Below are 57,671 nucleotides of genomic sequence, written 5' to 3' on the forward strand. Positions count from 1 at the left end.
GGCTCGACAGGTCCTACATTGATCCTCAGGGATTGGAGGATTGCATTTCACTGCCACCGCAGGATGCATACGGTACTCAATGTACGACGATCCAATGTAGGAGCTGGCTTGCCAGCGATAGCGGTGGGTCAGCCAACTTCCATCCCAGCAATGCCGCCGCCATCGCAGCCTCGCCAAGGCTCGACAGCTCCTACATTGATCCTCAGGGGTTGGAAGATTGCATTTCACTGCCACCGCAGGATGCACACGGTGCTCAATGTACGAAGATCCAAGCCCGCTCCCAGATTTTTTACCGAGTCGAGTCTGGGGGTTAGCGGTACACGAGGCCACCGTCGATCAACGGCGCCTGCCCGGTCATGTAGTCCGAATCCGGGCCGGCCAGGTAAGCCACCAGCCCCGCCACATCCTCCGGCGTTTCTGCACGGCCCAGGGCAATCCCATCCACGTACTTCTTGTACGTCGCCCCAACTGGCGCGCCGGTAATCTCGGCCATGCGCTTGTCGATCTCGACCCACATATCGGTGCCCACCACGCCCGGGCAATAGGCATTCACCGTCACCCCCGCGCTTGCCAGTTCCTTGGCCGCCGCCTGGGTCAGGGCGCGCACGGCAAACTTGGTCGCCGAGTACACGCCCAGCAGGGCAAAGCCTTCATGCCCGGCAATCGAGCAGGCGTTGATGATCTTGCCCTTCTGCTTGAGCGCCTTGAACTTATTGCCGGCAGCCTGGATGCCCCACAACACGCCCTGCACGTTGATGCCCAGGGTGCGTTCGACCTGTTCCGGGGTCACGTCCAGCAGCGAATCGATCTGCGCCACCCCGGCGTTGTTGACGATGATGTCAAAGCCACCCAGGGTCTGGTGCGCATGCTCGACCGCCGCGACAACCTGTTCACGCTTGGACACGTCGGCGATGAACACCGAGGCCTTGCGCCCAAGTGCCACCACCTCGGCCGCCACGGCTTCGAGCTTGGCGCCATTGATGTCGACCAGCGCGATATCCGCCCCGTCCCGCGCCAGGCGCAGGGCGATGGCCCGGCCAATGCCTTGCCCGGCACCGGTCACCAGTGCAACTTTTCCAGCGATACCCATGATGATCTCCTGCAACGATAAACGAAGCCTTGTCTATCGCAGGTGCGGGCTCACGCTGTCGAGGCCCGGACGGATTGGCGTGGGGCTTGAGACGCAACGTCTCAAGCAGCCGGGCCAAGGCGAGTACTTGTAAAGACGCGCACTTATGCCTAGCTTATGCGCCCCCGCCCCGCGCTTTAAGGCCTTGCCCCCATGGTTTTGCGTTTTCGCCCCGTCGTCACCTCACATTTGGCCCTCGGCCTGCTGCTCAGCGGCGGCATTGGCAACAGCCTGGCGGCTGAGCTGGAACTGCCGGCGCTGACCATCCAGGGCCAGGATGAGTCCGGTTATCGTGCGCAAAGCGCGTCGGTCGGCGGCTTCGATGAGGCGCCGCTGCTCGACACCCCGGCCTCGATCACCGTGATCAATGCCGCGCTGATCAAGGACCAGCAGGCACGCCTGCTCAGCGAAGTGCTGCGCAACGACGCCTCGGTGGGCGAAAGCTACGCACCGATTGGCTACTACGAAAATTTCGTGGTCCGGGGCTTTTCCCTGAATGCCGCCAGCAGCTACAAGATCAACGGCCGCACCATCACCGGCGAGCAGAACGTGGCCCTGGAAAACAAGCAGCGGGTGGAGTTGCTCAAGGGCCTGGCGGGCCTGCAAAGCGGGATTTCCGAGCCCAGCGGCGTGATCAACTACGTGACCAAACGCCCGGAAGACGTGCGCTCGGTCACGGTATCCACCGATGATCGCGGCAGCGGCTATATCGCCACCGATGTCGGCGGCTGGTTTGGCAGCGAGCAGCAATTTGGCCTGCGCGCCAACGTCGCCCATGAAGACCTCAATTCCTATGTCGAGCACGCCAATGGCCAGCGGGACTTTGTGTCCCTGGCCTTCGACTGGAACATCAGCCCCGACGCCGTGCTGCAACTGGATGCCGAATACCAGGACAAACAACAGCGCTCGGTGCCCGGCTACCAGTTACTCGGCGGCACCGAAGTGCCCCACGACGCCTCGCCAAAAAAACTGCTCGGCCACCAGAGCGGCGCCAAGCAGGTAGGCATCGAGTCGCTGAACCTCAACGGCAAGTTCGAGTACCGCTTCAGTGACCAGTGGAAAGGCAGCGTCAGCGCCGCCCGCAGCAAGGTGGTGATTGATGACTACAGTTCGTTTGCCTGGGGTTGCTACTACGTGGGCACGTGCAACGCGAACACGTTCAGCCCCGAGGGTGACTACGACATTTATGACTACCGCAGCCCCGACGACACCCGGCGCAATGATGAAGTCCAGGCGGCCATGACCGGCCTGTTCAGCACGGCCGGCCTGAGCCATGAACTGACCTTCGGCACCAGCGCTTTTCGCCGGGTGATCGACAAGCGCAAGTCAGTCAATGAATACGTCGGCAGCGGCAATATCGATCAGGACCCGGAAACCTTCCCGCCCACCGACAAGCCCCTGAACGACAGCCACCGGCGCCTCGACAGCCGCCAGTACGGGCTGTTCGTCACCGACCGCATCAGCTTCAACGAGCAATGGCAAACCGTGCTGGGCGGTCGTGAAGTGCGCCTAGATGAAAAAGCCTTCGACGAGACTGGGGTGCAGGCCCGCCATACCCAGAAGTATGTGTTCCTGCCCAATGCTGCGCTGATCTACAAACCAGTGGAAAACATCTCGTTGTACACCAGCTACAGCAAGGGCCTGTCACTGGGCGGTGAGGCACCGTGGTATGCGAGCAACGATGGGGAAATACTCGCCCCGACCGTCTCGCGGCAGATCGAAGCCGGGGTGAAATACGACTGGCGCCGCATCAGCTTCGCCGCCGCAGTGTTCCAGACGCGCCAGGCCTACCAGTACGCCAAGCCAGACAGCGCCGGCGACTTCACCTACGTGCAGCAGGGCCAGCAGAAGAACACCGGGCTGGAACTGTCCGCCAACGGCTGGGCCACCGAGCGTCTGCAGATCGCCACCAGCGTGGCGGCGATTCGCGCACGGGTGAACGGTAGCGGCACCCCGCAGTACGAAGATCACCAGACAATCAACGTGCCCAAGCTGCGCGCCAGTGTGTACGCCGACTACGCCCTGCCCTGGGTCAACGGCCTGGCAGTGCTCGGCGGCGTGCAATACAGCGCCAGCAAGAACGCCAACCGCACCGGCAATGTGGAAGTGGGGGATTATGCGCTGGTCAACGTCGGCAGCCGCTACACCACCAAAATCGATGGCTATGAAACGGTGTTGCGCCTGAGCATCGACAACCTGTTCGACAAGCGCTACTGGCGTGATGCGGGCGAATACATGGGCGATGACTACCTGTTTCAGGGTGCACCATTGACGGCGCGCCTGAGTGCTTCCATCAACTTCTAACCCCGATCCAATGTGAAACCTGGCTTATGGGAAACCTGGCTTATGTGGGAGCTGGCTTGCCGGCGATGGCATCACCTCGGTATTGCTGGATCACCGAGGCGCCTGCATCGCAGGCAAGCCAGCTCCTACATTGGCCAGCGCCTACCCTTGAATGTCGTTACTTGGGCATCTTGCGAAAGCCCACCGCCAGGCGGTTCCAGCTGTTGATGGTGGCGATGGCCACGCTCAGGTCAACCTGCTCGGCGGCGCTGAACTCGGCATTGAGCAACGCATAATCTTCATCTGCCGCGTGGGTCTGGCTGATCAGCGTCAAGCTTTCGGCCCAGGCCAGGGCGGCACGCTCGCGCGGGGTGAAGAACGGCGTTTCGCGCCAGGCCGAGAGGGTGTACAGGCGCCGTTCGGTCTCGCCGCCCTTGCGTGCATCGGCGGTGTGCATGTCCAGGCAGAAGGCGCAGCCGTTGATCTGGGAGACGCGCAGGCGTACCAGTTCGAGCAGCGGCAGTTCAATGGACAGTTTGCCGACGGCGGCTTCCAGGGCGAGCATGGCTTTCATGGCGTCAGGGGACGCGGTGTAGAAATCGGTGCGGGCGTGCATTGTGTGACTCCTGGACAGTGGGAATTGGCGCCCAGCTTAATCACCCCACTGCCTCGCACAAATAGCCAATCCTGACGAAGAACAGGTAGCCAATGCCAGGCGCTTCAGGCCCGGCTGCGCAGCCAATGCAAGAAGCCCTTTTTCACCGGCACGATGGGTGCGTCCTGGGTCAGGTGCTGGGCGGCGTGCAGGCGGAAATCCAGGAGGTTCTGCATGGCCTCGCTGATGTCGTGGCGCGCGTCCAGGCACGGCTTGAGGTATTCCTTTTCGATGCGATAGAGGGTGCAGTAGGTCTTGGCCACAAAGTCCGCGGGCACGCTTTGCTCCCCCAGAATCCCCGCTTCGCCGATCACCTCGCCCGGCCCCATGCGCCCGGCTTCGAATTTGTGCCCGGCCTTGACCAGCATCACCGAAACCACCCCGGACTCAATGATAAACAGGTGATCGCTGACCTCCCCGGTCGGCAGGATCATCTCGCCGGCGCGGAAGGTGTGCAGGGTCATGTTCTGGCTGAAGGTTTCCTTCTCTTCCTGGCGCAGGGTCGAGAAGATATTCGAGCTTTCCAGCAGTGCACGTGCGGGCGTGGTGGCCGGCGAGGTCGGGCTTTCGGCGCTGGACAACAGGCTTACGCCGGCCGCCTGCAAATGCCGGTAGGCCAGGTCATAAAGCTGGTTGCGCACCTCGCGCTTGAGGGCCATGGCCGGCACAAAGCCGCTGATTTCATATTCCACGCCCCCCCCGGTGGAGGTCTTGAACGCCACACTCGGCGCCGGCTTGGCCAGCAATTGCCGGCAACCTTGCATGGCCCGTTCCAGGGCTTCCAATACCGTTTGCGGGCGCGCGTGAGGGCTGACTTGCAGGCTCACCGCCAGGCCGAACATGTCGGCCGGGCGCGAGAAGTTGATGATCTTGGCCTTGGCCGCCAGCGAGTTGGGGATCACCGCCATGCTGCCCTGGGAGGTTTGCAGGCGCGTGGCGCGCCAGTCGATATCCGTCACCCGGCCTTCGGTGCCGTCGATGGAGATCCAGTCATCGAGTTGGTAGGGCTTGGTGGTGTTGAGCACAATCCCGGAGAACACGTCGCTCAACGTACTTTGCAGCGCCAGGCCGACGATGATCGCCACCGCGCCGGAGGTGGCCAGCACGCCCTTGACCGGCAGGTCGAGCACGTAGGCCATGGCCGCGATGATCGCGATCAGGAAAATCACCGCGCCCATCAGGTCTTGCAGCAAGCGCCCGGTGTGGCCGACCCGCTGCATCATCAAGGCCCCGAGCAACACCGTCAGGGTGCGCGCGGCGAACAACCACCAGCCGATCTGCAAGGCCGTGGCGGCCAGGTGCAGTGGGGTGTTGTCGGCATAGGGCGCCAGTTGCATGGGGTTCATGCCGTCGTTGAACAGCACGGCACTGAACACGGCGAAGATGCCCAGGCGCGCGATCAATTTCCAGTTGCCGGAACTGGCTGAAAACAGACGCCAGACGACGATATCGATAAGGATCAGCGCCAGGGCGCACAGCATCGGGTGAGCGGAGATGAAAGACAGCATCCAGGCGACTCCAGGGCGAATGCCCTGAAGATCGCATGAAATGGCGTTGGCGGGTATAGGGCACCCCCAATCAGCGGGAGGCGCCGTGCATTTGGCCGAACTGGCCGGACTGGAAGTCGGCGAAGGCCTGGTGAATCTCTTGCTCGGTGTTCATCACGAACGGGCCGTGACCGACGATGGGCTCGTCGATGGGTTCACCACTGAGCAGCAGCACCATGGCGTCGGCGTTGGACTCCAGGCTGATCTGCGCGCCATCACGCTCGAACAGCACCAATTGCCCTTCGCGTGCCAGTTCCTGACCGTTGACTTGCACGGCGCCCTTGAGCACCACCAGCGCGGTATTGCGCCCGGCGTGCAGGTCCAGGGTCACGGCCTTGCCGCCGTTGAGGCGCAGGTCCCACACGTCAATCGGCGTGAAGGTGCGCGCCGGCCCTGTGCGGCCCGCGAACTCACCGGCGATCAGGCGCAGGCTGCCGGCGCCATTGGCCAGGGGCAACGACGGGATATCGCCGTCGACGATGGTCTGGTAGCCGGCCTCGCTCATTTTGTCCTTGGCCGGCAGGTTGACCCACAGTTGCACCATTTCCAGGGCCCCGCCCCGTTTGGCGAAGGCTTGGGAATGGAACTCCTCGTGCAGGATCCCTTTGGCCGCAGTCATCCACTGCACATCGCCCGGGCCGATGGTGCCGCCGGCGCCGGTGGAATCACGGTGCTCAACTTCGCCTTCGTAGACGATGGTCACGGTTTCAAAGCCGCGATGGGGATGCTGGCCTACGCCACGCCGCTGGGTGGTGGGGGTGAAATCCGCCGGGCCGGCGTGGTCCAGCAGCAGGAACGGGCTGATGTGCTTGCCCATGGTGTCGTAGGAAAACAGCGTGCGAACCGGGAAACCGTCGCCTACCCAGTGGCTGCGTGGGCTGGTGTAGATACCGATGATGTTTTTCATGAGGGTCCTCCAATGTGCATACACCTTAAATCCAATACCAATAAGGCGGTAGACAGCGGATTTGGCTCGCATCGTTCCATGCATGGGACGACTTGATGGCGGCGCTTCATAAAGTACGTGAATGATAATGACTCGTAGTAATATCCCCGCTCTCCCGCTCAACTCCCCCGAGGGCCGCCATGCCATTTGCCCCTGCGCCTGTAGCGCCGCGCGTCCTGGTGGTGGACGACCACCGCAAGATCCGCGAGCCGCTGGCCATCTATTTGCGTCGCCACACCTTCGAGGTGCGCACCGCTGAAGATGCAGCGGGCATGTGGCAACTGCTCAAGACCCAGGCCTTCGATGTGATCGTGCTGGATGTGCTGCTACCCGATGGCGACGGTTTTGAGCTGTGCAACCAACTGCATCGGCGCAGCAACACCCCGGTGATCCTGTTGACCGCCCGCGATGCCGCCGCCGACCGCATTCGCGGCCTGGACCTGGGCGCCGACGACTACATCACCAAGCCCTTCGAACCCCGTGAGCTGGTGGCGCGCATCCACAGCGTGCTGCGCCGCCAGGGCCGCAGCCAGGCCCCCATGGCGCCGGCCAGCCGCAGCTACGGCTTCGCCGGCTGGCACTTCAGCGCCATCAGCGCACTGCTGACCCGCGCAGGCTGCCCGCCGATCCAACTGAGCACCGCCGAAAGCCGGCTGCTGCAAGTGTTCCTCGAGCATCCCAACACCCTGTTGCCCCGCGAACGCCTGATCGACCTGACCGCCGCCGCCGACAGTGATGTCAGCGACCGCACCATCGACCGCCAGGTCAGCCGCCTGCGCCGCAAACTGGCCCACGACGGCGCGGCGGCGGACCTGTTGCGCACCATCTGGGGCGGCGGCTACCTGCTGGCGGCCGACGTCACCCCGTGCGCCGCTTGAACCGCTGGCGCCGCCTATGGCCGCGCACCCTGGTGCAGCAACTGAGCCTGTTGTTGCTGCTGGCGCTGCTGGCCTCCAACGCCATCGCCATGCTGTTCCTGCAACGCACCGGCAGCCTGATCCACCCGCTGTCGCGCAGTTTCAGCCTGGAACGCCTGGTGATCGCGCACCATGCCGCCGGCCTGGGCGGCGAAGAGCCGGCGCACCTGTTGACTGCGATGAACACCGAGAACGCACGTTTCTGGATCGCCCCCCGGGCCGAAGTCGAGCCGTTTGAACTGCGCCCCGAAGAACGGCGCCTGGCCAACGAACTGCGCCAACACCTGCAACTGCCGCCAGACGTGCCCATCGGCATGCAGTTGGAACGCATCAGCGGCGCCAACGCCCGCACCCATGTGTTCAGCCCCGCCGGCTGGGCGCCCTTGCGGTTGCGCAGCAGCATCGCCCTGCCGAACGGCCAGTACCTGAATGCGCTGCAGCATCCCGCCGGGGCGTATGAATGGGGCCGCGTATTGGCCTACAGCCTGCCGGTGACCACGGTGCCGGTGCTGCTGATCGTGATGTTTTTCATCGCGCGGGTGGTGCGCCCGGTGAAAACCCTGGCCCAGGCCACCGAACGGGTCAGCCGGGGCGAATGGATCGCACCGCTGCCCTTGAGCGGCCCCCAGGAAGCCCGTGACTTGACCACCGCCTTCAACACCATGCAGGCCAACCTGGCCCGGCATGTCGAAGGGCGCACGCGGATGTTGGCGGCGATCAGTCACGACCTCAACACCCCGCTCACCGAACTGCGCTTGCAGGTTGAGTTGCTGGAGCCAGGCCCTGAGCGGGACGACATGCTCGACAGCCTCGGCGAGCTGAGTGCCATGGTGCGCGAAACCCTGAACTTCGTGCGCGACGACGCCGTGCAGGAAGCCACCCGCCGAACCTCGTTGAGCGCATTACTGGATGACCTGGCCAAGCGTTACCGGCGCCTGCAACAACCAGTGACCTGGCTGGGCGCCCCGCCGCTGCTGCTCGATTGCCGGCCGCTGGCGCTCAAGCGCGCCCTGGCCAACCTGATCGACAACGCGGTCAAACATGGCGGCGATGCCTGTATCAGCCTCAAGCGCGAGGACACGGGGGTGCTGTGCGTGGAGATTCTCGACCATGGCAGCGGCCTGCCCCAGGACTGGCTGAACAAGGTGTTCGAACCCTTCGTACAGCTGGGCGCCAGCGGCGGTGGCCTGGGGTTGGGCCTGGCGATTGCACGGTCGTGCATCCAGGCCCATGGCGGCGAACTGCTCCTGGAGAACCGCCCACCGGCAGGTCTCTGCGCGGTGGTGCGGTTGCCTGCAGCGCCTTAGAAGTTGAGCGTGGCCCCCATCCACAAGGTGCGCCCGTAGTTCACGGTGCCGTAGGTCTCGTCGTCCAGGCGCTTGTTGGCCAGGTTATTGAGGGAGGCATTGAGGGTCAGGGATTCGGTCGCATCAAAGGAGCCGCCCAGGTCGGCGGTGGTGTAGCCCGGCGCCGGTTTTTCACTGGTGATGGTGTTACCGGTTTCCTCACCGTAATAGCTCAACGAAGCCCAGGCCTGGGCGCGGTCGTTGATACTCCATTCGCTACGCACATTGGCCTTTTGCTTGGGGGTCAAGGCCAGGGGCGCGCCAGCGTTGGCACCGGTTTTCTGTTCGGAATCGGTGTAGGTGTAGTTGGCCTTGAGCAGCACGCTGGGGTTGATATCCCATTGGCCGTTGAGCTCCACGCCCTGGATGATCGCCTTATCGACGTTGACCCGCTCCATGATGGTGTAGCCGTTCCAGCGCTGGTCGGTGGTGACGGTGGACAGCTTGTCCTGGAAGTCGTTGTAGAACAGGGTCGCGCCCGCCGACAGATCGTCACGGTTGCTCCACAGCGCCGAGACTTCGTAGTTGGTGCTGGTTTCCGGCTTGAGGTCGGGGTTGCCGAACATCACGAAACGGTTGCGCCGCAGGTAGGCGTAGTCCGCCACCACCGCGCGGATCTCCGGGGCCTTGAAGCCACGGGCGATGCCGCCCTTGAACGTCCACTGCTCGCTGGCGCGCCACACCCCATACAGCCGTGGGCTGACATGGGCACCGTATTCTTCGTGATGATCCAGGCGCAGGCCGGTGGTCAGGGCGAAGCTATCGGTGACCGACCATTCGTTCTCGGCAAACAGGGCTTTTTGCACCACCGAGAACTCGTAGTCCACACGGTCGCCCAGGCCCTGGTTCCAGTCGGTCAGCTGGCTTTCGTTCCACTGCATGCCCACGGTGCTGACGTTATGGGCCGTGGGCACCACCAACTTGGCGTCGAACACGCTGTTCTTGACCTCGGGCTTGCGTCCGAAAATATCGGTTTGGGCCGGCGTGGCGCGGCCTTCGCGGGTGGAAGTTTCCTGGGCAAAGGCAATGTCCGAGGTGGCCCAGCCCCAGCGGCCCTGGTGCGACAGCGACCAGTGATCGCGGTTGTTTTCCTGCTCGCGGGTGGCCCAGTTGGCGCTGATCCCATCGCCGTTTTTCAGGCGCGTGGCGCCGGCTTCAAGAAGAATGTCGTGGTCGATGCCCGGGGTGAAGGCCAGGCGCGCGGTGAGGTCGCGGTGATCGGCTTTACTGAAGCCATTGGTCTGCTCAATATCGTCATCGGCCTGGCGGTCGAGGTAACGGCCCCACACCTGTAAGCCGAGCAGGTCTTCCTTGAGCGGGCCGCTGAGGTAGAACTGGGTCTGGCGCGCATTGCCCTGGTCGCTGTGCTGGCGGGCCGAGTAGTCATAGCCAACGGAGCCGCCCCACTGCGGCGACACCTTGCGCGTGATCACGTTGATCACCCCGCCGATGGCATCGGAACCGTACAGCGACGACATCGGCCCGCGCACCACTTCGATGCGCTCGATGGCGGCCGCCGGCGGCACAAAGCTCTGCTCGTAGCCACTGTTGCCATTGACCCGCGACTCCCGGGCGCTCTGGCGTTTGCCGTCGACCATGATCAGCGTGTAGTCGGCGGGCATGCCACGGATCGAGATGTCGGTTTCATTGGCCCCGCCATTTACCGTGACGCCCTCGACATCCCGCACCGCATCGCCCAGGTCGCGGTACGACTTGCGGCGCAAGGCCTCGCCATCGATCACCGTGACCGAGGCCGGCGCGTCTTCGACATTCTGTGCAAAGCCCGAGGCGGTCACCACCACCTCACTGAGTTGCAGTGACGCAGGCTCATCGGCGTGAGCGTTGAGACTGCCAGCCACCAGCAGGGCCAGCGGCGCAAAACGAAAAGCAGGAAGCATGGGCGTAGACCTTCAGGATTTATCTCAAAAGAGAATCGTAATCATCTACACCCAGATAACTTGGACAAAGTGTGACAACTGCACCGGCATGCGCTTTTGTAGGCGCTGGCTTGCCAGCGATGGCGGCAGGCCCGCCAATGGATTTATCGACTGATACACCGCGATCGCCGGCAAGCCGACTCGTACAAAACCTGATCGAGGGCTGGCTTAAATAATATTTCGATCGTAATATTCTGCAAATATTACGAACGTAATTTTATTCACCCAGCGCCACCAGGAGCCTGAAATGAGCCCACGCCCTCCCCTTCACCGCCTTTTCCCGCCCCTGGCGCTGTTGATCCTGCTCAGCGGCTGCAACAGCCAGGCCGACCCCAGCGCCAACGCCGCCCCTGCGCGCCCGGTGCTGGCGGCCAAAGTCGAAGCCGCCGCCAGCCAGCAGAATGCCTATACCGGGGTGGTCGCGGCGCGTACCGAAAGTGACCTGGGTTTTCGGGTCAGCGGCAAGGTGATCGAACGCAAGGTCGATCCCGGCCAGCATGTGTCCCGGGGCGACACCCTGCTGGTCCTGGATATCGGCGACTTCGAGCTGGCACTGCGCTCGGCAAAAAACCGCGTCAACGCCGCCCAGGCGCAACTGCGCCAGCGCCGCGATGACGCCAACCGCTATCAACGCCTGGCCAGTACCGGCGCGGTATCACGGCAGATCTTCGACCAGGCCGCGACTAACCTGCAGGTCGCTCAAGCGCAGCTCGCCGCCGCCCAGTCGGATGCCAGCCAGATCGAAAACCGTCGCACCTACTCGGTGCTGCGGGCCGATGGCGACGGGGTGATCACCGAGGTGCGGGTGGAACGCGGGCAGGTGGTGGCCGAAGGGCAGATCGTCGCGCGCCTGGCCCACGACGGCGCACGGGAAGCGATCATCCATCTGCCGGAAAACCTGCGCGACCGCGCCTCGCAAAAAGCCCTGGCCCTGCCGTTCGGCGCGCCGGACCAGGCTGTCAACGCAACCCTGCGCGAACTGTCGGCCAGCGCCGATCCCGTCACCCGCACCTACCGCGCGCGCTATGTGCTGCACGGCAGGGTTGAGCGTTTAGCCCTCGGTTCCACCATCACCCTGCGCCTGCAAGGCAACGGCCAGCCGCCACACACCCGCGTGCCGATCGGCGCCCTGCACGATGCGGGTAACGGAACCGGCGTGTGGCTGATTGGCGCGGATGACAAAGTCAGCTTCGCCCCGGTCACGGTGGCCAGCCTGGGCCAGGAAGACGCCCTGCTTTGCGGCGGGGTCAGCCCCGACCAACTGATCGTCGCCCTCGGTGCGCACCTGCTGCACCCAGGGGACAGCGTACGCCTGTTGCCCGCCCAGGCACTGACCCTCAATCGCCGCCAGGAACCTTGAGCATGCATGGCCTCAACCTTTCCGCCCTGGCGGTCAAATACCGCGCCGTCACGTTGTTCCTGATCCTGGCGATCCTCGCCGCGGGGATATTTTCCTTCGCCAAGCTGGGGCGCGCCGAAGACCCGCTGTTCACCGTCAAGGTCATGACCATCACCGCTGCCTGGCCCGGCGCCACGGCCCAGGAGATGCAGGAACAAGTGGCCGACCGCCTGGAAAAGCGCCTGCAGGAACTGGACTACTACGATCGCGTGGAAACCATCGCCCAACCGAGGTTTGTGTCGATGCGCATGACCTTCCTCGAGTCCACACGCCCCAATGAAATCCAGGACCTGTTCTACCAGACCCGCAAAAAACTCAGCGACGAGGCTGCCAAACTGCCCAAGGGCGTGATCGGGCCGTTCTTCAACGATGAATATTCCGATGTGTACTTCGCCCTGTACGCCCTGGAAGCCGAACACCTGCCCCATCGCCAGCAGGTGCAGATGGCCGAAACAATGCGCCAGGACTTCCTCAGGCTGCCAGGGGTGAAGAAGGTCAATATTCTCGGCGAACAGGCGCAGCGGGTGTTTGTCGAGTTTTCCTATGAGCGCCTGGCGACCCTGGGGATCAAGCCCGAGCAGATCTTCACCGCCCTCGCCGCGCAAAACGCCGTGGCGCCGTCGGGGTTTGTCGAAACCGCCGGCCCCCGCGCCTATATCCGTATCGACGGCGCCTTCGACAGCCTGGCGCTGATCGAGAACGTGCCGCTGCCGGTGGACGGCAAAGTGTTGCGCATCGCCGATGTCGCCACCGTCAGCCGTGGCTATGAAGACCCGCCCAGCTACCGCATCCGGCACCAGGGCGACCCGGCCTTGATGCTGGGCATCATCATGGAGAAACACTGGAACGGCCTGGACCTGGACAAGAGCCTCAAGGCCCAGGAGGGCAAAATCCAGGCGGACCTGCCCTTGGGTGTCAACTTCGCAAAAGTCTCCGACCAGGCGAAAAACATCAGCCTGGCGGTCAATGAGTTCATGCTCAAATTCTTCGTCGCCCTGGCCGTGGTGATGGTCATCAGCCTGCTGGCCCTGGGCTTTCGTGTCGGTTTGGTGGTGGCGGCAGCCGTGCCGCTGACCCTGTCCATGGTGTTTGTGATCATGCTGCTGACCGGCCGCGAATTTGACCGCATCACCCTCGGTGCGCTGATCATTTCCCTGGGCCTGCTGGTGGACGACGCGATCATTGCCATTGAGATGATGGTGGTCAAACTCGAAGAAGGTTTCGACCGCATCCATGCTGCCACCTTCGCCTGGAGCTCCACCGCCGCACCGATGCTGACCGGTACCCTGGTGACGATCATCGGCTTTCTGCCGGTGGGTTTTGCCCGTTCGGGCGCGGGTGAGTATGCCGGCAATATCTTCTGGATCGTCGGCTTTGCCCTGATCGCCTCCTGGTTGGTGGCGGTGGTGTTTACCCCGTACCTGGGGGTCAAGCTGCTGCCCAATATCAAGCCGGTGCCCGGCGGCCACGACGCGATTTACGCCGGCCCCTGGTACCAGAAACTGCGCCACCTGGTGCAAACCTGCGTGCGCCGGCGCTGGCTGGTGACCGGGCTGGTGGTGTCGGCCTTTGTACTGTGCGGCTTGGGCCTGGGCGTGGTGAAGAAGCAGTTCTTCCCCAACTCCGACCGCTCCGAGCTGATTCTGGAGGTGTATATGCCGCCGGGCAGTGCCTTCAAAAGCACCGAGGCGGTGGCGGCGCAGTTGGAAAAGGCGCTGCTGCAAGAGCCGCAGACCCGCATGGTCGATACCTATGTGGGCGGCGGTGCACCACGGTTTTTCCTGTCGCTGAACCCCGAGTTACCCGACCCGGCGTTCGCCAAGCTGATCGTACAAACCCCCGACGCCCATGCCCGGGACGCCTTGAAACTGCGTATGCGCGAGCGTATCGCCAGCGGCGAATTCCCCGCCGCGCGGGTGCGGGTCACGCAATTGCTGTTCGGCCCGCCGGTGCCCTTCCCGGTGGTGTTTCGCGTGTCTGGCCCCGACGTGAACGTGTTGCGCAGCCTGTCCGAGGAAGTGCGCCAGGTGGTTGCCGCCAACCGCCTGACCAAGGACGCGTTCCTCGATTGGGGCGAGCGCAGCAGCGGTTATCGCCTGGTGCTGGACCAGGATCGCCTGCGCCTGCTGGGTTTCACCCCCAACGAAGTGAAATCCCAGCTCAACGCCCTGCTCAGCGGCAACCCCATCACTGAAGTGCGCGAAGGCAACCGCACCGTGTCGGTGGTGGCCCGCGCCCAGGGCAGCCAGCGTGAAGACCTCGGCAACCTCGACAACATGACCCTGACCAACAGCGCCGGGGTGTCGGTGCCCCTGGCCCAGGTCGGGCATTTCCAGGCGGTGATGGAAGAGCCGATCCTCAAGCGTCGCAACCGCGCGAGCACCGTCGAAGTGCGCGCCGACATCGTCGACGGCGTGCAACCGCCCGATGTGGAAATGGCTGTCTACAAAGACCTGCAACCCCTGATCGCGCGACTGCCGGCCGGCTATCGCCTGGACATCGGCGGCCCGGTGGAAGAAAGCGCCAAGGCCAACGTGGCCCTGGCGGCACTGTTCCCGATCATGATCCTGCTGACCCTCACGGTGATCATGTTCCAGGTGCGCTCGTTCGGCGTGATGTTGATGGTCTTCGCCACCGCCCCGCTGGGCTTGATCGGCGCGGTGCCGACCTTGCTGCTGTTCAACCAGCCGTTTGGCTTCAATGCGATCCTGGGCCTGATCGGGATTGGCGGGATCCTGATGCGCAACACCCTGATCTTCACCGACCAGATCCGCCAGAACCAGGAACAGGGCATGGCAAGTGGCGAAGCGATCGTCGAAGCCACCGTACGCCGCGCGCGGCCGGTGATCTTGACCGCGCTGGCGGCAGCGTTGGCGTTTATTCCGCTGACCTTGTCGGTGTTCTGGTCGTCCCTGGCGTATGTGCTGATTGGCGGGGTGTTGGTGGGGACGTTATTGACGCTGCTGTTCTTGCCGGCGCTGTGCAGTTTGGTATTGGGGCACACGACAACCCTGCACACATCATAAAAACCCCTGGGTGCGGGCGGGCCGCCGCTGGCGCGCTGAGCGCGGATTCAAATCCGGCAGTTCAAACCGACCGCACCCACCCGCCCTGCACCGAACGCACCCGATTGCGCCCGCTACTCTTGGCCTCATACAACGCCTGGTCGGCATCATTCAACCAACTGGTCGCATCACCGTGGGACGCTTGATACGGCGCCAGGCCAATGCTCAGGCTGGCGCGCAAGGTCGGATCCTGGGCGTAGCCCAGGGAGCTGAAGCGGTCGCGTAGTGCGTCCATCACTTCGGTGGCGTGGCCCAGGGGCATGTCCGGCAGGATCACGCAGAATTCGTCGCCGCCGTAGCGCCCGGCCAGGTCGGTGGCGCGCAGGTTCTGGCGCAGGATCTTGCTCAGTTGGCGCAGCACGATGTCGCCGGTGACGTGACCGTAGGTGTCGTTGATGATCTTGAAATGGTCGATATCGATCAGGGCAATCGCAGCGCCCTGCTGGCCGCCCCGGCAGCGTTCGAACTCGATTTCCAGGTGGTCTTTCCAGGCGCCATGGTTGAGCAGGCCGGACAGGCTGTCGGTGCGGCTCAGGGCCAGTAGTTCACGCTTGTGCCGGGCCAGCGTGATGGCCTGGCGATAACAGATCCAGCCCAGGGCCAGCGGATAGAGCATCAGGATCGGCAAGCAGGCGTAAAGCTGGGCGGGCGTGGTCAGGGCGATATAGGCCGGGGCGAACAGCAGCAGCGCCACCCCGATGCCCAGTGCCTGGGCCACCCAGCCCATCAACATGAACCGCAGCCCACCGATGGCGACGTTGTTCATGGTCATCATCGACAGCGTGGTGACGCTGGGCAGCGGGTTGAAGTGCATGGCACCGACCCAGAAGCCGCCACAAAACGAGTCCACCAATAGATGACGGCGTTCGGCGCGCAGGGAGTTTTCGGCGCGGCGTGCCAGTTGGTAGGCCAGGTGCGGCCAGGCGAAGGCGTTGAGCAGCATCCAGGCCCAGACCCAGCCTGGCGGATCCAGCGGGTACATGCCGGCCAATACACAGACGAAACCGAGCGTGAGCCCCAGGGTCCGCGATTTGTACAGGCGTCTGGCGAGCGGAAGTCCTTTTCCTCCTGCGGCTGGCATGATCTGGCTGATCCTGGATGAATGCTGGAAGTCTATCAGGGGACCGGCAAATAGCCACTACCGCTCAGAGGGTTATCCCAGGCGCCCATCACCTTGCCAAACCCTTGACGCCAGGCGCCTAGCTGGAGAAACCACGGGCCAGTAACATCGCCACGGCCAGCAGCAACACCGCCGTGACCTTCTGCAACAGCACCCGCTTGCGCGGCGACTCGAGCACATGCTTGATGCGCTGGCCGAAGTAGCAATACAGGCAGCCGCTGGCGAACTGCAGGACCAGGAAGGTCAGGCCGAGGATCGCGATGTCGCCGGCGGCGCTGTCCTGCCCCACGGCGGCAAACTGCGGGAACACTGCGCTGAACAGAATGATCGCCTTGGGGTTGGACAGGCCGGTCAGCAAGCCCTTGCCGAACAAGCCACGGGGCGTCTCTGGCCCTTGCCCGCTGGTGTTGATCTGCACGCCGCTGCTGGTCCACTGTTTGTAGGCCAGGTACAGAATGTAAGCCACGCCCACCAGTTGGATGCCCTGGGTAATCAGCGGGTAGCCCTTGATCAGCTCGGAAAAGCCCACGGCAAAGATCAGGATCGAAATCAGGTATGACACACTGGCCCCGAACTGTGCCGGCAAGGAGTGGCGCAGGCCGTCCTTGAGCCCCAGGCTCAGCAGCAGCAGAGTCATGGGGCCGGGGCTGAAGGCCAGGGTGCTGCACAACACCAGGAAATACAGGAACGAAGACAGCGTAAGGGCAGTGACCATGGTGGGTAATTTCACGGCGGCAAGGAATGTTGCGCAGTCTAGGGCGCAGATCCGGCGCCGGGCAGGTAAACTCGGCGGTTATTCATGCAGGCTTTACCGGTAAAGTGACCGGCAAACTTCAGGACATCGCGATGGCCCTTCCGCAGATCCACTTTCATGAGCGCGCCCCCAAGGTCCAGCAGATCGTCGAGGCGTTCGCCCGTGCCATCGAACAAGGCGAATTGGCCGCTGGCAGCAAACTGCCGTCGGTGCGTGAGCTGGGGCAACAGTTGGGTGTCGGAAAATTCACCGTCAATGAAGCCCTGGACCGCCTGCGCGGCCAACACCTGCTGACCTCGCGCCAGGGCCGCGGGCACTTTGTGGCCCAGCGCCAGACGCAGCCATCGTCCAGCAACTGGGTGGACCTGCTGCCCCAGGATTTGCTCAGTGTGCTGCGCCGGCCGATGCTGACCGGCCAGGGCGAACTGCGCCCCGGTGGCGGCCACCTGCCCGAAGACTGGCTCGATTCCGAGACCATGCGCCAGGCCCTGCGCAGTGTGGTACGGGCCCCGTCCCTGCGGGTTGCCGGCATGGGCACGCCGGCGGGTTTCCTGCCGCTGCGCCAGGCCCTGCAACAAAAACTCCTGGGCGATGGCCTGGCGGTGCCGGTGGAACAGATCATCACCACCCCCAGTACCCTGCAAGGCCTGGACATGTTGATGCGCCTGCTGGCCCGCCCCGGTGACACGGTGCTGCTGGATGCGCCGTGCTACTTCAACTTCCACGCCAACCTGGCGCTGCATGGGGTCAAGGTGGTGACACTGCCGCGCGGCCCGGATGGTTTCGACCTGGAGGCCCTGGAGCAGTTGCTCAGCGAGGAACGGCCCAGCCTGTATGTGACCACCAGCATCCTGCACAACCCCACCGGCCATTCCTTCAGCGCGGCCCAGGCCTTTGGGCTGCTGCAACTGATGCGCCAGTATCACTGCCATATCATCGAGGACGACCTCTACGGCGACCTGCACCCCAACCCGCCGCCCCGCCTGGCGGCACTCGCCGGGCTGGAGCAGGTGACCTATCTGTCGGGCTTCTCGAAAACCCTCAGCGCCAATACCCGGGTCAGCTATGTGGTGGCGGCGCCGCAACTGGCGGCCAACCTGACCAACATGAAGTTGATGAGCGGCGGCGTGACCTCGGAGTTGTTCGAGCAACTGGTCTACCGCCTGCTCAGCGAAGGCAGCTATGCGCGGCACCGCAAGCGCATGGTCCAGCGCCTGCTGGAAGCCGGTGCGCGGGTGGAACAGTGGTTGCGCCGCTGTGGCTGTGAGCTGCCCATGGGGTATGAAGCTGGGATGTTTATCTGGGCGCGCCTGCCGGCCGGGGTCAAGTGTGAACAACTGGCCGAGGCCGGGCTCAAGCGCGGCATGGTGTTGGCGCCGGGGGCACTGTTTGGGTATGAGCCGGGGCTGCATGATTTTATGCGCTTCAATGTGGCGCATTGTGATGATCCACGGGTATGCAAAGCCATCGAGCAATTGTTGCGCTGATCCAGTGTGGGAGCGGGCTTGCCGTAATGCCGATCAGTCAAGCGAACGCAATGCTCAACGCAGTGAAGATCAAATGTGGGAGCGGGCTTGCTCGCGAAGACGTCGGCCCAGCAAACATTGATATTGACTGACCCACCGCTTTCGCGAGCAAGCCCGCTCCCACAAGGGATCTGCGTCGGGGCAAAGCTTGGGCCACACCACAAATCAAAGGTAGGAGCTGGCTTGCCTGCGATGGCGGTATACCAGCCGCCACAAATAGTGGCCGAACCGCCGCTATCGCGGGCAAGCCCGCTCCCACAGGGATGTGCGTCGGGGCAAAAGCTTGGGCCACACCACAAATCAAAGGTGGGAGCTGGCTTGCCTGCGATGGCGGTATACCAGCCGCCACAAATAGTGGCCGAACCGCCGCTTTCGCGAGCAAGCCCGCTCCCACAGGGGATGTGCGTCGGGGCAAAAGCTTGGGCCACACCACAAATCAAAGGTAGGAGCTGGCTTGCCTGCGATGGCGGTATACCAGCCGCCAAAAATAATGGCTGAACCGCCGCTATCGCGGGCAAGCCCGCTCCTACAGGGGATGTGCGTCGGGGCAGTAGTTTGGGCCACACCACAAATCAAAGGTAGGAGCTGGCTTGCCTGCGATGGCGGTATACCGGCCGCCACAAATAGTGGCCGAACCACCGCTTTCGCGAGCAAGCCCGCTCCCACAGGGGATGTGCGTCGGGGCAGTAGTTTGGGCCACACCACAAATCAAAGGTAGGAGCTGGCTTGCCTGCGATGACGGTATACCAGCCGCCACAAATAGTGGCCGAACCGCCGCTATCGCGGGCAAGCCCGCTCCCACAGGGGATCTGCGCTTGACTGACTGGTATTAGGGATTGCCGGCGCCCAGAGTCGTGACAATTGAGTGCACACAAAAACGCAACACTGCACCGCTTCGAATGTGATGGTCGCTGCTGCCCAGGGTTTATATAGTCGGGTCCAACAGCCACCCGCCATGAGCCCCAGGGCCCATCACCAGGAAGCGCTCAATGACCGATCTTCACGACCTCACGGCCACGCAATTGCTGGCGCAGTTCGCCAGCCGCCAGCTCTCCCCCATCGACTACTACGACCACCTGCTGGGCCATATCGACCGCTGGGAGCCGCAGATCCGCGCGCTGTACGCCTTCGATCCACAGCAGGTACGCCGGCAAGCCCAGGCCGCCACCGAGCGCTGGAACAAAGGCCAGCCCAATGGCGTGCTCGATGGTGTGCCCGTGACCATCAAGGAACTGATAGCCACCGAAGGCACGCCGATTCCCCTCGGCAGCGCCGCCACCCGCCTGACCCCGGCCCTCAGGGACGCCCCGCCCGCCGCGCGGATGCGCGAAGCCGGGGCGATTGTGCTGGCCAAGACCACTGTCCCGGATTTCGGCATGCTCTCCTCCGGCCTGTCGAGCTTCCATGGCATCACCCGCAACCCGTGGAACACCGCCAACAACACCGGCGGTTCCAGCTCGGGGGCTGGCGCGGCGGCCGCCGCCGGTTACGGGCCGTTGCATATCGGCACCGATATCGGCGGCTCGGTGCGCCTGCCCGCCGCCTGGTGTGGCCTGGTGGGGTTCAAGCCGACCCTGGGGCGCATCCCGATCGACCCGTACTACACCGGCCGCACCGCCGGGCCGATGACCCGCACGGTGGACGACTGCGTCTTGATGATGCAGCACCTGGCCCGCCCCGACGCCCGCGACGCCACCAGCCTGCCGCCGCTCACAAGCGAGTGGAGCAACCAGCCGCTGTCGGTCAGGGGCCTGCGGGTCGGGCTGATGCTCGAGCCAGGTGCCGGCCTGCAACCGGAAGGTTTCGTGTGTGAGGCGGTGGAGCACGCCGCGCGCCTGTTCGAAGCCCATGGCGCCAGGGTCACGCTGATCCCGCCGATCATGGACCGCGCCCAGCTCGACGGCCTCGACCAGTTCTGGCGCGCCCGGCAATGGGGCGACTTGTCGGCCTTGAGCAGCGAGCAGTTCGATAAAGTCTTGCCGTACATCCGCGACTGGGCCGCCCCTGGTGCCGACATCAGCGGCGTACAGGCGGTGCAGGGGTTCAACCAGACCTTCGAGATGCGCCGCCGCGCCGCCCAGGCCTTCAGCGACCTGGACCTGATCCTGTCGCCCACCAACCAGGTCAACGCGTTCCCCGCCCAATGGCCATCGCCGAGCAATAACCCGCAATTGCCGTTCGAACACATCGTGTTCACCGTGCCCTGGAACATGGGCGAGCAACCGGCGCTGTCGATCAACTGTGGTTACGCCGCCGATGGCATGCCCATCGGCCTGCAGATGATCGCCCCCCGCTTTGCCGATATCTGGCTGCTGCAAATCGCAAAAACCTATGAGAGCTGGCGTGGCGCAATCCACCAATGGCCGAACCCGAACTGACCTTGACGCTGTAACTGAACTGCCCACCCACACGCCCGCTCCCCGGCCACAAGGCCGGGGCCTGGGCGACCTATAACTAAAACCGAGGGGCTGGTATGCACACTGAACAATTGACTCGCGAGGGTCCCGAGTACACACCCGAAACGCCATCGCCGGACGCCGGCCGCAAGAGCATCTTTGCCGTGGTGCTGGGCAATGCCGTGGAGTTTTTCGACTTTGGGGTCTACGCGACCTTCGCGGTGATGATCGGCCACACGTTTTTCCCGTCCGACAGCGCCTTCGTCAGCTTGATGCTCTCGGTCACCGCCTTTGGCATCGGCTTTATCGTGCGGCCCCTGGGCGCGGTGCTGATTGGCGCCTACGCCGACCGCGTCGGGCGCAAGCCGGCGATGTTGCTGACCCTGGTGATGATGGCGGTGGGCACCGGCAGTATTGCGATATTGCCCGGCTACGAGACCATCGGGATTGCCGCGCCGATCCTGCTGGTGGTCACCCGCATGATCCAGGGCCTGGCCTGGGGCGGTGAAGCCGGCCCCGCCACCACCTATATCCTGGAAGCCGCGCCAGCGCACAAACGCGGCACCTACGCCTGTTGGCAAGTGGTGGCCCAGGGTGTCGCCGCCATGGCCGCAGGGCTGGTGGGTTATACCCTGACCAAAGTGATGTCCCCCGAAGACCTCAACAGCTGGGGCTGGCGCGTGCCGTTCGTGTTTGGCCTGCTGGTGTTGCCGATTGGAATCTATATCCGCCGTAACCTGGCCGAGACCTTCCACGGCCAGGGCGAAACCACCAGCACCGGCGATCTGGTGCGCGAAGTCTGCGGCAAGCATCGGCGCGCGCTGGTCCTGGGTTTGCTGATCCTCTCGGGCAGCACCATCACCCAGTACTTCCTCAACTACATGACCACCTTTGCCCTGACAGAGCTGAAGTTGCCCACCAGTATTTCCATGCTCTCGACCCTGGTGGCCGGCGCGGCCATGGCGGTGTGCGCGGTGGCCGGCGGCATGTTGTGCGACCGTTTCGGGCGCCGGGTGATCCTGATGACGCCCCGGGTGGTGCTGTTGCTGATCCTGTTCCCGGCCTTGCAATTGATGACCGAACACCCCAGCCCGTCGACCTTCCTCCTGACCCTGGCAGTGCTCTCGGGCCTGCATGGCATGAGCGGCGCGGCGTTGATCGTGCTGTTGGTGGAGAGCTTCCCCAAATCCGTGCGCTCCACCGGTTTCTCCATCGTCTACGCCTTTGGTGTGGCGGCGTTTGGCGGCACTGCGCAGATCATCATCACCTGGTTGATCGGCACCACGGGCGACCCGATGTCACCGGTGTGGTACCTGCTGATCGCCAACCTGGTGTGCCTCACCGCTGCCTGGTTCGCCAAGGAAACCCGGCCCGTGCTGCCCGGCACCCCGGCCCGCGAAACCCGGCTCACAGAAGCCCCGGTTCGCTGAACAGCGCGTATGCACTCTTCATGTAGGAGCGAGCTTGCTCGCGAAGACCGTCAACGATAACGCGCGCATTCTGGATGCACGCGGCGGTCTCCGGCTTTTCGCGAGCAAGCTCGCTCCTACAGTTTCTTCTTTGTGTGGGGATTAACCATGTATCCACGTCTTTTCCTGGCCGCCACCCTGGCGACCGGCGCCCAGGCTTATGCGCAAGAAAACGCCCAGGCCAGTGCCCCCGGCTTTATCGAGGGCAGCAGCCTGGACCTGAACCTGCGTCACTACTATTCCAACCAGCACACCCAGCGCAGCACCTACCTGAGCATCAAGAAACCCGGTGGCATCGAACGCACCCGCGTGCGCGAAACCTGGGTGCAGACCGCCATGCTCAAATACAGCTCCGGCTACACCCAGGGTGTGATTGGCGTGGGGGTGGATGTCGGCGTATTCAGTGCGGTCAACCTGCAGCGCGGGCATGGCAAGGTGGCCAATGGCGGCGACCGCGTGCTGGTGGACAGCGACGGCGATGCGATCCCGACCTGGAGCCGGCTGGGGGTGGGCGATGTGCGGTTGCGCCTGTCCAATACCGAGCTCAAGGCCGGGCGCCTGATGACCGACAACCCGATCCTGCGCTACAAGGACAACCGCGCCCTGCCCTCCAGCTTCCAGGGCGTGGGCCTGTACAGCAACGAACTGGACTGGCTGTCGATCCAGGGCGGCAGTTTCGACCGGGCCATCCCGCGCACCGGCACCGGCGCCGAGCGCCTGACCACCACCTTCGGCAACCGCGCCTACAGCGGCGCGCGCATCAGTTACCTGGGGGCCACGCTCAAGCCGGGCTACGGCCTGGAAGCCAGCCTCTACGGCTCGCGCTTCGAGGACATGTGGGACCAGTACTACCTGGGGCTGACCCATCGCATCGGCGACAAAAACACGCTCGCCCTCAAGACCGCCCTGCACTACTACCACACCGAGGACTCCGGCCAGCAGCGCCTGGGCTACATCGACAACGACGCCGCCAGCCTGGCCGTGACTGCCAACCACCAGGCCCACAGCCTGACCCTGGCCTGGCAACAGGTGTTCGGCAACGAGTACTTCGACTATGTGTGGGAGTCCACCGGCAACTACATGGCCAACTCGCTGTACTCGGACTACAACGGCCCCAACGAAAAATCCTGGCAACTGCGCTACGACCTTGACCTGGCCGCCTACGGCGTGCCCGGCCTGACCGCCAGCCTGTGGCACGCCAAGGGCTGGGGCATCGACGGCACGCACTACGAGGGTGATCGCAACGGCCACAACACCGGCTACAACGTGCGCGGGCTGGACAACGCCAAGCACAACGAAAACGGCTTGATGCTGGCGTATGTGGTGCAATCGGGGAAGTTGAAAAACTCGGTCCTGCGCACCATCGTCTACAACCACCGCGCCAGTGGCGGGCAGATTGACGGCAGCTATGACGAATTCAGGATCGTCGGCAATTTCCCCATCAACCTGTTCTGACACCCGCCCGTCGGCATCAGCAGTTGCCGACGGGTAAAATTCAGAATTCTTACACCCTACATGCGACTGCTCCGGCATTGGCTCGCCGCCGCCCTTGGTAAAAAGCCTGTTCCCTATGGACGGTTACCCAGGAACGCGGATGAAACCTTTGAAAGCAGCAGCGCTTTGCCTCATCAGTGGATGGATGATGCTCTTGAGTTCTCCCGGCCATGCCGCGGCGCCCGGTATCGAATGGTTGGTGGATTGCCCGCGCCTGCCCGGGCGGGCGCTTGACCAGGAGGTGGTGGCGCGTACCCAGTGCGGCATTGTCACCGTGCCGCTGGACCACCAGGCCCCTGACGCACGCACCTACCGCCTGACCCTCACCCGGGTCGGTGCCCAGCAGCCCCTGGAGCGCCGGGGCGTGATCTTCGCGCGACCGGCCACGGCCCAGGCGAATTTGCATGGGGTGTTCGCGGTGCATCTGGCAACCGTCTGGAAGTACTACAACACCGAGGCATACCGCACGCTGACGCGCCTCTACGACGTCGTTGAACTAAGCCCGCGCAAGGGCGTGGCCAATGAACAATCGGCGTGGGACATGGAGTTCGTGCGCCAGCAACTGGGGGAGCAACGCGTCAGCTTCCTGGGCATCGCCCAGGGCAATCTGTTGGGTGCCGAGTACGCCCAATTGTTTGCCGACCGTGTCGAGCGCATGGTGCTGATCGAGCCCGACGCAAGCACCGCCCAGGCATCCGACACGCTGCCCGCCACCCTGCGGCTCAAGGGCCCCTATCTACAGAGCACCACCACCGATGCCAGCCAGTGCGTGAACCGCTGGGCCGGCATCTACCTGGCCCAGGGCAGACAGCCGCCGTCGTCGACCCGTTGCCTGGCCGATTAGTCCACCAGCGCGCAACGCTGCATGGCGCTGGCCAGCATGTCCTGGCATTTGAGGACCGCCACCGAGCGCGGTCGGTTGCGGTAGCCGCACAGGTCAATGCGAATCCGCCCCAGGTGCTCATCGGCAATCGGCACCGCCACCAGGCCATCACCCAGGTCGCGGGCATCGGCATCCACCTGGGGCAGGATCAAGACCGCCGCCCGTTGCCGGGCCAGGCTTTTCTGCACTTCCAGGGAGCTGGTGGTAAACACCGGCTGGATCGTCACCCCACGCTTTTTCGCCGCCGCCTCCAAGGCCTGGCGCACGCCGTACGCCGAGTCGGGAATGGCCAGGGGCTGGCCTTCAAGCTCGCGCAACTCAATGCTGTCGCGCTGGGCAAACGGGTGTTCGGCGCTGACCAGTACGCGGTGCCACAACTCGCATTGCGCGGTGACTTCCACATCGGCCCGCTCCTGCAGATAGAACGCCAGGCCCAGGTCGGCCTCGCCACTGCACAGTGCATCCAGAGTGGCCGAGGCGCTGGCGATCACGATATTGAACGTGACCTTGGGGTGCGCCCGGTAGAACGCCGCGAGTACCGGCGCCAGTACCGTGGAAACGATACTTTCTGACACATGAATGCTGATGTTACCCGCCACCTGGCTTTGCCGGCTGGCGATCACATCGCGCACCTGATCGAGGCCGCGCAGGGTACTGGTGACCTGCTCGGCCAGGCACTCGCCCTCTACCGTCAGGCGGATACCGCGCGGGCCGCGCTCAATCAGCGCGGCGCCAAAGAAGTGCTCCAGGTGTTCGATCTGCCGGCTGACGGCAGTGGGCGTGACGTACAAACGCTCGGCCGCCTTACGCAACGAGGCGCAGCGCGCCACCTCGTGAAAATACCGCAAGGCTCGTAATTGCATGCTCGGGTGCTCCTGCACAAAGACTGGAGCACCAAGGCACGCAATTACTGCGCCAGGCTCAAGGTTCATGAACGCTGCACATCAACTGTGGGAGCGGGCTTGCTCGCGAAGGCGGTGGGTCAGTGATGGGTATGTCGGCTGATACACCGCATTCGCGAGCAAGCCCGCTCCCACATGGGCCCCTGGACGTGATTTACGACCTGTTTTCACTGAAAACGACCCCCGCCGTTGACGCCCCGCCCCAACCCCTATTAAGTGCTATTTATCCGCATTAATACGATAAATAGAAAACCATGCTCAGCCGCCCCCTGCGACGCAAACGCCAGAAGCTTTCCGATGTGATTGTCGAGTCGGTCAAGCGCTCGATCGTCACCGATGCCTTGAAGCCCGGCGACCGCTTGCCCACCGAGCGCGAGCTGATGGAGAGCTTCCAGTGCTCCAAGGGCTCGGCCCGCGAAGCGCTCAAGGCCCTGGAGGTCGAAGGCCTGGTCAGCACCCGCACCGGCCCAACCGGTGGCGCGTACCTGAACCAGGCCGGCACGGAGCCGGCCAGCCGTGCCTTGCGCAACTACCTGCACTTCCAGCACCTGGATGGCGAGCAGGTGTACCAGTTGCGCAAAGTGATCGAGGTGGAGCTGGCCGTGTCGGTGCTGGGGCGCCTGAGCGAAGACGACTATCGCGCCCTGCAAGACAACGTGGACTTTTGCAGCGCCCCGGAAGACAGCGAAGCCGGCCAGCGTGAGCAACGCCTGGCGGAACTGGAGTTCCACAATTTGCTGGCCAGGGCCTGCCCCAACCCGCTGCTGAGTTTCATGGCGCAGTTCCTCAACGACCTGCTGCGCGACCTGGTGGTGCTGAAAAAGGCCTACAAGCCCAAGCGCAAGCAGTTCGACGCGGCCAACCTGGACTATCACAAGCAACTGTTGAGCGCGTTTCGTGCCAACGATGAAGCGGCCGTGCGCAGCCTGATGCATGAACACATGTGCGACGCCGAACACCACATGACCGCGCTGGAAGGCCAGGTCAGCCCACACTTTTTGCTGGAGTTCGACCACTCCTGAACACACCACAAATCCCTGTAGGAGCTGGCTTGCCTGCGATAGCGGTCGGTCAGGCAAGTTTTCTCAACTGATCAACCGCTATCGCAGGCAAGCCAGCTCCTACAGTTTCGACCGTGTTTGACTTCAATAAAAAAGGCCTGCCCACAGGCCGTGCTCCACCGTATCGCCATTGCCACTCCTGCCAATAACTAAACCAGGGAGTCACCCCATGCAGCGTCGTACGTTGTTGAAAGCCAGCCTCACCGCCGCCGCCGCGCTCAGCCTTCCGCTGAGCGTGCGCGGGGCATTCGCCGCCGAACCGTTTACCTTTTACGGCCTCAAGTCCATGTCTGGCGCCTTTGCCAGCTATGGCAAGTTTGCCGACATGGGCTCACGCCTGGCCGTGGCGCAGTACCCCGAGCTCCTCGGGCGCCCACTGAACTACAAGGTGATCGACACCGAAGGCAACGCCGGCAAGGCGGTGCGCAAGGTCCAGGAGGCGATTGGCCAGGACGGCGCGCGGTTCTTCCAGGGCTGCACCCTGTCGTCCTCGGCGCTGGCGGTGGCCAAGGAAGTCGATAAGGTTGGCGGGGTGTTCATGACCCCGGTAGGCGCCGATGAAGTCACCGGCAAGGACTGCAACGGCGCGACCTTCCGCTGGTCGGTGCCCACCTATGGCGCGATCCGCGAAACCCTGGTGCCGCTGATCAAGCTGCTGCCCGAGGCCAAGCGCTGGTACACCATCACCCCGCAATACGTGTTCGGCGAAGCGTTGCTCGAAGGCGCCAAGAGCGTGCTGGCCGAAAGCGGCCTGGAGCACGTGGGCAACAGCTATCACTCATTGCAGGAACAGGAATTCTCCGGCTACCTGACCAACGCCATCGCCGCCCGGCCCGATGTGCTGGTGTTGCTGAATTTCGGCAGCCAGTCCTCCAACACCCTGCGCCAGGCCGTCAACTTCGGTATCAAGGAGCGCATGAAAGTGCTGCTGGTGTGGTCCGCAGGCCTCGACCAGTTCCAGGAACTGGGCAGCGATGTGCTCGAAGGCGTGTACCTCGGCGCGCAGTACTGGCACCAGGTCGACACCCCGCTCAACCGCGAACTGGTCAAGCTGACCCAGGCCAAGTACGGGATCAACCCCACCTACCCGCTGGCCGCCGACTACATCAGCACCAAGGTCATGCTCGACACCATCAAGGCCACCGGCAGCTTCGACGGCCCCACCGTGGCCAAGGCCATGCAGGGCCTGAGCTACGACGGCCCGACCGGCAAGGAAACGATCCGCGCCGGCGACCACCAGGTGATCAAGGATTACTACCTGCTGGTGGGCAAGGCCACGGGCGACATGGCCGACAAGGATGACCTGGCCAAAGTCCTCAGCGCCGGCCAGTCGTTCCCACCGGTAGAAGCCACGGGCTGCAAGCTCGGCTGATCCGCCCACTTTCACCGGTAACACACGACAGGGCCGTTGACCGCGGCCGCCTGTTGGAGGATTCCTGCATGCTCAATCTTTACCTGTTCCAGATTCTCAACGGCCTGGGCCTGGGGATGATCTACTTTCTGATTGCGGTCGGGCTGACGATCATTTTCGGCCTGTTGAACTTCGTCAACTTCGCCCACGGCGCGTTCTTTTTGCTGGGCGCGTACATCTGCTACACCGTCGTCAGCCTCACCGAAAGCTTCTGGCTGGCCCTGCTGATCGCGCCGCTGGTGGTGGCCGCGCTGGCGTGGCTGATCGAGCGATTATTGATCCAGCGCATCTACCACCTGCCGCACATGTTCCAGATCCTCGTGACCCTGGGCATTGCGTTGATCATCCAGGAAGCCAGCGTGATGATCTGGGGCCCGGTGGGCAAGAGCGTCGCCGTGCCGGAACTGCTGCGCGGGGTACTGGTGGTCGGCGACTTCGTGTACCCCTACTACCGCCTGTTTTTGATTGTGTTCTCGGGGCTGGTGGGCCTGGGCCTGTGGCTGCTGCTGGAGCGCACGCGCTTTGGCGCCCTGGTGCGGGCCGGCAGTGAAAGCACCGAGACGGTATCCCTGCTGGGCACCAATATTTTCCGCCTGTTCTCCATGACCTTCGCCCTTGGCGTGGCCCTGGCCGGGATCGCCGGGGTGCTGTTTGCCCCGTTGCGCGGTGCCCAGCCCTTTGTCGGCCCGGAGATCCTCGGCATCGCCTTCGTGGTGGTGGTGATCGGCGGCATGGGTTCGTTCGGCGGCGCCCTGGTGGGCGGCCTGCTGGTGGGCGTGGTGCAGAGCCTGATGACCACCCTGTGGCCCCAAGGCGCGAGCCTGATGATCTACGGCGCCATGGCCGTGGTGATTCTGGTACGCCCTTATGGCCTGTTTGGGAGAGCTTGAGATGAGTGAGAAAAACCCCCTGCCGTTCGCCAAGACCCAATCCAGGGCCATGTTGCTGTGGGTGCTGGCGGTGTTGATCGGCCTGCCGTTGATCCTGCCCTCGGCGACCCTGGCCACCGAGATCCTGATCTTTGCCCTCGCCGCCCTGGCCTGCAACCTGTTGCTGGGCTACACCGGGCTGCTGTCGTTCGGCCAAGGCATCTTCTTCGGCGCCGGTGCCTATTGCGCCGCCTTGCTGATGATCCACCTGCAACTGGGCCTGTTCAGCGCGCTGCTCGGCGCGGCCCTGGTCGGCGGGTTCCTGGCCTTCCTGGTGGGCGCCCTGGCGATCCGCCGCACCGGCATCTACTTCGTGATGCTGACCTTGGCCTTCAGCCAGATGGCCTACTTCCTGGCCTACACCCTGAGCGACTGGACCGGCGGCGACAACGGCCTGCTCAGTGTGCCACGCCCGGAAATCCGCATCGGTGACACGGTGCTGCTGTCCCTGGCCGACGCCCGGGTGTTCTATGGCTTTGTCGCGGTGCTGTTCCTGCTGATCTTTATCGGCGCACGCCGGGTCATCGCGTCACCGTTCGGCAGCACGCTGATGGCGATCCGCGAAAACGAAACCCGCGCCTCGGCCATCGGCTACGACACGCGCCACTTCAAGATCCTGGTGTTTGTGCTGTCTGGCGCGGTCACCGGGATTGCCGGGGCGCTGTACGCCATGCTCCTGCACTTTGTGCCGCTGTCCAATATCGACCTGGTGATGTCGGAGAACATCCTGATCATGACCATCGTCGGCGGCACCGGCTCGCTGTTCGGCTCATTGCTGGGCGCCGGCTCCATTGTGCTGCTGGGGGACTTTCTCTCCGACCTGTGGCCACGCTGGCTGATGCTGCTGGGGGTGATCCTGATCCTGGTGGTGATCTTTATGCGCGGAGGCTTGTGGGGCGGCCTGTCGGCGCTGTTCGAACGTGTGCGTGGCAGCCGCAAGGCCGCCGCCGTGACCAAGGAGGAGCTGCTATGAGCATCCTGTTGGAAACCAAAGACCTGGAACTGGCCTACGGCGCCTTCCATGCCGTCAACGGCGTCAATCTCAAGGTCGAGGCCGGTACCATCCACACCATCATCGGCCCCAACGGTGCCGGCAAGACCAGCCTGTTTCACTGCCTGACCGGCGAGCGCCAGGCCACCGCAGGCGCAATCCACTTCGACGGCCAGAACCTGATGCGCAAACCGGCCCACGGCCGTGTGGGCCTGGGCATGGCCCGTTCGTTCCAGCTCACCAGCCTGTTCCAGAACCTCAGCGTGCGCGAAAACCTGCGCCTGGCCGCCCAGGGCCGTGACGGCGCACGGGCCCTGAACTTCTGGCGGCGGGTGGATAGCCAGCGCGAACACCTGGAGATGGCCGACCAGGTCCTGGAGCGCCTGCAACTCACCGCCCGCGCCGAGACCCTGGCCGGTGAACTGTCCCACGGCCAGCAACGGGTGCTGGAGGTGGGCATGTCGATCTGCTCCAAGCCCAAGCTGTTGATGCTCGACGAGCCCACTTCGGGCATGGGCATCGACGACATCCCGATCATGACCCAACTGATCAGCGACCTGGGCCGTGACCATACGGTGCTGCTGATCGAGCACAACATGAGCATCGTCATGTCCATCAGCCAACGCATCACGGTGATGAGCCACGGGCAGATCCTGGTCGAAGGCACACCGGAATTCGTGCGCGCCGACGAACGCGTACGCACTGCTTACCTGGGAGAGGCCGCCTGATGCTGACCGTCGACAATATCCATTCCTACTACGACAAGAGCCACGTCCTGGAGGGCGTGTCCCTGACCGTCAACCCCGGCGAACTGGTGACCCTGCTCGGCCGTAACGGCGCCGGCAAGACCACCACCCTGCGCAGCATCCTGGGGATTATCTGCCCGCGCCAGGGGCAGATTCACTTCAACGGCAAACCGCTGGTGGGGCAGAAAATCTTTGAAATTGCCCGCCAGGGCCTGGCGCTGGTGCCGGAGAACCGCGGGATCTTCCGCCTGCTCACGGTGGAAGAAAACCTGCGCATCGCCGTGCGCAAGACCAGCCGTTGGCAGATGGAGGACGTGTACGCGATGTTCCCGCGCCTCAAGGAGCGGCGCAAAAACGCCGGCCATGCGTTGTCCGGGGGCGAACAACAGATGCTGGCCATCGCCCGCGCCCTGCTCAACGATCCCAAGCTGCTGATCCTCGACGAACCCACCGAAGGCCTGGCCCCGGTGATCGTCGACGAACTGGTGAAGATCCTGCGCAAGATCAAGGAGGACGGCCTGCCGGTGTTGCTGGTGGAGCAGAACCTGTTGGTCTGCGACAAGCTTGCCGACCGCCACTACGTGCTCGAACAGGGCCGCGTGGTCTACGAAGGCAGCGCCGAGGCCTTTCGCGCCGACCCGACGATCAAGAACCGCTACCTGGCCCTGAGTGCCTGACCGGAGACTGCTGATGAATAGTTTTGCGCAACCGCTCAAGAGCAACGCCCCGCTGATCAACCGCGACCGCCTGTGGCAGTCGCTGATGGACCTGGCCCAACTCGGCGCCACGGCCAAGGGCGGCGTGTGCCGCCTGGCCCTGACCGACCTCGACCGCCAGGCCCGCGACCTGTTTGTGCAGTGGTGTACGGCGGCCGGGTGCAGCGTCACTGTGGATGCGATCGGCAATATTTTTGCCCGCCGCGCCGGACTTAACCCGGACCTGCCACCGGTGATGACCGGCAGCCATATCGACACCCAGCCCACCGGCGGCAAGTTCGACGGCTGCTATGGGGTGATGGCCGGCCTGGAAGTGATCCGCACCCTGAATGACTTGCAGATCCAGACCCAAGCGCCGATTGAAGTGGTGGTGTGGACCAACGAAGAAGGCTCGCGCTTCCCGCCGTGCATGATGGGTTCGGGAGTGTTTGCCGGCAAATTCGACCTGCAGGAGACCCTCGACAAGCAGGACGAGCAAGGCCTGTCGGTGGGCGCCGAGTTGCAGCGCATTGGCTACGCCGGCCCGCGCGCGGTACTCGGGCACCCGGTGGGCGCCTATTTCGAGGCGCATATCGAGCAGGGCCCGGTGCTGGAAGATCAGGCCATCACCCTTGGCGTGGTCATGGGCTGCCTGGGCCAGAAGTGGTTCGACCTGACGTTCACCGGCGTCGAGGCCCACGCCGGCCCCACGCCCATGCGCCTGCGCAAGGATGCTTTGGTGGGTGCCGCGCAGGTGGTCAGCGCGGTCAACCGCATTGCCCATCAACAGCAACCTCACGCCTGCGGCACGGTCGGCTGCCTGACCCTGCATCCGGGCTCGCGCAACGTGATCCCAGGCCAAGTGCAGATGACCATCGACCTGCGCCACCTGCATGCCGACAAGCTGCAGGCCATGGTCGATGAAGTGCGCCAGGTGATCGAGGCCACAGCCCAGCAGCATGGCTTGAGCTATGAACTGACGCCCACCGCCGACTTCCCGCCGCTGGACTTTCATCCCACCTGCGTCAACGCCGTGCGCGATGCCGCCCAGGTGCTGGGCCTGAGCCACATGGACATTGTCAGCGGCGCCGGGCACGACGCAATTTTTGTCGCTGAACTGGGCCCGGCCGGGATGATTTTTGTGCCGTGCGAAGGCGGCATCAGCCACAACGAAATCGAAAATGCCGCGCCGGATGATTTGGCCGCCGGCTGCGCGGTGTTGCTGCGGGCCATGGTCAACGCAGCCCAGGGAGGTCCCGCGGCATGACTGATATCGCCAACCTGACGGCCGTGCAACTGCTGGCACGCTACCGCGATAAAAGCCTGTCGCCGGTGGAAGTGACCGAAGACACGTTGCTGCGTATCGAGCGCTACAACCCGGCGGTCAACGCGTACTGCCACGTCGATCCCGAAGGCGCTTTGAACGCCGCGCGGGCCTCGGAACAGCGCTGGTTCAAGGGCCAACCCTGCGGTGCGCTGGACGGGGTGCCAGCGTCGATCAAGGATTTGACCCTGACGGCAGGCATGCCCACGCGCAAGGGCTCACGCACCTCATCCGCCACCGGGCCGTGGGACGTCGATGCGCCTTTTTCGGCGTTTATGCGCAAGGCCGGTGCAGTGTTGCTGGGCAAGACCACCACCCCGGAATTCGGCTGGAAAGGCGTGACCGACAACCCGCTGTACGGCATCACCCGCAACCCCTGGGACACGCGCACCACGGCCGGTGGTTCGTCCGGCGGCGCGGGCGCGGCGGCGGCGCTGAACCTTGGCGTATTGCACCAGGGCAGCGATGCCGGCGGCTCGATCCGCATTCCCTGCGCCTTTACCGGCACCTTCGGGATCAAGCCGACCTTTGGCTACGTGCCGCAATGGCCGGCCAGCTCGATGACGATCCTCTCGCACCTGGGCCCGATGACCCGCACCGTGGAAGATGCCGTGCTGATGCTACAAACCGTGGCCCAACCGGACGCCCGTGACGGCCTGATCGGCGCGCCGCGCAACACGCCATGGCTCACGCCGGGCACGGACCTCAAGGGCCTGCGCATCGCCTACAGCCCTGATTTTGGCTACGTGGACGTCGACCCGCAGGTGGCCAAGGTGGTCGCGCAGGCAGTCGCGGGCCTGGTGCAACTCGGGGCGCATGTGGAACAGATCGACCCGGGGTTCAGCGACCCGCTGGAGGTGTTCAACACCCTGTGGTTCGCCGGCGCGGCGCGCCTGACCGGGCAGTTTAGCGGCGCCCAGTGCGACCTGCTCGACCCCGGCCTGCTGCGCATTGCGCAACAGGGCGAACGCCTCAGCCTGGGCGACTTCAACGCGGCCCTGGAAGCCCGGGCGGCATTGGTGGCGCGCATGGCGGCGTTCCATGAGCACTACGACCTACTGGTCTCGCCGATGCTGCCGATCACCGCTTTTGACGCCGGGCATAACGTGCCACCGGGCTCTGGGCTGGGCGAATGGATGGAGTGGACGCCGTTCAGCTATCCGTTCAACCTCACCCAGCAGCCGGCGGCCTCGGTGCCGTGCGGGTTGGCGGCCAATGGATTGCCGGTGGGCTTGCATGTGGTGGGTGCGCGGTTTGCCGATGAGCAGGTGTTGCGGGTGTGCCAGGTATACGCCCAGGCATTCCCGACCCAGCACTTGCAGGCGCCGAAAGACTTGGGCTGACTCCCAAGCAAATGGGGGGGCTGGCTTGGCTGCGATGCGCATGGGTATCTACACAATTTTTTGATGGTTCTTGGGGTTGTGTACATATCCGTTGCTGCGGTCACGGCCACTTAGGGTTCCGCTCTTACAGCGGCTCACTTTTGAAGAGCGCAAAAGTAAGCAAAACGCTCTTGCCCCACCACTCGGTGCCTCGCCTAGGCTCGGCATGCCCGCAGTCAGGCATTGCTCCGTGGGCCCGCCGCGATCGGCCATCCATGGCCGTGTCGCGGCTACCCCGGCATCCTGCCGGGGTGCCCACTGCGCAATACCTGCCTGCGGCCATCGTGGTTTGACGGGGCGCCTGAGATCAAAAGCCAGATCAAAAGCAGGGCAACAGCAAAGCCAGAGCGCGAAGCTGCATTCCCCTGTAGGAGCTGGCTTGCCTGCGATGGCGGTATATCAGTCGATGAATCTGTTGGCAGACCTACCGTCATCGCAGGCAAGCCAGCTCCTACAGGGTACGCGTACGCCTCGACGATCAGGTCGGCTGTCAGGCCGCCTCGCTTTGCTTGTGATTTTGATCTTAAGCGCCCCGTCAAACCACGCTGGCCGTCATCCGATATTGATTTGGGGGGTAACCCGGCATCCTGCCGGGGTGCCCACTGCGCAATACCTGCCTGCGGCCATCGTGGTTTGACGGGGCGCCTGAGATCAAAAGCCAGATCAAAAGCAGGGCAACAGCAAAGCCAGAGCGCGAAGCTGCATTCCCCTGTAGGAGCGGGCTTGCCTGCGATGGCGGTGTATCAGTCGATGAATCTGTTGGCAGACCTGCCGTCATCGCGGGCAAGCCCGCTCCTACAGGGGTACGTGCACGCTTCGATAACCAGGTCGGCTGTCAGGCCGCCTCGCTTTGCTTGTGATTTTGATCTTAAGCGCCCCGTTAAACCACGCTGGCCGTCATCCGATATTGATTTGGGGGGTAACCCGGCAGGACGCCGGGTTAGCCGCGCTGGGCCAGGGATGGCCCATCGCGGCGGCCCCCCAAATCAATGTCGGATGACGGGCACACCGAGCCTAGGCGAGGTGCCGAGTGGTGGGGCAAGAGCCCTTTGCTTACTTTGGGGCTTTTCCAAAGTGAGCCGCCGTAAGGGCGGAACCCTAAGTGGCCATGACCGCAGCAACGGATATGTACACACACCCAAACGTGCGAGCGGCGTAGATACTCATGCCCATTGCAGCCAAGCCAAGCCAGCTCCCACATTGAAGCGCATTTCACAGACCGATCTGCGATTGTCACACTACAATGCCCCTCCACCCCCTCCGGAGCCGACATGGACATCGAACTGGCACGCACTTTCCTCGAAATCACCCGCTGCGGCAGCCTGGCCGCAGCCGCCGAGAAGCTGCACGTCACCCAGACCGCCATCACCGCTCGCGTGCAAAAGCTCGAAAGCCAGCTCGACAGCACCCTGTTTGTGCGCAACCGCGCCGGGGCGCGGTTGACGGCCGATGGCGAGGCGTTTGTGGTGTATGCCAATCAACTGGTGCAAACCTGGGAAGCGGCGCGCCGCGACCTGCCGTTGCCCGAGGGTTATCGCAATGTGTTGCATATCGGCGGCGAAGTCAGCCTGTGCAACCCGTTGATGCTCGGTTGGGCCAAGGCCCTGCGCGAACACATCCCCAGCCATGCGCTGCGCACCGAAGTGCGTGACGGTGAATACCTGTTGCGCCAGCTGGAGTTGGGCGTGCTGGACGCCGCGCTGGTGTTCCAGCCGCAGTACTGGCCGGGGTTGCAGGTGGAGCAGGTGCTGGAGGAGAAACTGATCCTGGTGCGCCTGGCCAGCCGTCCCGATCCCTATGTGTATATCGACTGGGGCCCGGGCTTTCGCCAGCAACACGACGCCGCCCTGCCGGACAAGGCCCGCGCCGCCGTGAGTTTCAACCTCGGGCCGCTGGCCTTGCAGTACATCCTGGAGAATGGCGGCAGCGGTTATTTCCGCACGCGGGTGGTGCAGAGTTACCTTGAAAGCGGAGTGATGGAGCGCGTGCCCAAGGCCCCGGAGTTCAGTTTCCCGACTTACCTTGTGTACTCGCGCGAGCGTGATTCGGCGATCCTGCAACAGGCCCTGGTGCTGCTGCGCGGGGTGGTCAAGGCCGAGAGCGATTGGTCACAGCGTTGGGATCCGGTGCTTTGAACCGGTGCCCATGTTAGCCTCCTGATGTTTTCTCCTGGTCCCACCTGCCGATGAACAAGAAAAAATCCGTCACCATCAGCGACATCGCCAAACGGGTCAATATGACCACCATCACGGTGTCGCGGGCGTTGAGCAAACCCGACCTGGTCAAGCCCGCCACCCTGGCGCGGATCCTTGAGGTGGCGCGCGAGCTGGACTACGTGCCCAACGCCTTCGCCCGCGGTCTCAAGCGCAGCGAAAGCCTGATCATCGGGGTGATCACCGCGTCAGTGGACAACCCGTTCTACAGCGAAATGATCAAGGCGATTTCCCGCGAGGCGAAAAAGCACGGCTACACCATCATGCTGGTGGACACCGACGAGCTGGAGGAATTGGAAAGCAAGGCCGTGGACACCCTGCTCGGTTATCGCGTGGCGGGGATCATCCTCTCGCCGGTCTCCGACGAGCCCGACTACCAGCCCGATTACCTGGAGCGCCTGGGCAACGGCAAGACCCCGGTGGTGCTGCTCGACCGCACGATCCACGACAGCCCGTTCAGCCGCGTGGTGCTGGACAACTACCACAGCGGGATCGAGGCCGCGCAGTACCTGTTGCGCCACAACCCCGCGCTCAAGCGCCTGCTGGTGCTGACCGGGCCCGAGCATTCGCGCATCACCGTAGAGCGCCTCAAGGGCCTGCGCGAAGTGCTCGCCGAGCATCCCCAGGTGCAGGTCCAAGTGTGCGCCGGCGACTACACCTTGATGCCCTCCTACCTGCACACCCTCGACTACCTGGCCGCCCACTGCGCGCCGGATGCGATCATGGGCTTCAACCAGTTGATCACCCTGGGCGCCCTGCGCGCCTTGCGCATGCACAATATCCCCCACGACAGCCTGACCATCTGCGGCATCGACCGCCTGCCGTTTGCCGATATCTTCGGCGTGCCGATTGCCTGCGTGGCCCACGATGCGTCGCTGGCCGGCTGCAGTGCGGTGCGCCTGTTGCTCGACCGCCTGCAAGACCCGTACAAACCCCGGGACAAGGTGGTGATCGCCGGCAAGTTGGAGAACGGCTAGCGGCTGGTGTAGCCGCCATCGATCGGCAGGCTGACCCCGCTGATCATGCTCGCCGCGTCACTCAACAAAAACAGCACCGGCAACGCCACTTCCCGGGGTTGGGCAAAGCGCCCCAGGGGAATCGCCGCCAGGGCCGGGTCGCGCTTGGCCGGGTCGGCCCAGGCCTGTTGCGCCATGGGCGTGAGGGTCACGGTGGGGTTGACGCTGTTGACCCGGATCCCGAAACGTCCCCATTCGGCACATTGCACACGGGTGATCGCATCCAGGGCGGCCTTGGACGCGCAATAGCCCAGATGATCGTCCAGCGCCACCAGCGAGGCCTGGCTGGAGACGTTGACGATACTGCCGGCGATACCTGCCGCAATCATCGCCGCCGCCACCCGGCTGGCGACTTGCGCGGCGGCGCGGGCGTTGACGTTCATCACGTGGTCGAAGGCGGCGCTGCTGATCGCCGCTGCCGGTTCCAGGCGCGAGATCCCGGCGCAATTGACCAGGCCGTGCATCGGCGGCAGGTCCTTCAGGGCCAGGTCCAGGGCGGCGCTGTTGGCGATGTCCAGGCACAGGGTTTCACAGCCCAATAGGGACAGGGCCTGGGCGTCACGGCCGATGGCGCAGACCTGGGCGCCGCTGGCGATCAGTTGCAGGGCGATTTCCCGGCCAATGCCGCTGGTGGCGCCGGTGACGAGGATGCGTTGGTGGGTGAAATCGAAGGTGGTGGTCATCAATGAATATCCCAAAGCAATAGAGAGCTCATGTGGGAGCTGGCTTGCCGGCGATGGCGGCGTGTGCGCCAACACATTGGTGACCGATACACCGCTATCGCAGGCAAGCCAGCTCTCACATTTTGGTCCGTGTTCACTTAACTCGTTTGCAGGCTGTGCATCACCGGCTTGAGTGCCGGATACAGCTTCAGGTAGTCCGCAAACGCCCGGTCATACGCCTGTACATTCTCAGCCCCAGGCTCAGCCCGCAGCTCCAACTGCACCCACCCCTGCGCCATCTGCCCCTCGTCCACCAACCCCACCGCATACGCCGCCAACAACGCCGCGCCCAGCGCCGCCTCCACTTCCTGGACGATGGTGTACACCGGGTAACGGGTGACATCCGCGATAATCTGCATCCACAAATCCGAATGGCTCGCGCCACCCACCACGATCAGCCGAGGGTCCAGTGAATGGGCGCCGCGCATGCCCGCCTCGATGTTGTGCCGCAGGGCAAAACTCACGCCTTCGAGCACCGCGCGGTACAGGTGGATGCGGCTGTGATACAGGTTCAGGCCGACAAAACTGCCGCTGGCCTGGTCATCCCACACCGGGCTGCGCTCACCCATCAGGTACGGCAAAAACAACAGCCCTTCACTGCCCGCCGGGATCTGGCGCGCGCTCTGTTCCAGCAGCCACAGGCTGTCCTGGCCGGTGTCCCGCGCCTGTTGCTCCTCGGCCTGGCAGAACTGCTCGCGAAACCAGCTCACCGAGGCCCCGGCGGTAATCGCGCCGCCAAAGATGTACAGGTCCTGCTGGCCGTTGTAGACATGGGGCATGCTCACCAGGCCATGCCGGGCATCCACCTGCTGGTTGAGGTAGCCCCAGCACATGCTGGTGCCGATCATCGCCACGTGGTTGCCCGGCTGGGTGACACCGGCCGCCAGGGTCGCCATGGCCGCATCGACGCCCCCGGCCAGCACCGGCATGCCCGCCGCCAGGCCCAGGCGTTGTGCCCATTCCGGCAGCAGGCCGCCCACCACTTCGCCCGAATACAGCAGGCGCTCGGGCATCATCGCCAACGGGATATCCAGCGCCGCCAGCATCTCGGCCGACCAGCCGCGCGCCACCACGTCGTAGACCCCGCCGATATTGCCGGCGCTGCTGTGATCCACCGCCACCTCACCGGTCAGGCAGTAATTGATGTAGCTGTTGGGCGGCAACAGGTAGCGGGTGTTGGCCCAGACCTCGGGCTGGTGCTGCTTGAGCCAGAGCATTTTGGTGAAACCGTAGTAGCTGTCCAGCGAGTTGCCGGTGACCGCGAACAGGCGCTCCAGGTCGACCTGCTCGCGCACCCAGGCCACCTGTTCGCCGGCGCGGCGGTCCATCCAGATCAGGCAGGGGTGCAACGGTTTCATGGCGCCATCCACGGCTATCCCCGAGCCGCCGTACAGGCTGCTGATGCACAGCGCCTTGACCTGTTCTTTGGCGACCCCGGCCTTGCCCATGCACTCGGCCACACAGGCCTGCACTGCATCCAGCCAGACCTGTGGCCATTGCTCGGCCCAGCGCACTTTTGGCGTGTCCACGCGATAGCCCTCGCTGTGCTGGGCGATGATCCGCCCCTCGCCATCCACTAACAGCGCCTTGGTGCTCTGGGTGCCAATGTCCACGCCAATCACGTATTTCATACTCATTGCCCCGGCTTGAGCAGCACCTTGATCGACTTCACCGAGTTGGCCAGGTCGAACGCTTCGGCCCAGTTATCCAGCGGAAAGTCATGGGTGACGATGCCCTTGGACGTCACCAGGCCACGCTCGAACAGGTCGATGGCCACCGGGTAGCAATACGGCCCCAGGTGCGCGCCGCGTACGTCCAGTTCCTTGCGGTCGCCAATGATTGACCAGTCGGCACTGGTCTCGGCGCCGAACACGCTGAACTCGACAAAACGCCCCAGCTTGCGGATCAACTCCAGGCCCTGGGTCACGCCGGCCGGCACGCCGGTGGTCTCGATATACACGTCGCAGCCGTAGTTGTCGGTCAGGCCATTGATGATCGCGCGGGCGTCGTCCCGGGCGGGGTTGATCACTACATCGGCGCCGTATTTTTTCGCCAACGCCAGGCGTTCGTCGACCATGTCGATCACCACCAGTTTTTTCGGGGTCTTCAGCGCGGCCACCTGCACCATGCACAGGCCCAGGGTACCGGCGCCGGCAATCACCACCACGTCATCGAGTTGCAGGTCGCCACGGTTGACCGTATGGATCGCGCAGGCCATGGGCTCGATCAACGCCGAATCCTCCAGGGACACCGCCTCGGGAATCTTGTGCACGATGGCGGTCTTGGGGATGCGCATGTACTGGGCCATGCCGCCTTCGGCCACTTCGCGCTGGAAGCCGAAGATGTTGTGCACCTCGCACATCCAGTACTTGCCGGACTTGCAGAAGCGGCACTTGCCACAGGGCACGATCTGCTCGGCGATCACCTTGTCGCCGACCTTGACCTCGAAGTGTTCCTCGGCGCCCTCGCCCACTTGCTCCACATAGCCGAAAAACTCGTGCCCCGGCACCACCGGCGCCTTGACCCACGGGTTGTCGCCGCCCCAGAACATCGCCGCGCCCGAGTGGCATTTGCAGTCACTGGCGCAGATCCCGCAGGCGGCAATGCGGATCACCAGTTCATTGGGCCGCGCCTGGGGTTTGCTGATGCGCTCCAGGCGGTAGTCTTTGGGGCCGTGGCAGACGACGGCTTGCATTTGGCTGTGCTTTTCCATGAGGTACTGACCTTTATTGAAGATGAGAGAGCCCGTCGCGGCCACGGCGGCCGCGTTGAGGTACTGCGTTTTTTTACTTGTGGCGCTGACGGCTGATAAAGATCGCCAGCAAAATAATTGCGCCCTTGATCACGCTCTGCACATAGGGCGAGACCCCGAGCATGTTCAGGCCATTGTTCAACACGCCCAGCAGCATGGCGCCAAGCAAGGTGCCGACAATCACCCCGCGCCCACCGGCAATCGAGGCACCGCCCAGGACCACCGCGGCAATCGCATCCAGCTCAAAACCGATGCCGGCGTTGGGCTGGCCGCTCATCAGGCGTGAGGTCAGCACCAGCCCGGCAATCGCTGCGGTCAAGCCGCTGATGCCATACACCAGCAATTTGAAACGCGCCGCGCGCACCCCGGACAGGCGCACCGCTTCTTCGTTGCCGCCAATGGCGTAGATGTAGCGACCGATGCGCGTGTGTTGCAGCAGCACATAGGCCACGAGGTAGGTGACCAGCATGATCAGGATCGGCACCTGGATCCCCAGCAGGCTGGCGCGACCAAAGAAGCCGAACCACTCCGGCAGCCCGGAAATCGGGTAGCCATCGGTGTACATCAGGCCAAAACCCCGGGCGATGCCCATGGTCGCCAGGGTGACGATGATCGGCGGCATATGCAGGTACGCCACGAACAACCCGTTGCCGATACCAAACGCCACGCCAATCAGCAGCCCGGCGCCAATCGCCAGGCCCGGCGGCAGGCCCGCGACCATCAGCCCGGCGGTCAAGGTGCCGGACAAGGCCATCACCGGCCCCACCGACAAGTCGATGCCACCGGTGAGGATCACGCAGGTCATGCCCACCGCGATGATCGCGTTGATCGACACCTGGCGGGCGATGTTGGACAGGTTGCTGGCGGTGAGGAAGTTGTCGCTGGCCACGATCATCACCGCCGTGACCAGCAACAGCCCGATAAACGGATAAAACGCCGGCGAGCGCACCAGCCGCGCCAGGTTCGGGCGTAGCCCCTGGGTGCCTGCGCGGTTAATGGACGTATTCACTTGAGCCCCCTGTTGCATGGCGCATGACCTCTTGTGGGTTGACGGCAGACGCTTCCAGTACCTTGACGATGGCGCCCTTGTGGAACACGGCGACGCGGTCGCACATGCCGATGATTTCCGGCAGTTCGGAGGAAATCATGATGATTGCGTAGCCTTGCTCGGTGAGTTTGCGCATCAGCGCGTAGATCTGCGCCTTGGCGCCGACGTCGATGCCACGGGTGGGTTCGTCGAATACCAGCACGTCGCAGTGATGGTTGATCCAGCGCGCGATCACCACTTTTTGCTGGTTGCCGCCACTGAGGTTGAATACCCGGCTTTCGCCGCTCGGTGCCTTGATCGACAGCTGCTGCATCAGCTCATCGACACTGGCGCACTCCTTGCCCTTGTCGATCAGGCCGCTGGCGCCCTGGTACTTGTGCAGGTTGTTGATGGAGATGTTTTCACGAATGCTGAAATCGGTGATCAGGCCCTCGCTCTTGCGGCTTTCCGGCAACAGGCCGATCCCATGGGCCAGGGCCTGGGCCGGGTCGTCGAGGCTGACCTTTACCCCGCGCAGCCAGACGTCCTTGGTCACCGACGCCAGCGCGCCCATCATGCCCAGGGCCAGCTCGGTGCGGCCCGAGCCGACCAGCCCGGCAAAACCGAGGATCTCGCCCTGGTGCAGTTGGAAGCTATTGTGCGGGCCATTGCGCTTGAGCTGGATGTCCTTGACCTCCAGCAGCAATGGCCCGCGCTCGGTGCTGGGTTTGGCTGGGAAACTGCACTCCAGGCGCCGGCCGACCATCATTTCCACCAAGCGGTCGATGTCGCTGTCGGCCACGTCGGTGACGCCGGCATTGCCGCCGTCGCGCAACACGCTGATGCGGTCGCACACCTGGAAAATTTCTTCCAGGTGATGGGAGATGAAAATCACCGCCACACCCTGGCGCTTGAGTTCGCGCATGATCTCGAACAGCAGTTCGGCCTCGCTTGGCGTGAGGGTCGCGGTGGGTTCATCGAGCACCAGCAGCCGCGCATCCAGGGCCAGGGCCTTGGCGATCTCGACAAACTGCTGCTCGGCCACGCTCAGGTGCTTGACCGGGCATTGCAGGTCGATGCTCACCCCAAGCCGTTGGAACAGTGCCTGGGCGGCTTGCTGCATATCGCGCTTGCGCAGCAGGCCGAAGCGGTTGTTCAGTTCATGGCCGAGGAAGATGTTTTCTACCGCCGTGAGGTAGGGAATCAGGCTGAACTCCTGGAACACAATGCCGATGCCGGCGGCAATCGCATCACGATAGGTCGCGAACTGCTGCGCCTGGCCATCGATCAGGATGCGCCCTTCGTCCTGGTGCTCGACCCCGCCGAGGATTTTCATCAGGGTCGATTTACCCGCGCCATTTTCCCCGAGCAAGGCATGAATCTCGCCACGCTCCACTTGCAGGTTGATGGACTTGAGGGCCTGCACCCCGGGGTAGCGTTTACAGATGTTTTCCAGTTGCAAAAGACTGCTCATGCCGCCGACCTCTCGTTCAGAAGGGAGCCCCGCGCCCCACGATTGACGCGGGGCGTGGACGGTTTACCAGCTGAAGTCCTTGGCCTTGGCCTGGTCGATCAGGGCGATATCCACCGGGATACTGGCGGGCACGTGTGAGCCCCACTTCTTGGCCAGGGCAATGCCCAGGGCCAGGCGGATCTGGTCGCGCGGGTACTGCGCCGAGGTGGCGATGAACTTGCTGCCCGGCTTGAGGATGGCCTTGATCGCTTCCGGCGCACCATCGACGCTGACCAGCTTGACGTCCATGCCGCTGGCCTCGATGGCCGACAGTGCGCCGAGGGAGCCGTTGTCATTGACGCTGAAAATCCCCTTGAGGGTGGGCTGGGCCTGGAGCATGTTTTCGGTGACGGTCAGCGCCTGGTCACGCTCTTGCTTGCCGTTCTGGATGCTGACGATCTTGATATCCGGATGCTTGGCCACGGCCTCCTTGCAGCCGCGGACCCGCTCCAGGATCGGCACCACGGCAATGCCGTCGAGGATCGCGATATTGCCTTTGTCACCGATGTTCTTGGCCAGGTATTCACAGGCCTGGAAACCGGCGTCGAAGTTCTTTGAGCCGACGAAGGAATCCAGCGGGCCATCGGCCTGGGCATCCACCGCCACCACTACGACACCTGCTGCGTGGGCCGACTTGACGGCGGACTGCACGCCAACCGAATCCGTGGGGTTGATCAGCAGGATGTCGATGCCCTTTTGCAGCATGTCCTCGACGTCACTGACTTGCTTGGACACATCGTGGCGGGCATCGGTGATGATCAATTGCGCACCGATGGTCGCCGCCGCTTCTTGCAGGGCGTCTTTCATGGTGACGAAGTACGGGTTGTTGATTTCCTGGAAGGATGCGCCGATGCGCATGGGGGCAGGTTTGGTGTCGGCCAGGGCGACGGTGGAGATGCTTAAAGCCAACAAACACAGGGTTTTGCGAAGCATTTTCATGGCGTGGGTCTCTGTTTTGTTTTTATTTTTAGAGCAAATGTTATCGTTAACATTTTGCCAGAAGCTAACAAGGAAATGAGGCTGGCGCAAGCCCCTTGCGCTTTCCCTGTAGGAGCCGGCTTGCCGGCGATGGTCTTTCACGATGACGGGGCATTATTTGACGTTGTGGGTGTTCTGGCTGGCGCCATCGCCGGCAAGCCGGCTCCTACAGGGGCAAGCTCAGTTCGCAAAATCGGCAGGCCGGGCTAAGCTCACTCACCAATAAAAAATACAACAGGCTGCGCCATGACCCATCCCACCGAGGCCTTTCGCCACCGCTACCGTGCCGCGGTCCATCCGCGCTACAACCCGTGGCTGCATGCCGGTTTTGTGCTGATCTACGGTTTGTCCTGCATCCTCCTGGCCTGGGGCAGCACCCAGCACATCCAGGCCTGGGAATGGCTGACCATTCCCCTGACACTGGTGTTTTTCAATCTGTGCATCTACCTCGTCCACCGTCACCTCGGCCATCATAAACACGGCCTCGCCAAGCTGTTCTATGCGCGCCATACCGGCGACCACCACAGCTTTTTCACCCCCGGCCATATGACCTATGACAGCCCCAGGGACTGGCGGGTGATCCTGTTTCCGGCCTGGTTGATCGTCCTCCACAGCCTGGCCATCACCCTCCCCGCCTGGTGGCTGCTCAAGCAGTTCAACCCCAACGTCGCCGGGTTGTTCGCCGGGTGCATGATCCTCGGTTACCTGCTCTACGAAACCTTCCACGCCTGCGAGCACCTGCCTGCCGCGCATCCCCTGGCCCGCTTGCCGTGGATCCGGCACATGCACCAGCTGCACGCACTGCATCACCGCCGTGAGTTGATGCAAGGGCGCAACTTCAACATCGTGCTGCCGCTGATGGACTATCTGTTCGGCACGTTGCACTGGGAGCCCGCCACACCCTCCTCCAAAGACCCGCGGGAAGCACCATGAGCCAAACAATCCGTCATCTGCTGTTGCTGGTGTTGATCCTTGTCGCCGCCTTTTTGCTGCTGATGCCCACCGAGGTGCAGCCAGTCAATTGGGCTGCGCCCAAGGCGCCATCCATGCGGGATGGGCCCTACAGCGAAAACCAGCGCCTGAAGGATGTCCAGCGGGTTGGCGCCCAGGGCATCGCCGGGCCCGAGGCGTTGCTGGTGGATGCCCAGGGTTTACTGGTTACCGGCCTGCATGACGGGCGAATCATCCGCACCGCGCCAGACAGCAACACCCTGGACGTGCTGGTCAACACCGGCGGCCGCCCGCTGGGCCTGGCGCAGCATCCGGACGGGCGCCTGATCATTGCCGATGGGGTCAAGGGCCTGCTGGCATTGGACGGCCAGCGCCAACTGAGCACCCTGAGCACCAGTGCCAATGGCCTGCCCTTCGGCTTTACCGATGATGTAACGGTGGATGCTGCCGGGCGCTACGCCTACTTCAGCGACGCGTCGAGCCGCTGGGGCTATGGCCAGGATGGTGAAGCGGTGATCGAGCACGGGGGCGATGGCCGGTTGTTGCGTTATGACTTCAGCAACGGCCAGACCGAGGTGCTGCTGGACCACCTGCAATTTGCCAACGGCGTGGCGCTGGGGCCGGATGAAAGCTATGTGCTGGTCAATGAAACCGGGGCCTATCGCATCAGCCGCTTTTGGCTCAAGGGCGACAAGGCTGGCACCCACGATCTGTTTATCGACAACCTGCCGGGGCTGCCGGACAACCTCACCTTCAACGGCCGGGATCGGTTCTGGGTGGCGCTGTATTCGCCGCGTAACCCCCTGCTCGATGGCTTGGCCGGTTACCCCGCGATACGCAAGATGATGGTGCGGGCGCTGATGGTGGTGCCCAAGCCCATCGAGCGCAAAGCCTTTGTGCTGGGGTTGGATGTGCATGGCCAGGTGGTCGCCAACCTGCAGGATGGTAGCGCGGGCAACTACTCACCCATTACCAGCGCCCGCGAACACGGTGAATGGCTGTACCTGGGCTCGCTGAAGAACACCAGCATGGCCCGCTTGCCGCTGAAACTGGCCCTGTAGAAGCTGGCTTGCCGGCGGGCGCCGGCAAGCCGCTTTCTGGTTAGCGCACGATGGTCTGGCTGCAGATATGCCCCAGGCTTACGTACTGCGTGATATTGCCGCCTACACCAACACCCGGGAACTCCTTGAGCTCGATGCGCCAGCCGCCCATGTTGAACCAGGTCCGCCAGTTGTACGTCTGGCCGGACGAGCTGTCCGGGTAGACCACATTCAGATCGCCGGAGCAGGTGCCCAGGTCGACGTTGCCGGAGGCTGCGCCGGTGATACCGGTCTTGGCCTCGTAGTCGACCCAGTGGTAGTTGATGGTGTTATCGAAGCGTTTGTCGACCCGCAGCACCGGGGTCACGCCGCGCAGCGGCTCACCGGTGCTGTCCGACCATTGGGTGCTCCAGCTCAGGCTACGGGAGGCCTGGGTGGCCAGTTGCATGATCGAACTGGGAATGCGCACCACGTTGTCGCCATTCACATTGTTCTGGTTCAGTCGTGGTGCCGAGCCAAAGGACAAGATGTATCGCGCCTGCGGGTTGAGCGCCACTGCCGGGTTGGCCCGCACCCGCACCTTGACGGTATAGCCAGGCGTGAGGTTGGGGTACGTGGAGGTGTTGTTTGGCTGGATCACCACCCAGTTATTGCCATCGAAGCGCTCGAAAATCCACTGGTTGCGGGTGCCCGCGCCGTCATCGCCAAGGAACATGCCCACGCCCTGGCCGCGCAGCGCGGTGAAGTCGAAGTAATCGACATCGTTGACGCTGTCGAGGTTGCCGGCCACCTGGTTCAGCGCGTCTGGCAAGGCGAACGCGGTTTGCGCGGTGTCGTTGGGCTCGAAGGCGTCGATGTTGCTGTCCACCGCCACGCCAAAACTGAACTGCGAATTGCTCGCGGTGTTGGCCACCATGTACCAGTAGTAATCGCCGGCAGGCATCACGCCGTTGAGGTATTCATCGGCGCTGCCGGCGTTATCAGAGGTGCCCGCCAGCGTCAGGTTACCCTGGCCGTCGTCATGGAACAGGCTCAACGACATATCGGTACCGGCGCTCTGGTTCAGCAGCTGAACCTGGATGCGCGCGCTTTGCGCGAGGTTGAAGTGGTAGGCCACTTGCGCCCCGGTTTCCACACCGCTGACGGTGTACAGGGTGTTGATATCCAGGGTTGGGAACAAGGGAGTGAAAGCGGCAATCGCTGCACCTTGCAACTGCTTCTCGCCAGGTTTTTTCAGCTCATCAACCCGCGTGTCCACCGGCGCGCTGCTGGCTGCGGCCTTGCTTGCCAGCGCCTTGGCCTTACCCGCCTTGGCCGCCTTGAGTTTTTGCGTAAGTTCGGCCGAAAGCTTCGAGGACTCAACCTTGCCCCCCACTTTGAGCGCTTGGTCCACCGCTTGCTTGACCGCCTGGGCGGACAGTTTGGCGGGGGCTTGCGAAGGGTACTGCTCGGCCAGGGCAAAGGCCGAAACGAAGCAGGAGGCCGCCATGGCCGCGCCCAGCATAAAGGCTTTTTTCGATTTCATTTTTTATCCATCCATAGTTAAAAAATTGTGGCGTCGGTGCGCGGTGAAATCCGTTCACCTGGGATGGACTGTAGGATATGACTGTATATATGTACAGTATTTTTTAAGATGAATGTGCGAAAGACCGTGACCGCCAAGGCAATTTTTTCACATCGATTTCACTGGCCGACCACGCCCCTGCCCCTACATTGCCCGGCAACACAAACAGCTGTACCTCAGGTGCCAGGGTGGAGAGCGTGGTTGAAATGAATTGCCCGGATGAACGCCGGGCGAAAACCCTCAGGCAGTCAGGGCTGCGTTTCGGTGCGCTGATCGCCCTGAGCCTTGTAGTGATGGGCGCCATGCTCTGGCCCACCACGCCGCAGAACCTGGGCGTCGACAATCGTCTGGTCACTTCAGGGGCCCTGGCAGCCTGGCGCAGTGGCAACCTGATCGTGCTGGTGCGCCATGAAGAACGCTGCGACCGCTCCAGCAATCCGTGCCTGGGCCCTGTCGATGGCTTGACCCGCCCCGGCAGTGTCTCGGCAGTGGCGGTGGGTAGCGCATTCCATACCCTGGGCATGTCCCACAGCGACGTGTTGAGCAGCCCCACCACGCGTACCTTGCAAACTTCGCAGTTCATGTTCGGCGACGTCCACGTGTTACCCGACCGCTTGACCTTGTGTGGCACCGCCCTCGCGCATGACCTGCCGGCACGCAAGATTGCCGGGCGCAACCTGTTGCTGGTCACCCATAGCGAATGCATCGGCGACCTGGAGCGGGTGCTGGGCTACCCCCACGCCGACGGTGCCGAATACGGCAGCTCGCTGTTTGTCCGGGTCGGCACCAACGGCAAGCTCAAGGTACTGGGCGTCTTGAACAGCCAGGACTGGGCCGCCGCCCTTGGCCACCTCTAGCAGTCAGCTCACAATATCGCTGCGCCGCAACTCTCCCTGCACCTGCAGCAGGAAGGGCGCCTCGGTAGGCTTTCCAGCAATCTGCAACGTGCTCATGTTCGACTGGCGGTCATAACTGACGATGGCTTCGCCGCTCGCCCCAGAAAACCTGCTGACAAACTGCAACGGTCTGCCGCCCAACTGCGCGGTGATCCCTGACACATCGACTTTGTCCTGGCCACTGACAAAGTCCTGGACCCGGTCCGGTGCCGCAGCATTGGACTCGTTGATTTTTCCATAGACGAAGGTGTCGTTGCCCTTGCCGCCCCACAGCGTGTCGGCACCTTCAGCGCCGTAGAGCACATCGTTCCCGTCACCACCGCGCAACTGGTTATTCGCTGCGTTGCCCACCAGGCAATCGTTGCCTTTGCCACCCGTGGCATGCTCGATCGTGACGCCATAAGCAATGCAAACGTTGCCTTTAAGGCCACCCACATCGGAAAACGTCCCCGCCTTGAGGCTGATTTTCTGGTCCTGCTCATAACCCGAAAAGTCCAGCGTGTCGGTCCCGCCGCCATCCCAAATAGCAGCGACCATCTTGTCGTTCTTGCGGTGGATACTCAGGAAGTCACGCTGGGTATTGGAGTTGAAACCGTAGGTGGTGTCGTCATTGCGCGTCTTGAGATTGGCGCCATATCGGGACTGGTAAGCCGTTATATCGTCCAATTGTGGCGCCGATGAACGAAAGCCGTCATGCCGCATGTAGGCGGTGCGCTCGCCCCTGTAGCTCATGCCGGTGTGGCTTTGCGAATCTTCGTGGGAGTCGAGTTGGTTGCGCGTGAAGCTGCCGTCATAGCGCCCAGGATGCTGTAACCCCATCGCATGCCCCAGTTCATGGACAATCGTGTGCCGGCCGGCATCGCCAAGGGCTGCGTTGGCAACGCTGTGCTCCTCAGGCGTGTTTACAAACCACACCTCACCCCCACGGCCACTGCCCGGCAGCACCGCATGGGGGTTACCGCTCTGGGAACGGCCGTTGCGGTCGACCTTTTGCCCATAGTTGCCAATGCTGATATGCCCTTCGCTTTTTGCCGTCCTGGGCCCTTCGCTGAACTTCACGTTCGCCACATCTGCAATCGACTCAAGGCTGCGCCGGGTCTGCTGCCTCTGGTTCTCGAGGATATGGCTGAACCCGGTCTTGTTCTGCCAAACCTGCTTGGGGTCGGCGGGCGGGGCGCGGAACTCGTAGGAAACCAAGCGCGTGCCATCAGCGTTCGTGTCCGGCCAGCCCGAACTGGAACGCCACAGCGACTTGGCCGCATCCCCCGTGGTCTTGGACGCCAGCCCATTGTGCTGGATGCCATTGCCACGATCATCGCGATGGCGAAACTGATCAATCGTCTGGAACAGTGGACTTCCTTGCATTGCGGGGGTCGACATGGCTCTGGCTCCTGGGTCGTTTCAGATCCGAGAGGCACCGTTGCGTGCGCTCTACCGGCCGAACCTTGAAGGAGCCTGGCTGGCTGCGGTATCACGAAAAGTCTGCATTTGTTATGGGAAACAGCGACGCGCAGGCTGGTTGTTTCAAACAAAGACCGTCATCACCCCGGCAACGGAATCACCCGCAACGGCCTGACCGACTTGTAGGAAAAGCTCGAATAGATTTCCTTCACACACGGCAATGTCTGCAACACCTCCCGGGCAAATTCGCCGAAGGACTCCAGGTCCTTGGCCACCACTTCCAGCAAAAAATCATAGCGCCCGGACACGTTATGGCAGGCGACGATTTCCGGGATGTCCAGCAACCGCTGTTCAAACGCCCGGGCGATTTCCTTGGAGTGGGTGTCCATCATGATGCTGACAAACGCCGTGACCCCATAGCCCAGGGCCTTGGGCGAGAGAATCGCCTGGTAGCCGCCGATCACGCCGCTGTCTTCCAGGTTCTTGATCCGGCGCCAGCACGGCGAGGTGGTCAGGGAAACGCGCTCGGCCAGTTCGGCAACGGTCAGGCGCGCGTTGCCTTGCAGGGCGTTTAACAGGGCTTTGTCGGTACGGTCCAGGCTGCTGGGCATGTCTTGCCTCAAATTGTTATTTTTATGGGACTTCATCCTTCGCCAGCGGTTTTTCTCGGCAAAGTAGGCAACGTTCGGCCTCGGTTATGAGCATAGCATTGTAGGAAATAAGGAGCGTCCGACATGCACAATAAACACAATACATTCGGCTTTTCTACCCGCGCCATTCACTACGGCTACGATGCGCAAGACCATCACGGGGCCCTGGTGCCGCCGATCTACCTGTCGGCGACCTTTGCCTTCCCGACCGCCGAATACGGCGCGGGGTGTTTTGCCGGTGAAGAAAGCGGGCACTTCTACACGCGCATTTCCAACCCGACCCTGGCGCTGCTGGAGTCACGCATGGCCACCCTGGAGGGCGGCGAGGCAGCAGTGGCATTCAGTTCCGGCATGGGCGCGATTGCCGCGACCTTCTGGACCCTGCTGCGCCCCGGCGATGAGGTGATCGTCAGCCAGACCTTGTACGGCTGCACTTTCTCCCTGCTGCACCATGGCATCGGCCAGTTCGGCGTCAAGGTGCGCCATGTCGACCTGTCGGACCTCGACGCCCTGCGCGCCGCACTCTCCCCCGCGACCCGCATGATCTACTGCGAAACCCCGGCCAACCCCAACCTGCAATTGATCGACATTGCCGCCGTGGCCAAGATCGCTCACCAGCAACCCAACATTACTGTGGTCATCGATAACACCTACTGCACCCCGTACCTGCAACGCCCGCTGGAAATGGGCGCCGATGTGGTGGTGCATTCGGCCACCAAGTACCTCAGCGGGCATGGCGATATCACCGCCGGGATCGCCGTCAGCCGCCATGACCTGGCACAACGCATCCGCCTGCAAGGCTTGAAGGACCTGACCGGTGCCGTCCTGTCGCCCCAGGACGCCTTTTTATTGATGCGCGGCCTCAAGACCCTGGCCCTGCGCATGGATCGCCATTGCAGCAATGCCCAGGCCGTGGCCGAAGCCTTGCAGGCGCACCCGGCGGTCGCGTCGGTAACCTACCCCGGCCTGCGCTCCTTCCCACAATACGAGTTGGCGGCGCGGCAGATGAAACTCTCGGGTGGCATGATTGCCTTTGAACTCAAGGGCGGCATCGCCACCGGCAAGCGCTTCATGAACGCGCTCAAGCTGTTCAGCCGCGCGGTCAGCCTGGGCGACGCCGAATCCCTGGCCCAGCACCCGGCGAGCATGACCCATTCCACCTACACCCCAGAGGAACGTGCCCAACACGGGATTGCCGAAGGGCTGGTGCGTTTGTCGGTAGGGCTGGAGGATATTGCAGACCTGCTGGCCGATATCCAGCAGGCGCTGGCGCATTGCGTCAAGCGTGCGCCGGCGAGCAAACCGGCGACCCATTCTGTGTAGGAATGGGGGTCACTTCACCAGCCGGGTTTCCTTCGAAGGCCTGTAGCCGAAGTAGGCGCTGTAGCATTTGCTGAAGTGGCTGGGCGACACGAACCCGCAGGCCACCAGCACATCGACCTGGGACAGTTCGGTGTGCTGCAGCAGGCGCCGGGCCTCGGTGATGCGCAACTCCATGTAATAGCGCTGCGGTGTGGTGCCCAACTGCTCGCGAAACAGGCGCTCCAGCTGGCGCCGCGAACGCCCGGCATACACCGCCAGTTGCTCCAGGGCCAGGGGTTCTTCGAGGTTGGCATCCATCAGGCGCACCACCTCGCGCAGCGGCGCACTGACGCAGATATTTTCAGCGGGCTTGATCCGCCGGTAACGCGACTCCTCGAACGCCAGGATATCTTCGATACCTTCCACCAGCGCCTTGTCGTGCAGGCTCTTGATCCAGTCCAGGGCCATATGGAACGCACCGGATGGGCTGGATGCGCTGAGACGGTCACGATCGATCACATAGGGCTCGCTGCTGACTTCGGTGGCCTTGGCGATTTCCGTCAGGGCCGGGCGATGCTCCGGGTGGATGGCACAGCGATAGCCATCCAGCACCCCGGCCTTGCCCAGGAACCACGCCCCGTTCCATAGCCCGGCGAGGATCACGCCCTGCTGCGCGGCGGCCTTGAGCAGTTCGATAAGGCTTTCACCGGCCTTGAGCTGGGTGCGATAGCCACCGCAGATCACCAGCAGGTCGAGATCGGCCAGCGCGCTGTGCTCAAGGCGCGCGTCCGGGCGAATCACCAGGCCCAGGTCGCTGATCACCTCCTGCTCGTCCAGGCCGAAGGTGCGCGAGGTGAACAGCCCAGGACGCAGCAGGTTGGCGGTGATCAGAGTGTCCAGCGCCTGGGTGAAGGCCGGCAGGGAAAAATGTTCCAACAGCACAAACCCCGCGCGAACCAGGCGTGGGGCCTGGCCCGGGGTTTCGTTCAGGTAGCGCAGGTTCTTGCCTTTCATCCCGCCGCTAAATTGCCGTCTTTCCATGAGTGTTCAACCTGTCTGCGGCGCTGTATGAGGCGCCATCGCCAGCAACAGCTTAGGGCTTGATGTTTTTCAACTGGTTGAGCAATTCGAGCAGTTGCTGCAATTGCTCTTCGCCGAACTGTTCCTGGATCTTCTGGTAGTTGCTTTCCATCCCCGCGCTCATCTCGACGAAGCACTGTTGCCCCTGCTCGGTGAGGTTCACGAACACGCGGCGCTGGTCTTCGCTGGACTTGCGCCGGCGCACGATGCCGTCGCGTTCCAGGCGCGTCAGCACCCCCGTCATGCTCGGCTTGAGGATGCAGGCCAGGTGCGCCAGTTGATGGCTCTCCAGTTCGCCTTGCTGGCGCAGGATCCGAATCACCCGCCACTGCTGTTCGGTCAATTGATGTTCATTGAGCAACGGGCGGAAAAACGCCATGGCGGCTTCACGGGCCTGCAGCAGGGTCAGCGTCAGGGAAGGTCTGGGAGTGGACATGGCTCACGCGCATAAGAGATCGAAGCGTCGAAGCTTAGGGTCGGCTCCACGGGCATGCAAGCCGGCCGCCGCACAAACTCGTTAATCTCGACACGAATTATTTTATAAAGATGCAAATTGCCTACCCAGAATAAATATAACATGTTAACAATATGCCACTCCCTTCAGTGATCCGAAGGGCGATACCTACAAAAACAACAAAAGGAATCTGTCATGCATTTGCGCCTCCTTCCCCTGGCGGCCAGCGCGGGCCTGTGCGCTACGTTCAGCCCCCTGAGCGCCTACGCCGAGTTTATCCAGGACAGCAAGGCCAGCCTCGACCTGCGCAACTTCTATATGAACCGTGACTTTCGCCAGACAAACGCGCCGCAGAACAAGGCCGATGAGTGGGCCCAGGGCTTTGTGCTGCGCCTGGAGTCGGGCTACACCGAAGGCCGGGTGGGCTTTGGCGTGGATGCCCTGGGTGAACTGGGGGTCAAGCTCGATTCCAGCCGTGACCGTCGTGGCACCGGCCTGCTGCCGTATGGCGCCAGCCAGCAGCCCGTCGACAACTACAGTGAACTGGGCCTGACGGCCAAGGTGCGAGTGTCGAAAACCGTGCTCAAGGCCGGCACCCTGCAGCCGCAGCTGCCGGTGGCCGCCTATAACGACACCCGGCTCCTGCCCTCGACCTATACCGGCGAGCTGCTCACCTCCCAGGACATCGCCGGCCTGACCCTGAACCTGGGCCGCCTGGAAAAACAAAACCTGCGCGATTCTTCCAGCAACGACCAGATGAGCTACGCCGGCGTCGACAGCAGCCACCTGGACCTGGCCGGCGGCACCTATGCAATCACCCCGCAGTTGGCGACGACTTACTACTACGCACAGATGCAGGACATCTACCGCCAGCACTTCATCGGCCTGGTGCACGACCTGCCGCTGAGCAACGGCATGAGCCTGCGCAGCGACCTGCGTTACTTCGATACCCACGAGCAAGGCAGCCATGATTTGCGTGGCGCATCGCGAGTGGACGGCGGGCGCATCGACAACCGGTTCTTCAACGGCATGCTGAGCCTGTCGACGGGGGCCCACAAGTTTGGCCTGGGCTATCAGAACCTCTCGGGCGACGGCGATTTCGCCTACCCCGGCATGGACCCCTATTCGGTCAACCTGGTGACCATCAACGTCTTCACCAAGGCCCAGACCGATGCCTGGCAGGCGCGTTACGACTACAACTTCGCCGCCCTTGGCCTGCCGGGACTGACCTTCATGACCCGCTATGTGGATGGCAGCCACGTGCAGACCGCCAGCGTGCGTAATGGCCGCGAATGGGAGCGCGATACCGACCTGACCTACACCGTGCAGAGCGGGCCACTGAAAAACGTCAACGTCAGGCTGCGTAACGCGACCCTGCGTTCGAGCAACGGCCTGACCAGCGATATCGACGAAAGCCGCATCATCGTCGGCTACAGCCTGGCGCTGTGGTGATCAACGCAGGCCTGCCTGGCGCAGGCGGTACTCCCCCGGTGTCATGTGCGCATAGCGCTGGAAGAACCGGCTGAAATAAGCCGGGTCCTTGAACCCCAGCTGATAGCAGATTTCATTGGCTGAACCACCGGTAAACAGCAGCAGGCGCTTGGCTTCCTGCATCAGCCGTTCAAGCACCAGGCGCTTGGACGGCAGGTCGGCAATGCGCCGGCATACGTCGTTGAGCCGCGCCTCGGTCACGCCGATTTGTTCGGCGTACGCCGACAGCGGCCAATGCCGCAAATAGTGGTCTTCGATCAGCTCATTGAAGCGGTGGAAGATGCGCAGGTCTTCATGGCGCGCCGGGCGTGCTTGCAGGGAGTTGGCGCACAGGCGCAGCAGGCTGATCATGATCAACCGCGTCAGGCTTTCCAGGGCCGCCGCCCGCCCCGCGCCGGTGCTGTTGATCTCGCCGCTCAACTCGTCGAACAGCCAGTCCAGCCGCTTGATCTCGGGCTCGAACTCAGGTGCCAGGCGGGCCAGCGCCACGCAGGCGGGTGGGATCTGTGGGCCGGGCGCCAGGCTCGGGTCGGCATCGACCAGCGCCCGCACCCACTGCTGGCGCACGGTCAGTACGTGGCCATCGGCGTCGGCTTCAGTGACAAAGGCATGGGCCACCGTGGGCGGCGTGAGGAAAAACATCGGCCCCGATTCCAGGTACTGCTGATCGTCGAGGTAGACCCGCACGGCGCCGCTCTTGACGTAATGCACCTGGAAGAACCGGTCATGCCGATGCACGGGCATGTTGCGCCCGAAAAAACCCGCCAGGTTGCCGAGCCGATCGTAATGCACGTCGGCATCGCTGTAGCGCTGGTCGTAGACCTGGCCGATGTTGATGTTGGGGATCGGTTTCACAGGCTTCTCTTTATTGTTTTTTGCACCCGATGATTTTGCCACGCTTGACGGTAGTTAACATATTAATTATAACGTTAACACATTAACGAACTGCCTTTAGAGCAGTCGCCATCGCCAGGAGAAATCCATGAGCCGTACCCTGCATGATGTTGCCAGCGGCACCCTGTTCGGCGTCGCGCTGAACTACCAGGGCTTGCTGAACCAGCGTCTCGCCGAATTCGAGCAGCCGCCGTACCAGAAGCCCCCGGTCAAGCCGGTGCTGTTTATCAAGACCCCCAACACCCGCAACAGCCATGACGGCATCGTGCACCAGCCCCACGGCGAGCGCCTGCAACCGGGCCCGGCCCTGGGCGTGGTGATCGGCAAAAGCGCCAGCCGCGTCAGCGTGGAAAATGCCCTGGAGCATGTGGCGGGCTATGTCATCGTCAATGAGTTCAGCCTGCCGGAAGACAGCTACTACCGCCCCGCCGTCAAAGCCAAGTGCCGCGACGGGTTCTGCGCCCTGGGCCCTGAACTGGTGGCCCGCGAACAGATCGCCACCCCCCATCAGTTGAGCCTCAAGCTGTTGGTCAACGGCGAGTTGCGCCAGCAGAACACCACGGCCAATTTTGTCCGTGACATTCCCCGGCTGATCGCCGAGATCAGCGAATTCATGACCCTGCATGCAGGCGATGTGCTGATCACCGGCACGCCCGAAGGCCGGGTGGATGTGCAGCCCGGCGACACCGTCGAAGTCCAGATCAGCGGCCTGGGCCGCCTGGTCAACCACATCCAGGCCGAGGAACAGCCATGAAGCACGCGCGTATCCGTTTTGAAGGCCAGGTCCATCAGGTCCACGTCGAAGATTTCAATGCTGTGCGCCTGGCCGATGGTCGGTTGCTGGCCGAAGACCAGGTGCAGTGGCTGCCACCGGCCACCGGCAATATGTTCGCCCTGGGCCTGAACTACGCCGACCATGCCGCCGAACTTGCCTTCGCCCCGCCGACCGAGCCGCTGGCATTCATCAAGTCGCCGGGCACCTACACCGGACACAACCAGATCACCTGGCGCCCGGACAACATCGCCTACATGCACTACGAGTGCGAGTTGGTGGCGGTGATCGGCAAGCCGGCGCGCAACGTCAAGCGCGAGGACGCCCTGGAGTACCTGGCCGGCTACACCGTGTGCAACGACTACGCGATCCGCGACTACCTGGAAAACTACTACCGCCCCAACCTGCGGGTGAAAAACCGCGACGCCACGACCCCGGTCGGCCCGTGGATGGTCGACGTGGCCGATGTGCCGGACCCAGGCAACCTGACCCTGCGCACCTGGATCAACGGTGAGTTGCGCCAGGAAGGCAGCACCCGCGACATGATTTTCGATATCCCCTACCTGATCGAATACCTGTCCAGCTTCATGACCCTGCAACCCGGCGACATGATCGCCACCGGCACCCCCGAAGGCCTGGCCGACGTGG

At 63.3% G+C, this 57,671-nt stretch carries 47 protein-coding genes and 1 pseudogene (1 of these 48 running past the window's edge); 28 read left to right on the forward strand and 20 right to left on the reverse strand.

The features are described from left to right. Nucleotides 1-310: 310 nt before the first annotated feature. Entirely contained in the window at nt 311-1,090 is a 780-nt protein-coding gene (locus HBO05_RS26715) for an acetoin reductase (protein ID WP_169957189.1), read from the reverse strand. 192 nt (nt 1,091-1,282) lie between these two features. Between HBO05_RS26715 and HBO05_RS26720 the strand changes: the two genes are divergently transcribed. Then, nucleotides 1,283-3,433, forward strand: a complete 2,151-nt coding sequence (locus HBO05_RS26720) for a TonB-dependent siderophore receptor (RefSeq protein ID WP_172314685.1) — start codon at nt 1,283-1,285, stop codon at nt 3,431-3,433. A 157-nt stretch (nt 3,434-3,590) separates the two neighbouring features. Here the strand turns inward: HBO05_RS26720 and HBO05_RS26725 are convergent, their stop codons facing one another. The 3 genes from HBO05_RS26725 to HBO05_RS26735 form a co-directional block, all read right to left on the reverse strand. After that, the gene (locus HBO05_RS26725; protein ID WP_172314687.1) at nt 3,591-4,028 is read right to left on the reverse strand and encodes a carboxymuconolactone decarboxylase family protein; all 438 of its coding nucleotides are present in this window, start codon (nt 4,026-4,028) and stop codon (nt 3,591-3,593) included. A gap of 104 nt (nt 4,029-4,132) precedes the next feature. Beyond that, on the reverse strand, nt 4,133-5,575 hold the full coding sequence (locus tag HBO05_RS26730) for a mechanosensitive ion channel family protein (protein WP_169957182.1): 1,443 nt from the start codon (nt 5,573-5,575) through the stop codon (nt 4,133-4,135). A 70-nt stretch (nt 5,576-5,645) separates the two neighbouring features. Then, nucleotides 5,646-6,521 carry a pirin family protein gene (locus tag HBO05_RS26735; RefSeq protein ID WP_172314689.1) on the reverse strand — a complete coding sequence of 292 codons (876 nt, stop codon included), beginning with the start codon at nt 6,519-6,521 and terminating at the stop codon, nt 5,646-5,648. A gap of 179 nt (nt 6,522-6,700) precedes the next feature. Between HBO05_RS26735 and HBO05_RS26740 the strand changes: the two genes are divergently transcribed. Together HBO05_RS26740 and HBO05_RS26745 are read left to right on the forward strand one after the other, a co-directional pair. Beyond that, the gene (locus HBO05_RS26740) at nt 6,701-7,438 is read left to right on the forward strand and encodes a response regulator transcription factor (RefSeq protein WP_169957178.1); all 738 of its coding nucleotides are present in this window, start codon (nt 6,701-6,703) and stop codon (nt 7,436-7,438) included. Between the two features lie 29 nt (nt 7,439-7,467). After that, nucleotides 7,468-8,784, forward strand: a complete 1,317-nt coding sequence (locus HBO05_RS26745; RefSeq protein ID WP_172314750.1) for an ATP-binding protein — start codon at nt 7,468-7,470, stop codon at nt 8,782-8,784. On the opposite strand, the gene HBO05_RS26750 is transcribed toward HBO05_RS26745, so the two are convergent. Next, nucleotides 8,781-10,721 carry a TonB-dependent receptor gene (locus tag HBO05_RS26750; protein WP_172314691.1) on the reverse strand — a complete coding sequence of 647 codons (1,941 nt, stop codon included), beginning with the start codon at nt 10,719-10,721 and terminating at the stop codon, nt 8,781-8,783. The genes HBO05_RS26745 and HBO05_RS26750 overlap by 4 nt on opposite strands. A gap of 286 nt (nt 10,722-11,007) precedes the next feature. Here HBO05_RS26750 and HBO05_RS26755 point away from each other — a divergent pair, with 286 nt between their 5' ends. Together HBO05_RS26755 and HBO05_RS26760 are read left to right on the forward strand one after the other, a co-directional pair. Beyond that, nucleotides 11,008-12,120 carry an efflux RND transporter periplasmic adaptor subunit gene (locus HBO05_RS26755; RefSeq protein ID WP_172314693.1) on the forward strand — a complete coding sequence of 371 codons (1,113 nt, stop codon included), beginning with the start codon at nt 11,008-11,010 and terminating at the stop codon, nt 12,118-12,120. Nucleotides 12,121-12,122: 2 nt separating this feature from the next. Next, nucleotides 12,123-15,185 carry an efflux RND transporter permease subunit gene (locus HBO05_RS26760; protein WP_172314695.1) on the forward strand — a complete coding sequence of 1,021 codons (3,063 nt, stop codon included), beginning with the start codon at nt 12,123-12,125 and terminating at the stop codon, nt 15,183-15,185. Nucleotides 15,186-15,246: 61 nt separating this feature from the next. Here HBO05_RS26760 and HBO05_RS26765 read toward each other — a convergent pair whose 3' ends face one another. After that, nucleotides 15,247-16,305: a diguanylate cyclase gene (locus HBO05_RS26765; protein ID WP_169957172.1), complete on the reverse strand. Its 1,059-nt coding sequence runs from the start codon at nt 16,303-16,305 to the stop codon at nt 15,247-15,249. 118 nt (nt 16,306-16,423) lie between these two features. Continuing rightward, complete coding sequence (locus HBO05_RS26770; RefSeq protein ID WP_169957171.1) at nt 16,424-17,059, reverse strand: LysE family translocator; 636 nt, start codon at nt 17,057-17,059, stop codon at nt 16,424-16,426. A gap of 131 nt (nt 17,060-17,190) precedes the next feature. Here HBO05_RS26770 and HBO05_RS26775 point away from each other — a divergent pair, with 131 nt between their 5' ends. From HBO05_RS26775 to HBO05_RS26795, 6 genes and pseudogenes are all read left to right on the forward strand, one after another. Then, entirely contained in the window at nt 17,191-18,585 is a 1,395-nt protein-coding gene (locus HBO05_RS26775) for a PLP-dependent aminotransferase family protein (protein ID WP_172314752.1), read from the forward strand. Between the two features lie 1,028 nt (nt 18,586-19,613). Beyond that, the gene (locus HBO05_RS26780; RefSeq protein WP_172314697.1) at nt 19,614-21,002 is read left to right on the forward strand and encodes an amidase; all 1,389 of its coding nucleotides are present in this window, start codon (nt 19,614-19,616) and stop codon (nt 21,000-21,002) included. Nucleotides 21,003-21,097: 95 nt separating this feature from the next. Next, nucleotides 21,098-22,450: a citrate-proton symporter gene (locus HBO05_RS26785; RefSeq protein ID WP_262381466.1), complete on the forward strand. Its 1,353-nt coding sequence runs from the start codon at nt 21,098-21,100 to the stop codon at nt 22,448-22,450. Nucleotides 22,451-22,484: 34 nt separating this feature from the next. Continuing rightward, nucleotides 22,485-22,574: pseudogene (locus HBO05_RS29490) on the forward strand (outer membrane lipoprotein carrier protein LolA); the annotation flags it as partial. A gap of 23 nt (nt 22,575-22,597) precedes the next feature. Beyond that, nucleotides 22,598-23,944 carry an OprD family outer membrane porin gene (locus HBO05_RS26790; RefSeq protein WP_172314699.1) on the forward strand — a complete coding sequence of 449 codons (1,347 nt, stop codon included), beginning with the start codon at nt 22,598-22,600 and terminating at the stop codon, nt 23,942-23,944. A 187-nt stretch (nt 23,945-24,131) separates the two neighbouring features. Further along, nucleotides 24,132-24,827: an alpha/beta fold hydrolase gene (locus HBO05_RS26795; RefSeq protein WP_169956850.1), complete on the forward strand. Its 696-nt coding sequence runs from the start codon at nt 24,132-24,134 to the stop codon at nt 24,825-24,827. On the opposite strand, the gene HBO05_RS26800 is transcribed toward HBO05_RS26795, so the two are convergent. Beyond that, nucleotides 24,824-25,729 (reverse strand): LysR family transcriptional regulator, encoded by a 906-nt coding sequence (locus tag HBO05_RS26800; RefSeq protein WP_169956851.1) that lies wholly within the window; start codon nt 25,727-25,729, stop codon nt 24,824-24,826. The two genes, HBO05_RS26795 and HBO05_RS26800, sit on opposite strands and share 4 nt — an antisense overlap. 293 nt (nt 25,730-26,022) lie before the next feature. Between HBO05_RS26800 and HBO05_RS26805 the strand changes: the two genes are divergently transcribed. The 10 genes from HBO05_RS26805 to HBO05_RS26850 all read left to right on the forward strand — a co-directional run bounded on the left by HBO05_RS26805 (nt 26,023) and on the right by HBO05_RS26850 (nt 37,497). Continuing rightward, nucleotides 26,023-26,790, forward strand: a complete 768-nt coding sequence (locus tag HBO05_RS26805; protein WP_057441603.1) for an FCD domain-containing protein — start codon at nt 26,023-26,025, stop codon at nt 26,788-26,790. Between the two features lie 208 nt (nt 26,791-26,998). Then, the gene (locus tag HBO05_RS26810; protein ID WP_169956852.1) at nt 26,999-28,201 is read left to right on the forward strand and encodes an ABC transporter substrate-binding protein; all 1,203 of its coding nucleotides are present in this window, start codon (nt 26,999-27,001) and stop codon (nt 28,199-28,201) included. 68 nt (nt 28,202-28,269) lie between these two features. After that, nucleotides 28,270-29,130 carry a branched-chain amino acid ABC transporter permease gene (locus HBO05_RS26815; RefSeq protein WP_169956854.1) on the forward strand — a complete coding sequence of 287 codons (861 nt, stop codon included), beginning with the start codon at nt 28,270-28,272 and terminating at the stop codon, nt 29,128-29,130. Between the two features lies 1 nt (nt 29,131). Next, nucleotides 29,132-30,142: a branched-chain amino acid ABC transporter permease gene (locus tag HBO05_RS26820; protein WP_169956855.1), complete on the forward strand. Its 1,011-nt coding sequence runs from the start codon at nt 29,132-29,134 to the stop codon at nt 30,140-30,142. Next, on the forward strand, nt 30,139-30,888 hold the full coding sequence (locus HBO05_RS26825) for an ABC transporter ATP-binding protein (protein WP_169956856.1): 750 nt from the start codon (nt 30,139-30,141) through the stop codon (nt 30,886-30,888). Before HBO05_RS26820 ends, HBO05_RS26825 begins: the two co-directional genes overlap by 4 nt. Further along, nucleotides 30,888-31,583, forward strand: a complete 696-nt coding sequence (locus HBO05_RS26830) for an ABC transporter ATP-binding protein (RefSeq protein ID WP_169956857.1) — start codon at nt 30,888-30,890, stop codon at nt 31,581-31,583. The genes HBO05_RS26825 and HBO05_RS26830 overlap by 1 nt, the downstream gene beginning before the upstream one ends. A 13-nt stretch (nt 31,584-31,596) precedes the next feature. Then, nucleotides 31,597-32,868, forward strand: a complete 1,272-nt coding sequence (locus tag HBO05_RS26835; RefSeq protein ID WP_169956858.1) for a Zn-dependent hydrolase — start codon at nt 31,597-31,599, stop codon at nt 32,866-32,868. Continuing rightward, nucleotides 32,865-34,268, forward strand: coding sequence for an amidase (locus HBO05_RS26840; RefSeq protein WP_172314701.1), 1,404 nt, complete (start codon nt 32,865-32,867; stop codon nt 34,266-34,268). The genes HBO05_RS26835 and HBO05_RS26840 overlap by 4 nt, the downstream gene beginning before the upstream one ends. A gap of 1,310 nt (nt 34,269-35,578) precedes the next feature. Beyond that, nucleotides 35,579-36,442 carry a LysR family transcriptional regulator gene (locus HBO05_RS26845; RefSeq protein WP_169956860.1) on the forward strand — a complete coding sequence of 288 codons (864 nt, stop codon included), beginning with the start codon at nt 35,579-35,581 and terminating at the stop codon, nt 36,440-36,442. A gap of 50 nt (nt 36,443-36,492) precedes the next feature. After that, nucleotides 36,493-37,497: a LacI family DNA-binding transcriptional regulator gene (locus HBO05_RS26850; protein WP_172314703.1), complete on the forward strand. Its 1,005-nt coding sequence runs from the start codon at nt 36,493-36,495 to the stop codon at nt 37,495-37,497. Here the strand turns inward: HBO05_RS26850 and HBO05_RS26855 are convergent. The 6 genes from HBO05_RS26855 to HBO05_RS26880 form a co-directional block, all read right to left on the reverse strand. Beyond that, the gene (locus tag HBO05_RS26855; protein WP_170043523.1) at nt 37,494-38,219 is read right to left on the reverse strand and encodes an SDR family oxidoreductase; all 726 of its coding nucleotides are present in this window, start codon (nt 38,217-38,219) and stop codon (nt 37,494-37,496) included. The genes HBO05_RS26850 and HBO05_RS26855 overlap by 4 nt on opposite strands. A gap of 137 nt (nt 38,220-38,356) precedes the next feature. Next, entirely contained in the window at nt 38,357-39,889 is a 1,533-nt protein-coding gene (locus tag HBO05_RS26860) for an FGGY-family carbohydrate kinase (protein ID WP_172314756.1), read from the reverse strand. A 2-nt stretch (nt 39,890-39,891) separates the two neighbouring features. Continuing rightward, nucleotides 39,892-40,971 (reverse strand): alcohol dehydrogenase catalytic domain-containing protein, encoded by a 1,080-nt coding sequence (locus tag HBO05_RS26865; RefSeq protein WP_170057867.1) that lies wholly within the window; start codon nt 40,969-40,971, stop codon nt 39,892-39,894. A 73-nt stretch (nt 40,972-41,044) separates the two neighbouring features. Continuing rightward, nucleotides 41,045-42,037, reverse strand: coding sequence for a ribose ABC transporter permease (locus HBO05_RS26870; protein WP_169956864.1), 993 nt, complete (start codon nt 42,035-42,037; stop codon nt 41,045-41,047). Beyond that, a complete protein-coding gene (locus tag HBO05_RS26875; protein ID WP_169956865.1) occupies nt 42,003-43,511 on the reverse strand; it encodes a sugar ABC transporter ATP-binding protein in 1,509 nt (502 codons plus the stop codon). Before HBO05_RS26875 ends, HBO05_RS26870 begins: the two co-directional genes overlap by 35 nt. Nucleotides 43,512-43,574: 63 nt before the next feature. Next, nucleotides 43,575-44,489: a substrate-binding domain-containing protein gene (locus HBO05_RS26880; RefSeq protein WP_169956866.1), complete on the reverse strand. Its 915-nt coding sequence runs from the start codon at nt 44,487-44,489 to the stop codon at nt 43,575-43,577. A gap of 285 nt (nt 44,490-44,774) precedes the next feature. Here HBO05_RS26880 and HBO05_RS26885 point away from each other — a divergent pair, with 285 nt between their 5' ends. Both HBO05_RS26885 and HBO05_RS26890 read left to right on the forward strand, forming a co-directional pair. Continuing rightward, nucleotides 44,775-45,461 (forward strand): sterol desaturase family protein, encoded by a 687-nt coding sequence (locus HBO05_RS26885; RefSeq protein WP_169956867.1) that lies wholly within the window; start codon nt 44,775-44,777, stop codon nt 45,459-45,461. Continuing rightward, on the forward strand, nt 45,458-46,540 hold the full coding sequence (locus HBO05_RS26890) for an SMP-30/gluconolactonase/LRE family protein (RefSeq protein WP_170057862.1): 1,083 nt from the start codon (nt 45,458-45,460) through the stop codon (nt 46,538-46,540). Before HBO05_RS26885 ends, HBO05_RS26890 begins: the two co-directional genes overlap by 4 nt. A gap of 40 nt (nt 46,541-46,580) precedes the next feature. On the opposite strand, the gene HBO05_RS26895 is transcribed toward HBO05_RS26890, so the two are convergent. Beyond that, on the reverse strand, nt 46,581-48,044 hold the full coding sequence (locus HBO05_RS26895) for a hypothetical protein (protein ID WP_172314705.1): 1,464 nt from the start codon (nt 48,042-48,044) through the stop codon (nt 46,581-46,583). 245 nt (nt 48,045-48,289) lie between these two features. On the opposite strand from HBO05_RS26895, the gene HBO05_RS26900 reads away from it, so the two are divergent. Continuing rightward, nucleotides 48,290-48,940: a histidine phosphatase family protein gene (locus HBO05_RS26900; RefSeq protein ID WP_262381468.1), complete on the forward strand. Its 651-nt coding sequence runs from the start codon at nt 48,290-48,292 to the stop codon at nt 48,938-48,940. Nucleotides 48,941-48,943: 3 nt separating this feature from the next. Here HBO05_RS26900 and HBO05_RS29455 read toward each other — a convergent pair whose 3' ends face one another. Further along, nucleotides 48,944-50,359 carry a M10 family metallopeptidase C-terminal domain-containing protein gene (locus HBO05_RS29455; RefSeq protein WP_172314707.1) on the reverse strand — a complete coding sequence of 472 codons (1,416 nt, stop codon included), beginning with the start codon at nt 50,357-50,359 and terminating at the stop codon, nt 48,944-48,946. Between the two features lie 161 nt (nt 50,360-50,520). Continuing rightward, a complete protein-coding gene (locus HBO05_RS26910; RefSeq protein WP_169956871.1) occupies nt 50,521-50,991 on the reverse strand; it encodes an Lrp/AsnC family transcriptional regulator in 471 nt (156 codons plus the stop codon). Nucleotides 50,992-51,114: 123 nt separating this feature from the next. On the opposite strand from HBO05_RS26910, the gene HBO05_RS26915 reads away from it, so the two are divergent. Continuing rightward, on the forward strand, nt 51,115-52,353 hold the full coding sequence (locus HBO05_RS26915; RefSeq protein ID WP_170057859.1) for a methionine gamma-lyase: 1,239 nt from the start codon (nt 51,115-51,117) through the stop codon (nt 52,351-52,353). A gap of 9 nt (nt 52,354-52,362) precedes the next feature. Here HBO05_RS26915 and HBO05_RS26920 read toward each other — a convergent pair whose 3' ends face one another. Together HBO05_RS26920 and hpaR are read right to left on the reverse strand one after the other, a co-directional pair. After that, on the reverse strand, nt 52,363-53,373 hold the full coding sequence (locus tag HBO05_RS26920; RefSeq protein WP_172314709.1) for a GlxA family transcriptional regulator: 1,011 nt from the start codon (nt 53,371-53,373) through the stop codon (nt 52,363-52,365). 52 nt (nt 53,374-53,425) lie between these two features. After that, nucleotides 53,426-53,848 carry a homoprotocatechuate degradation operon regulator HpaR gene (hpaR, locus tag HBO05_RS26925; protein ID WP_169956874.1) on the reverse strand — a complete coding sequence of 141 codons (423 nt, stop codon included), beginning with the start codon at nt 53,846-53,848 and terminating at the stop codon, nt 53,426-53,428. 213 nt (nt 53,849-54,061) lie between these two features. Here hpaR and HBO05_RS26930 point away from each other — a divergent pair, with 213 nt between their 5' ends. Beyond that, entirely contained in the window at nt 54,062-55,318 is a 1,257-nt protein-coding gene (locus HBO05_RS26930; protein WP_172314711.1) for an OprD family porin, read from the forward strand. On the opposite strand, the gene hpaA is transcribed toward HBO05_RS26930, so the two are convergent. Then, entirely contained in the window at nt 55,319-56,212 is an 894-nt protein-coding gene (hpaA, locus tag HBO05_RS26935) for a 4-hydroxyphenylacetate catabolism regulatory protein HpaA (RefSeq protein ID WP_169956876.1), read from the reverse strand. Between the two features lie 127 nt (nt 56,213-56,339). Between hpaA and HBO05_RS26940 the strand changes: the two genes are divergently transcribed. Both HBO05_RS26940 and HBO05_RS26945 read left to right on the forward strand, forming a co-directional pair. Further along, the gene (locus tag HBO05_RS26940; protein WP_172314713.1) at nt 56,340-57,005 is read left to right on the forward strand and encodes a fumarylacetoacetate hydrolase family protein; all 666 of its coding nucleotides are present in this window, start codon (nt 56,340-56,342) and stop codon (nt 57,003-57,005) included. Continuing rightward, nucleotides 57,002-57,671, forward strand: the 5' portion of a protein-coding gene (locus tag HBO05_RS26945) for a fumarylacetoacetate hydrolase family protein (protein WP_169956879.1). The gene runs 101 nt beyond the window's last position; the window shows 670 of its 771 coding nt (coding positions 1-670); its start codon is at nt 57,002-57,004; the stop codon falls past the right edge of the window. The genes HBO05_RS26940 and HBO05_RS26945 overlap by 4 nt, the downstream gene beginning before the upstream one ends.

Origin of the sequence: Pseudomonas sp. WS 5079 (assembly GCF_012985465.1) — a bacterium.
Lineage (GTDB): Bacteria > Pseudomonadota > Gammaproteobacteria > Pseudomonadales > Pseudomonadaceae > Aquipseudomonas.

Coding starts and splice junctions, on each gene's coding strand:
- HBO05_RS26715 (WP_169957189.1), bottom strand. CDS start 1,090: ATGGGTATCGCTGGAAAAGTTGCACTGGTGACCGGTGCCGGGCAAGGC.
- HBO05_RS26720 (WP_172314685.1), top strand. CDS start 1,283: ATGGTTTTGCGTTTTCGCCCCGTCGTCACCTCACATTTGGCCCTCGGC.
- HBO05_RS26725 (WP_172314687.1), bottom strand. CDS start 4,028: ATGCACGCCCGCACCGATTTCTACACCGCGTCCCCTGACGCCATGAAA.
- HBO05_RS26730 (WP_169957182.1), bottom strand. CDS start 5,575: ATGCTGTCTTTCATCTCCGCTCACCCGATGCTGTGCGCCCTGGCGCTG.
- HBO05_RS26735 (WP_172314689.1), bottom strand. CDS start 6,521: ATGAAAAACATCATCGGTATCTACACCAGCCCACGCAGCCACTGGGTA.
- HBO05_RS26740 (WP_169957178.1), top strand. CDS start 6,701: ATGCCATTTGCCCCTGCGCCTGTAGCGCCGCGCGTCCTGGTGGTGGAC.
- HBO05_RS26750 (WP_172314691.1), bottom strand. CDS start 10,721: ATGCTTCCTGCTTTTCGTTTTGCGCCGCTGGCCCTGCTGGTGGCTGGC.
- HBO05_RS26755 (WP_172314693.1), top strand. CDS start 11,008: ATGAGCCCACGCCCTCCCCTTCACCGCCTTTTCCCGCCCCTGGCGCTG.
- HBO05_RS26760 (WP_172314695.1), top strand. CDS start 12,123: ATGCATGGCCTCAACCTTTCCGCCCTGGCGGTCAAATACCGCGCCGTC.
- HBO05_RS26765 (WP_169957172.1), bottom strand. CDS start 16,305: ATGCCAGCCGCAGGAGGAAAAGGACTTCCGCTCGCCAGACGCCTGTAC.
- HBO05_RS26770 (WP_169957171.1), bottom strand. CDS start 17,059: ATGGTCACTGCCCTTACGCTGTCTTCGTTCCTGTATTTCCTGGTGTTG.
- HBO05_RS26775 (WP_172314752.1), top strand. CDS start 17,191: ATGGCCCTTCCGCAGATCCACTTTCATGAGCGCGCCCCCAAGGTCCAG.
- HBO05_RS26780 (WP_172314697.1), top strand. CDS start 19,614: ATGACCGATCTTCACGACCTCACGGCCACGCAATTGCTGGCGCAGTTC.
- HBO05_RS26785 (WP_262381466.1), top strand. CDS start 21,098: ATGCACACTGAACAATTGACTCGCGAGGGTCCCGAGTACACACCCGAA.
- HBO05_RS26790 (WP_172314699.1), top strand. CDS start 22,598: ATGTATCCACGTCTTTTCCTGGCCGCCACCCTGGCGACCGGCGCCCAG.
- HBO05_RS26795 (WP_169956850.1), top strand. CDS start 24,132: ATGCTCTTGAGTTCTCCCGGCCATGCCGCGGCGCCCGGTATCGAATGG.
- HBO05_RS26800 (WP_169956851.1), bottom strand. CDS start 25,729: ATGCAATTACGAGCCTTGCGGTATTTTCACGAGGTGGCGCGCTGCGCC.
- HBO05_RS26805 (WP_057441603.1), top strand. CDS start 26,023: ATGCTCAGCCGCCCCCTGCGACGCAAACGCCAGAAGCTTTCCGATGTG.
- HBO05_RS26810 (WP_169956852.1), top strand. CDS start 26,999: ATGCAGCGTCGTACGTTGTTGAAAGCCAGCCTCACCGCCGCCGCCGCG.
- HBO05_RS26815 (WP_169956854.1), top strand. CDS start 28,270: ATGCTCAATCTTTACCTGTTCCAGATTCTCAACGGCCTGGGCCTGGGG.
- HBO05_RS26820 (WP_169956855.1), top strand. CDS start 29,132: ATGAGTGAGAAAAACCCCCTGCCGTTCGCCAAGACCCAATCCAGGGCC.
- HBO05_RS26825 (WP_169956856.1), top strand. CDS start 30,139: ATGAGCATCCTGTTGGAAACCAAAGACCTGGAACTGGCCTACGGCGCC.
- HBO05_RS26830 (WP_169956857.1), top strand. CDS start 30,888: ATGCTGACCGTCGACAATATCCATTCCTACTACGACAAGAGCCACGTC.
- HBO05_RS26835 (WP_169956858.1), top strand. CDS start 31,597: ATGAATAGTTTTGCGCAACCGCTCAAGAGCAACGCCCCGCTGATCAAC.
- HBO05_RS26840 (WP_172314701.1), top strand. CDS start 32,865: ATGACTGATATCGCCAACCTGACGGCCGTGCAACTGCTGGCACGCTAC.
- HBO05_RS26845 (WP_169956860.1), top strand. CDS start 35,579: ATGGACATCGAACTGGCACGCACTTTCCTCGAAATCACCCGCTGCGGC.
- HBO05_RS26850 (WP_172314703.1), top strand. CDS start 36,493: ATGAACAAGAAAAAATCCGTCACCATCAGCGACATCGCCAAACGGGTC.
- HBO05_RS26855 (WP_170043523.1), bottom strand. CDS start 38,219: ATGACCACCACCTTCGATTTCACCCACCAACGCATCCTCGTCACCGGC.
- HBO05_RS26860 (WP_172314756.1), bottom strand. CDS start 39,889: ATGAAATACGTGATTGGCGTGGACATTGGCACCCAGAGCACCAAGGCG.
- HBO05_RS26865 (WP_170057867.1), bottom strand. CDS start 40,971: ATGGAAAAGCACAGCCAAATGCAAGCCGTCGTCTGCCACGGCCCCAAA.
- HBO05_RS26870 (WP_169956864.1), bottom strand. CDS start 42,037: ATGCAACAGGGGGCTCAAGTGAATACGTCCATTAACCGCGCAGGCACC.
- HBO05_RS26875 (WP_169956865.1), bottom strand. CDS start 43,511: ATGAGCAGTCTTTTGCAACTGGAAAACATCTGTAAACGCTACCCCGGG.
- HBO05_RS26880 (WP_169956866.1), bottom strand. CDS start 44,489: ATGAAAATGCTTCGCAAAACCCTGTGTTTGTTGGCTTTAAGCATCTCC.
- HBO05_RS26885 (WP_169956867.1), top strand. CDS start 44,775: ATGACCCATCCCACCGAGGCCTTTCGCCACCGCTACCGTGCCGCGGTC.
- HBO05_RS26890 (WP_170057862.1), top strand. CDS start 45,458: ATGAGCCAAACAATCCGTCATCTGCTGTTGCTGGTGTTGATCCTTGTC.
- HBO05_RS26895 (WP_172314705.1), bottom strand. CDS start 48,044: ATGAAATCGAAAAAAGCCTTTATGCTGGGCGCGGCCATGGCGGCCTCC.
- HBO05_RS26900 (WP_262381468.1), top strand. CDS start 48,290: ATGAATTGCCCGGATGAACGCCGGGCGAAAACCCTCAGGCAGTCAGGG.
- HBO05_RS29455 (WP_172314707.1), bottom strand. CDS start 50,359: ATGTCGACCCCCGCAATGCAAGGAAGTCCACTGTTCCAGACGATTGAT.
- HBO05_RS26910 (WP_169956871.1), bottom strand. CDS start 50,991: ATGCCCAGCAGCCTGGACCGTACCGACAAAGCCCTGTTAAACGCCCTG.
- HBO05_RS26915 (WP_170057859.1), top strand. CDS start 51,115: ATGCACAATAAACACAATACATTCGGCTTTTCTACCCGCGCCATTCAC.
- HBO05_RS26920 (WP_172314709.1), bottom strand. CDS start 53,373: ATGGAAAGACGGCAATTTAGCGGCGGGATGAAAGGCAAGAACCTGCGC.
- hpaR (WP_169956874.1), bottom strand. CDS start 53,848: ATGTCCACTCCCAGACCTTCCCTGACGCTGACCCTGCTGCAGGCCCGT.
- HBO05_RS26930 (WP_172314711.1), top strand. CDS start 54,062: ATGCATTTGCGCCTCCTTCCCCTGGCGGCCAGCGCGGGCCTGTGCGCT.
- HBO05_RS26940 (WP_172314713.1), top strand. CDS start 56,340: ATGAGCCGTACCCTGCATGATGTTGCCAGCGGCACCCTGTTCGGCGTC.